The 56,298-nt window shown below is 72.8% G+C and carries 55 protein-coding genes and 3 pseudogenes (1 of these 58 only partly in view); 25 read left to right on the top strand and 33 right to left on the bottom strand.

Going from position 1 to position 56,298, the window contains the following annotated elements:
* From fahA to JWP64_RS07450, 7 genes are all read right to left on the bottom strand, one after another.
* Window positions 1–995, bottom strand: the 5' portion of a protein-coding gene (gene fahA / locus JWP64_RS07480) for a fumarylacetoacetase (RefSeq protein WP_297493840.1). 181 nt of this gene lie to the left of the window's left edge; the window shows 995 of its 1,176 coding nt (coding positions 1–995); it begins with the start codon at window positions 993–995; the stop codon falls past the left edge of the window.
* Window positions 992–1,834 carry a hypothetical protein gene (locus tag JWP64_RS07475; protein ID WP_297493847.1) on the bottom strand — a complete coding sequence of 281 codons (843 nt, stop codon included), beginning with the start codon at window positions 1,832–1,834 and terminating at the stop codon, window positions 992–994. Before JWP64_RS07475 ends, fahA begins: the two co-directional genes overlap by 4 nt.
* A 68-nt stretch (window positions 1,835–1,902) precedes the next feature.
* Complete coding sequence (locus tag JWP64_RS07470) at window positions 1,903–3,099, bottom strand: cupin domain-containing protein (RefSeq protein WP_297493838.1); 1,197 nt, start codon at window positions 3,097–3,099, stop codon at window positions 1,903–1,905.
* Window positions 3,009–4,721 carry an FAD-dependent monooxygenase gene (locus JWP64_RS07465; protein WP_297493836.1) on the bottom strand — a complete coding sequence of 571 codons (1,713 nt, stop codon included), beginning with the start codon at window positions 4,719–4,721 and terminating at the stop codon, window positions 3,009–3,011. The genes JWP64_RS07470 and JWP64_RS07465 overlap by 91 nt, the downstream gene beginning before the upstream one ends.
* A gap of 43 nt (window positions 4,722–4,764) precedes the next feature.
* On the bottom strand, window positions 4,765–5,724 hold the full coding sequence (locus JWP64_RS07460; protein ID WP_297493834.1) for an MBL fold metallo-hydrolase: 960 nt from the start codon (window positions 5,722–5,724) through the stop codon (window positions 4,765–4,767).
* 31 nt (window positions 5,725–5,755) lie between these two features.
* Entirely contained in the window at window positions 5,756–7,129 is a 1,374-nt protein-coding gene (locus JWP64_RS07455; protein ID WP_297493832.1) for an MFS transporter, read from the bottom strand.
* Between the two features lie 179 nt (window positions 7,130–7,308).
* The gene (locus JWP64_RS07450; RefSeq protein ID WP_297493830.1) at window positions 7,309–7,854 is read right to left on the bottom strand and encodes a MarR family transcriptional regulator; all 546 of its coding nucleotides are present in this window, start codon (window positions 7,852–7,854) and stop codon (window positions 7,309–7,311) included.
* A gap of 144 nt (window positions 7,855–7,998) precedes the next feature.
* On the opposite strand from JWP64_RS07450, the pseudogene JWP64_RS07445 reads away from it, so the two are divergent.
* Window positions 7,999–8,736, top strand: a pseudogene (locus JWP64_RS07445) (acyl-CoA desaturase); the annotation flags it as partial.
* A 660-nt stretch (window positions 8,737–9,396) separates the two neighbouring features.
* Here the strand turns inward: JWP64_RS07445 and JWP64_RS07440 are convergent.
* Entirely contained in the window at window positions 9,397–9,582 is a 186-nt protein-coding gene (locus JWP64_RS07440) for a DUF1918 domain-containing protein (protein ID WP_297493829.1), read from the bottom strand.
* A 542-nt stretch (window positions 9,583–10,124) separates the two neighbouring features.
* Between JWP64_RS07440 and JWP64_RS07435 the strand changes: the two genes are divergently transcribed.
* Window positions 10,125–11,270: a hypothetical protein gene (locus tag JWP64_RS07435; protein WP_297493828.1), complete on the top strand. Its 1,146-nt coding sequence runs from the start codon at window positions 10,125–10,127 to the stop codon at window positions 11,268–11,270.
* A 20-nt stretch (window positions 11,271–11,290) separates the two neighbouring features.
* A complete protein-coding gene (locus JWP64_RS07430) occupies window positions 11,291–14,236 on the top strand; it encodes an FtsW/RodA/SpoVE family cell cycle protein (protein WP_297493827.1) in 2,946 nt (981 codons plus the stop codon).
* Window positions 14,237–14,248: 12 nt separating this feature from the next.
* Here JWP64_RS07430 and JWP64_RS07425 read toward each other — a convergent pair whose 3' ends face one another.
* The 3 genes from JWP64_RS07425 to JWP64_RS07415 form a co-directional block, all read right to left on the bottom strand.
* Entirely contained in the window at window positions 14,249–15,244 is a 996-nt protein-coding gene (locus JWP64_RS07425; RefSeq protein ID WP_297493826.1) for a rod shape-determining protein, read from the bottom strand.
* 653 nt (window positions 15,245–15,897) lie between these two features.
* Window positions 15,898–16,206: a hypothetical protein gene (locus JWP64_RS07420; protein ID WP_297493825.1), complete on the bottom strand. Its 309-nt coding sequence runs from the start codon at window positions 16,204–16,206 to the stop codon at window positions 15,898–15,900.
* A 126-nt stretch (window positions 16,207–16,332) separates the two neighbouring features.
* The gene (locus JWP64_RS07415) at window positions 16,333–16,566 is read right to left on the bottom strand and encodes a hypothetical protein (protein WP_297493824.1); all 234 of its coding nucleotides are present in this window, start codon (window positions 16,564–16,566) and stop codon (window positions 16,333–16,335) included.
* Window positions 16,567–16,997: 431 nt separating this feature from the next.
* On the opposite strand from JWP64_RS07415, the gene JWP64_RS07410 reads away from it, so the two are divergent.
* Window positions 16,998–17,708, top strand: coding sequence for a CdaR family transcriptional regulator (locus tag JWP64_RS07410; RefSeq protein ID WP_297493823.1), 711 nt, complete (start codon window positions 16,998–17,000; stop codon window positions 17,706–17,708).
* 7 nt (window positions 17,709–17,715) lie between these two features.
* Here the strand turns inward: JWP64_RS07410 and JWP64_RS07405 are convergent, their stop codons facing one another.
* Window positions 17,716–18,480, bottom strand: coding sequence for a DUF5995 family protein (locus JWP64_RS07405; protein WP_297493822.1), 765 nt, complete (start codon window positions 18,478–18,480; stop codon window positions 17,716–17,718).
* A gap of 92 nt (window positions 18,481–18,572) precedes the next feature.
* Window positions 18,573–19,469, bottom strand: a complete 897-nt coding sequence (locus tag JWP64_RS07400; RefSeq protein WP_297493821.1) for an O-methyltransferase — start codon at window positions 19,467–19,469, stop codon at window positions 18,573–18,575.
* A gap of 115 nt (window positions 19,470–19,584) precedes the next feature.
* Between JWP64_RS07400 and JWP64_RS07395 the strand changes: the two genes are divergently transcribed.
* A complete protein-coding gene (locus tag JWP64_RS07395) occupies window positions 19,585–20,145 on the top strand; it encodes a hypothetical protein (RefSeq protein ID WP_297493820.1) in 561 nt (186 codons plus the stop codon).
* A gap of 64 nt (window positions 20,146–20,209) precedes the next feature.
* On the opposite strand, the gene JWP64_RS07390 is transcribed toward JWP64_RS07395, so the two are convergent.
* Entirely contained in the window at window positions 20,210–21,085 is an 876-nt protein-coding gene (locus JWP64_RS07390; protein ID WP_297493819.1) for an NmrA family NAD(P)-binding protein, read from the bottom strand.
* 201 nt (window positions 21,086–21,286) lie between these two features.
* Here JWP64_RS07390 and JWP64_RS07385 point away from each other — a divergent pair, with 201 nt between their 5' ends.
* The 3 genes from JWP64_RS07385 (at window position 21,287) to JWP64_RS07375 (ending at window position 23,568) form a co-directional block, all read left to right on the top strand.
* The gene (locus JWP64_RS07385) at window positions 21,287–22,684 is read left to right on the top strand and encodes a serine/threonine-protein kinase (RefSeq protein ID WP_297493818.1); all 1,398 of its coding nucleotides are present in this window, start codon (window positions 21,287–21,289) and stop codon (window positions 22,682–22,684) included.
* 171 nt (window positions 22,685–22,855) lie between these two features.
* A complete protein-coding gene (locus tag JWP64_RS07380) occupies window positions 22,856–23,152 on the top strand; it encodes a hypothetical protein (RefSeq protein WP_297493817.1) in 297 nt (98 codons plus the stop codon).
* A gap of 2 nt (window positions 23,153–23,154) precedes the next feature.
* Window positions 23,155–23,568, top strand: coding sequence for a hypothetical protein (locus JWP64_RS07375; protein WP_297493816.1), 414 nt, complete (start codon window positions 23,155–23,157; stop codon window positions 23,566–23,568).
* Between the two features lie 108 nt (window positions 23,569–23,676).
* Here the strand turns inward: JWP64_RS07375 and JWP64_RS07370 are convergent, their stop codons facing one another.
* Both JWP64_RS07370 and JWP64_RS07365 read right to left on the bottom strand, forming a co-directional pair.
* Window positions 23,677–23,907: a hypothetical protein gene (locus JWP64_RS07370; RefSeq protein WP_297493815.1), complete on the bottom strand. Its 231-nt coding sequence runs from the start codon at window positions 23,905–23,907 to the stop codon at window positions 23,677–23,679.
* A 62-nt stretch (window positions 23,908–23,969) separates the two neighbouring features.
* Window positions 23,970–24,419 carry an ATP-binding protein gene (locus JWP64_RS07365; protein ID WP_297493814.1) on the bottom strand — a complete coding sequence of 150 codons (450 nt, stop codon included), beginning with the start codon at window positions 24,417–24,419 and terminating at the stop codon, window positions 23,970–23,972.
* Window positions 24,420–24,628: 209 nt separating this feature from the next.
* On the opposite strand from JWP64_RS07365, the gene JWP64_RS07360 reads away from it, so the two are divergent.
* Both JWP64_RS07360 and JWP64_RS07355 read left to right on the top strand, forming a co-directional pair.
* On the top strand, window positions 24,629–25,099 hold the full coding sequence (locus JWP64_RS07360) for a MarR family transcriptional regulator (RefSeq protein WP_297493813.1): 471 nt from the start codon (window positions 24,629–24,631) through the stop codon (window positions 25,097–25,099).
* A 3-nt stretch (window positions 25,100–25,102) separates the two neighbouring features.
* Window positions 25,103–25,969: an EamA family transporter gene (locus JWP64_RS07355; protein WP_297493812.1), complete on the top strand. Its 867-nt coding sequence runs from the start codon at window positions 25,103–25,105 to the stop codon at window positions 25,967–25,969.
* Between the two features lie 16 nt (window positions 25,970–25,985).
* Here the strand turns inward: JWP64_RS07355 and JWP64_RS07350 are convergent, their stop codons facing one another.
* Window positions 25,986–26,432, bottom strand: a complete 447-nt coding sequence (locus JWP64_RS07350) for a nuclear transport factor 2 family protein (RefSeq protein WP_297493811.1) — start codon at window positions 26,430–26,432, stop codon at window positions 25,986–25,988.
* Between the two features lie 70 nt (window positions 26,433–26,502).
* On the opposite strand from JWP64_RS07350, the gene JWP64_RS07345 reads away from it, so the two are divergent.
* Together JWP64_RS07345 and JWP64_RS07340 are read left to right on the top strand one after the other, a co-directional pair.
* On the top strand, window positions 26,503–27,468 hold the full coding sequence (locus JWP64_RS07345) for an alpha/beta hydrolase (protein WP_297493810.1): 966 nt from the start codon (window positions 26,503–26,505) through the stop codon (window positions 27,466–27,468).
* A gap of 127 nt (window positions 27,469–27,595) precedes the next feature.
* A complete protein-coding gene (locus JWP64_RS07340) occupies window positions 27,596–29,302 on the top strand; it encodes a helix-turn-helix domain-containing protein (RefSeq protein WP_297493808.1) in 1,707 nt (568 codons plus the stop codon).
* Between the two features lie 62 nt (window positions 29,303–29,364).
* Here JWP64_RS07340 and JWP64_RS31415 read toward each other — a convergent pair whose 3' ends face one another.
* On the bottom strand, window positions 29,365–29,859 hold the full coding sequence (locus tag JWP64_RS31415; RefSeq protein ID WP_366889546.1) for a hypothetical protein: 495 nt from the start codon (window positions 29,857–29,859) through the stop codon (window positions 29,365–29,367).
* A 392-nt stretch (window positions 29,860–30,251) separates the two neighbouring features.
* On the opposite strand from JWP64_RS31415, the gene JWP64_RS07335 reads away from it, so the two are divergent.
* Window positions 30,252–31,424: an RtcB family protein gene (locus JWP64_RS07335; RefSeq protein WP_297493807.1), complete on the top strand. Its 1,173-nt coding sequence runs from the start codon at window positions 30,252–30,254 to the stop codon at window positions 31,422–31,424.
* 13 nt (window positions 31,425–31,437) lie between these two features.
* Here JWP64_RS07335 and JWP64_RS07330 read toward each other — a convergent pair whose 3' ends face one another.
* From JWP64_RS07330 to JWP64_RS07315, 4 genes and pseudogenes are all read right to left on the bottom strand, one after another.
* Window positions 31,438–32,637 (bottom strand): acyl-CoA dehydrogenase family protein, encoded by a 1,200-nt coding sequence (locus JWP64_RS07330; protein WP_297493806.1) that lies wholly within the window; start codon window positions 32,635–32,637, stop codon window positions 31,438–31,440.
* Window positions 32,634–32,813 (bottom strand): hypothetical protein, encoded by a 180-nt coding sequence (locus JWP64_RS07325; protein WP_297493804.1) that lies wholly within the window; start codon window positions 32,811–32,813, stop codon window positions 32,634–32,636. The genes JWP64_RS07330 and JWP64_RS07325 overlap by 4 nt, the downstream gene beginning before the upstream one ends.
* A 133-nt stretch (window positions 32,814–32,946) precedes the next feature.
* A pseudogene (locus JWP64_RS07320) lies at window positions 32,947–33,119 on the bottom strand (acetoacetate decarboxylase family protein); the annotation flags it as partial.
* A complete protein-coding gene (locus JWP64_RS07315; protein ID WP_297493803.1) occupies window positions 33,116–34,348 on the bottom strand; it encodes a CoA transferase in 1,233 nt (410 codons plus the stop codon). The gene JWP64_RS07315 and the pseudogene JWP64_RS07320, both read right to left, overlap by 4 nt.
* Window positions 34,349–34,444: 96 nt before the next feature.
* Here JWP64_RS07315 and JWP64_RS07310 point away from each other — a divergent pair, with 96 nt between their 5' ends.
* Both JWP64_RS07310 and JWP64_RS07305 read left to right on the top strand, forming a co-directional pair.
* The gene (locus tag JWP64_RS07310; protein ID WP_297493801.1) at window positions 34,445–35,191 is read left to right on the top strand and encodes a helix-turn-helix domain-containing protein; all 747 of its coding nucleotides are present in this window, start codon (window positions 34,445–34,447) and stop codon (window positions 35,189–35,191) included.
* Between the two features lie 444 nt (window positions 35,192–35,635).
* Window positions 35,636–36,142, top strand: a complete 507-nt coding sequence (locus JWP64_RS07305; RefSeq protein WP_297493800.1) for a hypothetical protein — start codon at window positions 35,636–35,638, stop codon at window positions 36,140–36,142.
* Window positions 36,143–36,208: 66 nt separating this feature from the next.
* Here JWP64_RS07305 and JWP64_RS07300 read toward each other — a convergent pair whose 3' ends face one another.
* Together JWP64_RS07300 and JWP64_RS07295 are read right to left on the bottom strand one after the other, a co-directional pair.
* Window positions 36,209–36,883, bottom strand: coding sequence for a DUF6766 family protein (locus JWP64_RS07300; RefSeq protein ID WP_297493798.1), 675 nt, complete (start codon window positions 36,881–36,883; stop codon window positions 36,209–36,211).
* Between the two features lie 150 nt (window positions 36,884–37,033).
* Window positions 37,034–37,336: a hypothetical protein gene (locus tag JWP64_RS07295; protein WP_297493796.1), complete on the bottom strand. Its 303-nt coding sequence runs from the start codon at window positions 37,334–37,336 to the stop codon at window positions 37,034–37,036.
* A 168-nt stretch (window positions 37,337–37,504) separates the two neighbouring features.
* On the opposite strand from JWP64_RS07295, the gene JWP64_RS07290 reads away from it, so the two are divergent.
* Window positions 37,505–38,863 carry a mycothione reductase gene (locus JWP64_RS07290; protein ID WP_297493794.1) on the top strand — a complete coding sequence of 453 codons (1,359 nt, stop codon included), beginning with the start codon at window positions 37,505–37,507 and terminating at the stop codon, window positions 38,861–38,863.
* Between the two features lie 3 nt (window positions 38,864–38,866).
* On the opposite strand, the gene JWP64_RS07285 is transcribed toward JWP64_RS07290, so the two are convergent.
* Window positions 38,867–39,244 carry a DUF2267 domain-containing protein gene (locus JWP64_RS07285; RefSeq protein WP_297493793.1) on the bottom strand — a complete coding sequence of 126 codons (378 nt, stop codon included), beginning with the start codon at window positions 39,242–39,244 and terminating at the stop codon, window positions 38,867–38,869.
* A 199-nt stretch (window positions 39,245–39,443) separates the two neighbouring features.
* Here JWP64_RS07285 and JWP64_RS07280 point away from each other — a divergent pair, with 199 nt between their 5' ends.
* Window positions 39,444–40,670, top strand: coding sequence for an AI-2E family transporter (locus tag JWP64_RS07280; RefSeq protein WP_297493791.1), 1,227 nt, complete (start codon window positions 39,444–39,446; stop codon window positions 40,668–40,670).
* A gap of 15 nt (window positions 40,671–40,685) precedes the next feature.
* Here JWP64_RS07280 and JWP64_RS07275 read toward each other — a convergent pair whose 3' ends face one another.
* A complete protein-coding gene (locus JWP64_RS07275) occupies window positions 40,686–41,627 on the bottom strand; it encodes an NAD(P)-dependent oxidoreductase (protein WP_297493789.1) in 942 nt (313 codons plus the stop codon).
* 165 nt (window positions 41,628–41,792) lie between these two features.
* Here JWP64_RS07275 and JWP64_RS07270 point away from each other — a divergent pair, with 165 nt between their 5' ends.
* Window positions 41,793–41,966: a hypothetical protein gene (locus tag JWP64_RS07270; protein ID WP_297493787.1), complete on the top strand. Its 174-nt coding sequence runs from the start codon at window positions 41,793–41,795 to the stop codon at window positions 41,964–41,966.
* Here JWP64_RS07270 and JWP64_RS07265 read toward each other — a convergent pair.
* A complete protein-coding gene (locus tag JWP64_RS07265) occupies window positions 41,951–42,463 on the bottom strand; it encodes a hypothetical protein (protein ID WP_297493786.1) in 513 nt (170 codons plus the stop codon). The genes JWP64_RS07270 and JWP64_RS07265 overlap by 16 nt on opposite strands.
* 35 nt (window positions 42,464–42,498) lie before the next feature.
* Between JWP64_RS07265 and JWP64_RS07260 the strand changes: the two are divergent.
* Together JWP64_RS07260 and JWP64_RS07255 are read left to right on the top strand one after the other, a co-directional pair.
* A pseudogene (locus JWP64_RS07260) lies at window positions 42,499–43,110 on the top strand (VWA domain-containing protein); the annotation flags it as partial.
* Window positions 43,103–44,242 carry an XdhC/CoxI family protein gene (locus tag JWP64_RS07255; RefSeq protein ID WP_297493784.1) on the top strand — a complete coding sequence of 380 codons (1,140 nt, stop codon included), beginning with the start codon at window positions 43,103–43,105 and terminating at the stop codon, window positions 44,240–44,242. The pseudogene JWP64_RS07260 and the gene JWP64_RS07255, both read left to right, overlap by 8 nt.
* A 29-nt stretch (window positions 44,243–44,271) precedes the next feature.
* Here the strand turns inward: JWP64_RS07255 and JWP64_RS07250 are convergent, their stop codons facing one another.
* The 6 genes from JWP64_RS07250 to JWP64_RS07225 form a co-directional block, all read right to left on the bottom strand.
* Complete coding sequence (locus JWP64_RS07250) at window positions 44,272–45,054, bottom strand: TIGR03943 family protein (RefSeq protein ID WP_297493783.1); 783 nt, start codon at window positions 45,052–45,054, stop codon at window positions 44,272–44,274.
* Window positions 45,051–46,067, bottom strand: a complete 1,017-nt coding sequence (locus JWP64_RS07245; protein ID WP_297493782.1) for a permease — start codon at window positions 46,065–46,067, stop codon at window positions 45,051–45,053. Before JWP64_RS07245 ends, JWP64_RS07250 begins: the two co-directional genes overlap by 4 nt.
* 68 nt (window positions 46,068–46,135) lie before the next feature.
* Window positions 46,136–47,221 carry an LLM class flavin-dependent oxidoreductase gene (locus JWP64_RS07240; RefSeq protein WP_297493781.1) on the bottom strand — a complete coding sequence of 362 codons (1,086 nt, stop codon included), beginning with the start codon at window positions 47,219–47,221 and terminating at the stop codon, window positions 46,136–46,138.
* An 81-nt stretch (window positions 47,222–47,302) separates the two neighbouring features.
* Entirely contained in the window at window positions 47,303–47,458 is a 156-nt protein-coding gene (locus JWP64_RS07235) for a hypothetical protein (protein ID WP_297493780.1), read from the bottom strand.
* A gap of 106 nt (window positions 47,459–47,564) precedes the next feature.
* Window positions 47,565–48,326 (bottom strand): hypothetical protein, encoded by a 762-nt coding sequence (locus tag JWP64_RS07230; protein WP_297493779.1) that lies wholly within the window; start codon window positions 48,324–48,326, stop codon window positions 47,565–47,567.
* 81 nt (window positions 48,327–48,407) lie between these two features.
* On the bottom strand, window positions 48,408–50,093 hold the full coding sequence (locus JWP64_RS07225) for a Na+/H+ antiporter (RefSeq protein WP_297493778.1): 1,686 nt from the start codon (window positions 50,091–50,093) through the stop codon (window positions 48,408–48,410).
* Window positions 50,094–50,422: 329 nt separating this feature from the next.
* Between JWP64_RS07225 and JWP64_RS07220 the strand changes: the two genes are divergently transcribed.
* The 5 genes from JWP64_RS07220 to JWP64_RS07200 all read left to right on the top strand — a co-directional run.
* On the top strand, window positions 50,423–50,962 hold the full coding sequence (locus JWP64_RS07220; protein ID WP_297493777.1) for a 2Fe-2S iron-sulfur cluster-binding protein: 540 nt from the start codon (window positions 50,423–50,425) through the stop codon (window positions 50,960–50,962).
* Window positions 50,959–51,957 (top strand): xanthine dehydrogenase family protein subunit M, encoded by a 999-nt coding sequence (locus JWP64_RS07215; RefSeq protein ID WP_297493776.1) that lies wholly within the window; start codon window positions 50,959–50,961, stop codon window positions 51,955–51,957. The genes JWP64_RS07220 and JWP64_RS07215 overlap by 4 nt, the downstream gene beginning before the upstream one ends.
* A 1-nt stretch (window position 51,958) precedes the next feature.
* Window positions 51,959–54,061 (top strand): xanthine dehydrogenase family protein molybdopterin-binding subunit, encoded by a 2,103-nt coding sequence (locus JWP64_RS07210; protein ID WP_297493775.1) that lies wholly within the window; start codon window positions 51,959–51,961, stop codon window positions 54,059–54,061.
* A gap of 195 nt (window positions 54,062–54,256) precedes the next feature.
* Window positions 54,257–55,360, top strand: coding sequence for a serine hydrolase domain-containing protein (locus tag JWP64_RS07205; protein ID WP_297493774.1), 1,104 nt, complete (start codon window positions 54,257–54,259; stop codon window positions 55,358–55,360).
* Window positions 55,361–55,695: 335 nt separating this feature from the next.
* Window positions 55,696–56,298, top strand: a 603-nt coding sequence (locus JWP64_RS07200; protein ID WP_297493773.1) for a hypothetical protein, incomplete at its 3' end; no start/stop codon positions are given.

Raw genomic sequence — 56,298 nt, 5'->3', positions numbered from 1 at the left:
CCCTTCTCCGGACCCGAGATCGTGCCGGAGCCGTAGAGGTCGCCGGTGCGCGACGACGCGCCGTTGACGGTCATGTGGGCGAGCATCTGCGCCGGGGACCAGTACATCTCCCGGTAGGGCGGCCGGCTGACCTCCTCGCCGTTCCACTCCACGACCAGATCGACGTCCAGCCCCCACGGGCCGGTCTCCCGCAGGTAGGGCAGCGGCTCGGGATCGGACTGCCCGGGCAACGGGATCCGGGCGGCCTCCAACGCCAGGATCGGCACGACCCACGGCGAGATCGACGTCGCGAAGCTCTTGCCCAGGTTCGGGCCCAGCGGCACGTACTCCCAGGCCTGGATGTCGCGGGCCGACCAGTCGTTGAGCAGGACCGCGCCGAAGACGTGCCGGACGAAGTCGTCGACCGGGATCGGGGCGTTCAGCGGCGTCCCGGTCCCGACGACGAACCCGAGCTCCGCCTCGATGTCCAGCCGCACGCTCGGCCCGAACGACGGTGCCGTGTCCGTCGGGGCCTTGCGCTGCCCGCTCGGCCGTACCACGTCCGTCCCGGAGACGACGACGGTGCCGGCCCGGCCGTGGTAGCCCACGGGCAGGTGCTTCCAGTTGGGCAGCAACGGCTCGGCGTCCGGGCGGAACAGCCGCCCGACGTTCGACGCGTGGTGCTCCGAGGCGTAGAAGTCCACGTAGTCCGCGACGTCGATCGGCAGGTGCAGTGTCACGTCCCGCACCGCGTGCACCGCGCCGTCCGGGACGTCACCGGCCACCAGCGCCGTGACCTGCTCCCGGACCCGCACCCAGCGGTCGTACCCCTGGGCCATGAACGGGTTCAGCGTGGGCGCGGCGAAGACCTCCTCGCCCAGCGCCGCGGCGAGGTCGACCACGGAGTCGCCGACCCGCACGCCCACCCGTGGGGCGTCACGGGCGGCGGAGAAGACGCCGTAGGGCAGGTTGTCCACCCCGAACGGCGAACCGTCGGGGATCTCGATCGCGATCATGGTTCTCCTCCGGGGCGGTCGACCAGGCCGAGGTCGACCAGCTCGGTCAGCGGGTCGATGATGCTGCAGGTCCCGAACGAGAGGAACCGGGCGCGGGCGGCGGCGACGCGCTCCTCCCCCAGTTCGCGCACGCGGGCGGCGACGACGGCGCCGTCCCGCTCCACCAGCAACGCCCGGACCTCGGCGTCGTCGGCCCCGCGGGCGACGGCCTCGGTGGCCAGCAGCAGGTTGAGGAACCCGTGCTGCTCGAAGCCGGTCTCTGGATCGGTGTTGCGCAGCGCGTGGTGCAGCCCGGCGGTGGCCTTGAACGGCACCCCGGCCTCGACGGCGGCGCGAATCGTCGCGGCCAGCTCGGCCTCGTCCGGGTAGAGCTCGGCGCGGACGCCGCCGGTGCGGAACTTGGCGAGGTAGCGGGTGCCGGCGAGGGCGGCGAGCAGCGGGCCGCGCCGCTCGTCGCGGGGTATCTCGACGTACACCTCGACGGACGTCCCGGCCGGCGCCTCGTCCAGCGTCGCGATCAGCTCACCCGGGTTCACGCCGTCGGGCACCGCGATCTCCAGGGCCACGAGCGCCACGGGGAGGTCCGTCATCGCGTCGAGGACGCCGGCGACCTGTGCGGGCCCCTTCGGCAGCGTCACCGCGATCGGAAGCGGGCCCGCGGCATAGCCGGCACCCTCGCCGCTTCCGAGCACCGCGCCGAGCTCCGCCAGGCCCGACGCCGCGACGACCAGCGGCCCGACGAGGCCGCCGTACCAGGACTCCTCGTGCTCGCGGTGCGCCTCGACCGCCTCCGGGAGCGGCGCCAGTCCGGGCGGGAAGACCGCGGCGTCGTCGAGCATCCCCAGGACGACCGACGGCAGACCACGACTCGGTGCACCGAAGACGCCGACTCGCGGGAAGTCCGTGGTCACGAGGCGGGTCCGCGGCCGGACCAGCTCCAGGCGTAGGTGCCGTCGTCGACGGCCCGGCCGCCCTCGCCCAGCTCGAGCGGGCGGAACGTGTCGACCATGACGGCGAGCTCGTCGAAGAACTCCGCGCCGATCGAGCGCTCCATCGCGCCGGGCTGCGGGCCGTGGCTGTGCCCGCCCGGATGCACGCTGATCGAGCCCTGACCGATGCCCGATCCCTTTCGGGCCTCGTAGTTCCCTCCGCAGTAGAACATGATCTCGTCGGAGTCCACGTTGGCGTGGTAGTACGGCACCGGGATCGACAGCGGATGGTAGTCGACCTTGCGCGGCACGAAGTTGCAGATCACGAAGTTGTCGCCCTCGAAGACCTGGTGCACTGGCGGCGGCTGGTGCACCCGGCCGGGGATCGGCTCGAAGTCACCGATGTTGAACGTGTACGGGTAGAGGCAGCCGTCCCAGCCCACGACGTCGAACGGGTGCGTCGGCACCACGTAACGGGTCCCGGCGACCCCTGTGCTGCCGCGGTGCTTGACCAGCACCTCGACATCGGTGCCGTCGACGAGCAGCGGCTCGGTCGGTCCGTGCAGGTCCCGCTCGCAGTAGGGGGCGTGCTCGAGCAGCTGCCCGTAGCGCGACAGGTAGCGCTCGGGCGGGGCGATGTGCGAGTTCGCCTCGATGGCGTAGAGCCGCAACGGGTCGCTGCCGGTGGGGATCCAGCGGTGGGTGGTGGCACGCGGCAGGATCACGTAGTCGCCCTGCCGGGCGTCGAGCGCACCGAAGACCGTCTCGACGACCGCGGTGCCGGACTCGACATAGACGCATTCGTCGCCGACGGCGTTGCGGTAGAGCGGGCTGGTCTCCCCGGCGACGACGTAGAAGATTCGCACGTCGGCGTTGCCGAGCACCAGGCGCCGGCCGGTGACCGCGTCGACGGCCTTCCAGTCCTCGCCGAACAGGTCGTGCAGCTTCAGGTGCCGCGGCACCAGCGGCACGTTCGGCGTGGTGGCGACGTCGCCGAGCTCCCACACGGTCGCGTCCACGATCGCCGAGGGCACGCCGCGGTGGTAAAGCAGCGAGGAGTCCGAGGAGAAGCCCTCCTCCCCCATCAGCTCCTCGTAGTAGAGCCCGCCCTCGGGCGTGCGGTGCTGGGTGTGCCGCTTGGGTGGGATATCACCGGCTCGCCTGTAGTGCGCCATCGTGGCTCTCCTCCTTCGGTGACGGGGTGCGCGGCGGCACGGTGCAGCGCCGCGGTGATCTCTTCGGTGGTCGGGCCGGTGAGGACGGCGGCGATGTGCGCGTCGGGCCGGACGATCCACACCTCGCCCGGGCGTGCGGCCAGGGCCGCGGTGAGCGTGCCGTCGGTGTCGAGGTCGGACAGGGCGAGCACCCGGACGGGGCCGGGGGCGACTCCGGCGGCGTCCCGGACGGCGGCGGGCGGCACGCCGTCCGTGGCGAGCAGCAGGAAGCCGTCCCGGGCCAGGGACCGGATCCGTCCCGGCCGGCCGCCGGGAGTGGTGACGGGTGCGTCGGGCAGCAGCACACCCGGCCCGGCCGCCGGCGACTGCCCGCGTGGCGGTCGACCGGTGAAGGGTCGCTCGGCGCTCGGAGTGGTCAGGGCGGAGTCGAGGTACCAGAACGGTTCGGCGAGGCGGCCGGAGTCCACGCGGGCCCTGCTCTGCGGGTCGGTGGCGGCGGCCGAGAGGATCTCGGCTCGATGCCGGGCCTGCTGCTCGTCCTGGGGGACGAGGAAGTCCATGGTCGCGGTGGTGACGGCGATGTTCTCGGCCGCCGCGGCGTGCCGCTCGGTGTGGTAGCTGTCCAGCAGCGCCTCGGGCGCCCAGCCGTGGCCGACGTAGGCGATCTTCCAGGCGGCGTTCTCGGCGTCCGCGACCCCGGAGTTGAGGCCGCGGGCACCGAACGGCGAGACCAGGTGCGCGGCGTCGCCGGCGATCAGGATCCGGCCGCACCGCATCCGGTCCACGCACCGGGAGTGGAACCGGTAAACCGACTTCCACACGATCTCGTAGTCGGTGCCGCCGACGATCTGCCGGATACGGGTGTCGAGCGCGCCGGAGGCGACCTCGTCGTCGAGGTCGTAGTCCGCCGGGACCTGCCAGTCGATCCGGAACGTCGAGTCCGGGCACGGGTGGATCAGCACCTGGCGGCCGGGGTTCCATTCGGGGTCGAAGTAGAACCGGCGCTCGCTGGCCCAGCCGGGCAGGTCCGCGCGGATGTCGCAGATCAGGAACCGGTCGTCGAAGGTGTGCCCCTCGAACGAGACGCCGAGCAGGCGGCGCAGCTCGTCGCTGCGGGCACCGCCGCAGGCGACCAGGTAAGGCGTCCGGAACTCGACGGGGCCCGCCACGGTCTCGCAGCGGACCGTCACCCCCTCGTCGTCCTGCTCGACGTCGGTGACGCGGTGGTTCCAGCGCAGGTCGACGAGCGGCTCGGTGGCGATCAGCTCGTCGAGGATCTCCTCGCTGCGCGTCTGGGAGATGTTGACGAACGGCGGGAACGCCGCGCGGCCCGGCTCCTCGAACTCGTAGCTGAACAGCTCCGCGTCGCGGTGGAAGGTCCGCGCGGTGGTCCAGGTGACGCCCTCGGCGGCGATCCGGGCGCCGGCGCCGACGGACTCCCAGACGTCGAGCACGTCGCGTTGCTGGCAGATGGCCTTGGACCCGACGGGGTCCCGCTCGGGGCGCTGGTCGAGCACCACCGTCGGGACGCCCCAGCGGGCCAGCAGCAGTGCGGTGGTCTGCCCGACCGGACCGGCGCCGAGGACGGCGACCGGACCACCGGGCCAGGATGTGGAGGACATCTCCGGGGCTCCCGTCGTTGCGAGGTGCTCGGGTCGGAGTGGGTCAGCTCTGCAGCTGCGCCCAGACCTCCTGGTCGCGTTCGGCGGTCCAGATGATCGGCCGCTCGATGCCCGAGAGCTCGTCCCAGACCCGGGACACGTCGAACGGCAGGCAGTGCTCGAAGATCGGCCAGCTGCCGAAGTCGTCGACCAGGGCCGCGTGGGTGGCCTCGAAGGCCTCCTTCAACGTCCCGCCGCGCTGCTGCACCGCGTCCACCTCGCGCAGCATCGTGTCCAGGAAGCCGCGGGTCTTCGCGATCGCGGCGTCGACCTGCTCGCGGCCCTTACTGACGTCCCCGCGCCCGCCGACGAGCTGCTCGGCACCCAGCGCAGCCAGCCGGTCCAGGGTGGAGGTCGTCCACTCGCGGTGGAACGCGTCGCCGGTGTAGAGCGCGGCCTCGGCCTCCACCAGGTCCCCGGCGAAGAGGATCCGCTGCCGGGGCAGCCAGGCGACGATGTCGCCCTCGGTGTGCCCGCGGCCGTGGTACTGCAGCACCAGGTCGCCCCGGTCGCCGCCGAGGTCGATGGTGAGCCGGTCGGAGAACGTCAGGGTCGGCCAGGTCAGGCCGGGCACCGAGTCCGCGGCCTCGGCGAGGCGCGGCATCCGGGCGAACTCGCTCGCCCAGTCCTGCTTGCCGCGCTCCTCGACCAGTGCCCGGGTGTTCTCGTGCGCGACGATCACCTCGGCGTCAAACGCGCTGGCCCCGAGCACGCGGACCGCGTGGTAGTGGCTCAGCACCAGGTAGCGGACGGGCTTGTCGGTGTACTCGCGCAGCTTCCTCAGCCACTTCGCCGCCGCGACCGGGGTCGCGAGGGCCTCGAAGCAGACGAGGAAGTCCTCGCCCTCGATAGCGCCGATGTTCGGGTCACCCTCGGCCGTGAGGGCGTAGACGCCGTCGGCGAGGACCTCGAGGGTCTGCTCCTTGGCCGCGGTGTCGGCGGACGAGGCGAACGGCTTGGCCATGGTTTCCTCCGTGAGAATCGGTTCGGGACGGTCAGTGGTCGGCCGGGGCCGACCCGATGACGAAGGCCTCCCGCTCGGCCGCGGAGCGCTCGCGCAGGGCGAGGACGGCGGCGAGGGTGACCAGACAGGCGAGCAGCATGTAGGCCGACACCGACAGCGAGGTGCCGGTCAGCCCGATCAGCCAGGTGGCCAGCAACGGCGCGAAGCCGCCGCCCAGGATCGCGCCGAAGGCGTAGGCGAACGAGACGCCGCTGTAGCGGACCCCTGCCGGGAACAGCTCGGCGTAGGCGGCGGCCTGCGGCCCGTAGGTGAGGCCCAGCCCGAAGGCCATCACGATCACCGCGACCAGCATCAGCGGGATCGAGCGGGTGTCGAACAGCAGGAAGAACGGGAAGGCCCACACCGCCATCGCCAGCGTGCCGATCAGGTAGATCCGGCGGCGCCCGATCCTGTCGGACCAGCGGCCGGCGACCAGCGTGAACACACCCCACGCGACAGCGCCGACCATCCCGACGAACAGCATCGTCGTGCTCGACAGCTTCAGCGTGCGGGTGCCGTAGGAGTTGATGAAGGCAATGAGGATGTAGCCGATCATGTTGTTCGCGATGAACAGGCCGATCGCGACGACGAGCTCACGGCGGTTGGAGCGCAGGATCTCGGCGAGCGGCGCGGAGCGGCGGGCGCGGCGGCGCCGCAGCTCGGTGAACACCGGGCTCTCCGCCACGCGGGACCGCACGAAGAACCCGACGGCGATCAGGACGACGCTGAGCAAGAACGGGATCCGCCAGCCCCACGCCGCGAACTGCTCGTCCGTCGTCACGGCCGAGACGGTGAAGAACACCAGGTTCGCCAGCAGCAGGCCGATCGGCACGCCGATCTGCGGGAACGACCCGAAGTATCCGCGGCGCCCCGGCGGGGCGTGCTCGACGGACATCAGTGCGGCACCGCCCCACTCACCACCCGCGGACAGCCCCTGCAGCAGGCGCAGGACGACGAGCAGGATCGGCGCCGCCACGCCGATCGAGGCGTAGCCGGGGAGCAGGCCGACGCCGATCGTCGAGATGCCCATCAGCAGCAGGGTCGCGACGAGGATCGACTTGCGGCCGAAACGGTCCCCGAGGTGCCCGGCGACCATTCCGCCGATCGGCCGCGCCACGAAGCTCACGCCCAGGGTGGCGAATGAGGCCAGCAGGGCCGTCGAGCCGTCGAGCGCCGGGAAGAAGAGCCTGCCGAACACCAGGCTCGCGGCCGAGGCGTAGATGAAGAAGTCGTACCACTCGATCGTCGTGCCGACCAGGCTCGCGCCGACGACACGGCGGATCTGGGCGGCATCGGCGGCCGCCGTGGAAGCCGGACCGGTGGTCCCGGCCTCGGCCGACGGACCGGCGTCAGGGGATTGCGCCATCGGAAATCCCTTCCCAACTCTGGGAGGTCGCGGGGCTCGACCGTCGACTGTACGACGATCAAAGGTTTGACTACCTGAGGAACGGTAGCGCCCCGCGTCCGTGAACACCAGAACTAGTCAAAGATTTTATTGGTTGGCTCGAGGAGGCAGACCCCTGAGGCGAGAGGACGAGCGCGCCCTCAGGCGCGCCGGCTGATCCACTCCTGGCCTTGCGCCGCCCGCGCGAGCTTCGTCAACACGCCGTTGAGCGTGGCGAGCTCGTCCTCGCTGATCAGCGAGGCCCACCTCGCCTCGCGCTCGTTGTGCGCCCGGAACGTCGTCTCCAGCGCGTCGGCTCCGCGCGCGGTGAGCGAGAGAATGGCGGCTCGCCGATCGCGTTCGTCCGACCGTCGCGCGAGCAGGCCCGACGCGCTGAGCGTCTTCGTCAGGCTCGAGACCGCGGCGCGACTCATCCCGGAGAGATGGGCGACCTGACGTGACTCGCGTGGTCCCGCGACCCAGAGGGTGAACAGCAGCCGGAACGCCGACCAGCTCCAGCCCGCCGGCCGGTGCACGGTGGATTCGAGGTCGTAGACGATCGAGCTCGCCACACGGTGCAGGAGCAGCACCATCTGCATGGCGGAGCGGTCGATGCCCGGGAGCCGCTCGGCGGTGGTGTCGACCGCGATGTCGGCGAAGGAGAGGAAATCGGTGGCCGCGCTGTCGCCGTCGGCGGAATGTCCCATCCCCCGATCGTAAAACCATTGACCGCCTGCTGCGGTCCCGTCGGCGGCCGGGTCGGCGATGCCACCGCGGCCCGCGTGATCGTCAGGCCGAGTCGGGCGGGGTGGTCTCCGCGCTGCTGGTGCGGACGGTGCGGGCGATGTCGGGAGTGGGACAACACCACCCCCGCCGAGTACTGGAAGTACTCCCACAACTACATGCACCACACCTACACGAACGTCGTCGGCAAGGACCGCGACGTCGGCTACGGCATCCTGCGCATGTCGGAGGAGCAGCGCTGGCACCCCTACTACCTCGGCAACCCGCTGTGGAACGCGCTGCTCGCCGTGTTCTTCCAGTGGGGCGTCGCGCTGCACGACATCGAGATCGAGAAGATCGTCGCCGGCGAGAAGGACCGCAGGACCGTCTGGTCCCAGCTCAAGCGGATCGGCCGCAAGATGCGCTCCCAGTTCACCAAGGACTACCTGGTGTTCCCGGCGCTGGCCGGCCCGTTCTTCGCCCCCGTGCTGCTCGGCAACGCCACCGCCAACCTGGTGCGCAACCTCTGGTCGCACGCCATCATCTTCTGCGGGCACTTCCCCGACGGCGCGGTCCAGTTCACCGAGGAACAGCTCGAGGGCGAGACCCGCGGACAGTGGTACCTGCGCCAGATGCTCGGCGCCGCGAACCTCGACGGCGGCCCGCTGTTCCACCTACTCAGCGGCAACCTGAGCTTCCAGATCGAGCACCACCTCTTCCCCGACCTGCCCAGCAACCGCTACGCCGAGATCGCCACCGAGGTCCGCGCGCTCTGCGACGAGTACGGCCTCGAATACACGACCGGCCCGCTCCGGAAGCAGTACCTCCAGGTCCTGCGCCGGATCAACCGGCTCGCCCTACCCTGAGCCGGGTCGCCCGTCGCCGCTCTCGGCCGAGACCACCGCGATCATGGGTTCGGCGCCGCTCGACAGGACGACGGTTCGGCGCCGCGGAGCACGGTGTGAACTGCCTCGCTGAACTCGTCGTCGATGCCGCTCCGGTCGCGCTCCAGCTCTCCGGCGAGCCTCGGGTACGAGCTGCGGCGGCCTCGAGAAGCCAGGCCGGCGGGACGGGCGCGGTGCGGCCGGATCGGGAGACAAGGCCGAACGTGCGGGCCAGCCCGTCGACAAGCAGAGCGGTGTTCATCCCGCCGGCAGGCACGTCCGTGAGCCAGGGATGGCTCAGACATCGACTCCACAGCTCTCGTGCCCACGTCTCGACCCCGTTGCGCCAGTCGTGCTCGCCGAGCTCCGGAGGTGGACCCACGGCGGTGTCGACCATCAGCGCGACGAGGCTGTCCTTGGAGTCGACGTAGCGCGATCAACCGGGGGGAATGAGCCCGAACCGGCCATGATCTCGGGCCCAATGTGATCGGCGCCGCGAACGAGGTGGTAGTCGTGGGCGATGTCCAGCTCCCCCAGCGGCCGGTGAAGTTGCCCGGTACCGTCGTGCAGGTTGAACTCGTCGTGGTCGCCGCAGCGTAGGAAGATCGCGAGGCCCCCGGCGCGGATCGCCGGTCGGAGGCCTCAACCGGCGGATTCGACGTGGGCGTTCGGGCCGGGGAAGTACACCGACTCGTGCCCGTCCTGCCAGCGCACCTGGTAATGCTCGGTCTCCCCCTCGCCGAGGACGTCGACGACCTCCCCCCGGCGGCGCGCAGCGTCCAAGGTCTGCGTCTCGATGACGATGTGGTCACCGCGCTTGGCTTGCATCAGGCCCCTCCACACTATCGGCGAGCCTTCAGGATGGCGCACCGCGCGCGTCCGGGTCAGCCCCAATTCCAGGAGGCGGAGGCGAGCGTCCACGCGGTCGGGCCGGCCCGAGGACCGGGGCGCGGCTCACCCCCTGCCGCGCGGCTGTACGGGCCAACCGGTCACCGCACGGCGGTGTTCGAGGCGTCGGACCAGTTCTGAGTAGCCTTGTGACGTGGTTCACTTGACCCCGGGGCGAAGACACGGGGGGACGGCCATGGACGGGGCACCGGTCCGGGGCGACAGGAGCCGCACGGCGCGGCACGGACAGCACGCCGGACGAAGAACGGCCTCACCGTCGGTCTGAACGACGACGGCAGGACCGCACTGGATCCACCGCCAAGCACGGGCCGCACATCCCGACGCACGATCGCGGCCCCCGGTGACGTCGCTAGCTAGTCCCCTGAGGATGGCCTGTAATGGTGCTGTTCGGTTCACGCCATGGTGGAGCACCCACGACGACCCGCGACCGGCCGAGACCACCGGAAGAGCGCCCGGAGGTCGTGGTCCAGCCGCACGTGGAGCAGCCGGCCGGCCTCGGCCTCCCCCGGCTGCTCGAGATCGCCGGGATTACTCCCTCGCAGGCCCTCGCGCTGGGCGCCGACGTGCTGGCCGGGCTGGAGTCCAGACACGCGGCCGGAGGGGAAGGGCTGTCCCCGAAGGACGTCCACGTCGGACCGGACGGCCGGGCATGGCTGGTCGATCGGGCGCGGGTGGCCGACCGGGCGCAAGTGGACGGACCTCTCCCGGAGACGGGGGAACCCGACCTCACCGCCGTCGCTACGTTGCTCGACGACCTGGGCGGGGCCGCTCGGCGGACGGCCCGGCACCCGGACGCGCGAACGGTCGAGCGGCTGGCTGCGCTGGACGCGGCCGTCGTCGAAGCGACCCGGCCGGGCGGCACCGTCGCGGCGGTGGCGGCGGGGTTGCGCGACGCCGATGCCTCCGGCGGTACCGCGGCACGGGCCGAGCTCGCCCGGCTGGTCGCCGCTGCATACGGCCGGGGCGCCGGTCCGGCGCCCGGAGGGGCCGGCACCGCACCCCGGCCGTCGGCGCCGCCCGCTCCCGCCGCAGGCCGGGCTCCGCTGGCCCTCGCACGCTCCGTCGCCGCCCGGACGTGGAAGTGGACCGTCTCGCTCCTCGTGCTCGTCACGGTGATCGCGGTCGAATTCGCGTTCCTGCACGACCAGATCGCCCGAGACATCGCGGCGCTCCTCGACGCCGGTCGCACCGGCTCGACGACGTCGGACGCCTCCGCCCGGGAACCGGCCCCGGTCGTCGCCCCGGCCCCGCCCACCGCGGGCGCCGTCACCGCCGTCGACCTGCGGACGCTGGGCCCCTGCGCTCCCGGCCAGGCCTGCGAGGCGCGGGTGCAGGTGCGGCTGCGCCCCGGTCCCGGGCCGCAGACCGTCGACTGGGCCTTCCAGGTCGTCGACCGCTGCACCGGCACGGTCGTGGTCCTTCCGGGCGGGACGGTCACGATCCCGCCGAACGGCGATCGCGCCGACGCGATCGACGCGCTCGCCATGCCACCCGGTGACGCGCTCGCCGTGCTGGCCCTGACCGGCGCGCCCGACACGGCGGCCAGCGCGCCGGTGTCCGTCCCGGCGCAGGCCTCGTGCACGATTCCTGCCGAACCGTCCCGCTGACCGCCCGAGGGGGCGATGGTGTGCTGATCGTGGAGAGTGGTGGTTCGCCCGGAACGCCGCACGACCCCCCGCCGAACGAGAGGCTGCGGCGCAAGGACCCCGGTGGCGTCGCCTTCGACGTGTTGGCCATCCTCGCCGCGCTCGTCCTGGTCGGACTGGGACTGGCCAACCTCGATGCGGTCGAGGGCCCGGCCACGGCGGCCCGGCAGGCGGCGGTCGGCGCAACCGGGATCGCCCTCGTGGCCGTCCTGTGGCGGTTCCGGGTAGGATTGCTGGCCGTCCTCGGCTGGGTCACCTACCTCCTGGCCGTGCTGCTGCTCGGCGCGGTGCTGGTCCTGGGGGTCTCGGCGAACGGCGCCACCCGGTGGATCGGCATCGGCGGGTTCACCTTCCAGCCGTCCGAACTGGCCAAGCTCGGACTGCTGCTCGTGCTCGCCGCGGTCCTCGGTTCGGACCGCGCCCCGTGGCAGCGCTTCGTGTTCGCGATAGGGCTCGCGCTGGTACCGATCGGGCTCACGCTGCTCCAGCCGGACCTCAGCACGACGACCCTGCTGGCCGTGCTCACGGTCGCGATGCTGATCATCGGCCGGGTTCCGGCGCGCTTCCTGCTGCCCATGTTCGCCGCGGCCGCCGTGGCGACGCCACTGGTCATCGGGATGTTGCGGCCCTACCAGGTGCAGCGGCTCGGCAGCTTCCTCGTCGGCGCGCACGTGTCGCCCACGGGCGCGGGCTGGGCGGTGCAGCAGGCGCGCATCGCCCTGGGCTCGGGGTCGATCTTCGGTCACTCGGGCGGGCCGCTGACCGACCTGCTGGCCCAGTACCTGCCCGAGCGGGAGTCCGACCTCGCGCTGGCCAGCGTCGTCGAACAGTTCGGGCTGGTCGCGGGCGGCCTCGTCGTCGTGGCGGCGATCGTGCTGGTGTGGCGGATCGCCCTGGCCAGCCGGGCGCCCCGCACGCCGCACGGGGCCCTCGTCGGCGGCGGTCTCGCGGTCCTGCTCGGGGTGGAGATCGTCGTGTCGCTGGGCGGCAACCTCGGGTTGCTGCCGCTGGCCGGGGTGCCGTTCCCGCTGCTGAGCATCGGGGGGACGGCGCTGTTGGTGCACCTGGTGGCGCTCGGGGTCGTCCTCGGGGTGCGCCGGGACGGGGCGCGCCGGCGGCTGTGGGCGGTGCCGCGCTGGCGCGCCAGGCCGCGGCTGGTGCGGGCGACCGCGCTGGGGCTGACCGGGCTGCTCGTGGCGTTCGGGCTCTACGGCTGGAACGTGCAGGCCGCCGACGGCGCGGCGCTGAGCGCGGCGGGGCAGGAGCAGATGACGCGCTGCATCCGGATCCCCGCCCAGCGCGGCGCTATCACGGACCGGCACGGCGCCCCGCTCGCCACCGGTACGGCCTCCTCGGACACCGGGGTCGACCAGGTCGTCGCGGTGCCCGCCGTGCTGCGGTCCCGGCCGGACGACGTCGCCCGGCTCGCCGCGCTCACCGCACAGCCGGTCGACGCGGTGCGCGCCGCCCTCGACGGTGTGCCCGCGACCACCATCGCGCTCCGGGTGGCCGACGTCCCCCGGGCCACCGGGGACGCGGTCATCGCGGCGGGCATCACCGGGGTGCTGGTCGTGCCGGAGCCGCGGCGGTCCTACCCGACGGGGCCCCTCCTCGGCCCGGTCCTCGGGTTCGCGGGGGTGGCCACGCCGGCCGACCTGGAGCGGTGGCCGGACCTGCCGCCCGGCGAGATCGTCGGGCGGGCCGGCCTCGAGCAGCAGTACGACGCGGTCCTGCGCGGGACGAACGGCCAGCAGTGCGTGTACGTCACGCCGGCGGGTGTGCCGGTGGCGATGGGTGCGCGCACGGATCCGCTGCCGGGCGCCGATCTGAGGCTGTCGCTGGACCTCGGACTGCAGCAGCAGCTGACCAGGAGCCTCGAGACGGCGCTGCGGGGCCAGCGGAGCCCGAGCGCGATCGGCGCCGCCGTCGCGATGGACCCGCGCGACGGCCAGGTCCTGGCGATCGCGAGCCTGCCCTCCTACGACAACAGCGTCTACGGTCCGCCGGTCGACCCGGGCGCGCTGCAGGCCGCCGCCGCAGCACCGGGCCACCCCATGATCGAGCACGTGACCCAGGCCGCCGTGCCGCCGGGATCGACGTTCAAGCTGGTCGTGGGTGCGGCCGCCACCGCGCACCCGGTGTTCCCGCCCGAGCAGGTGATCCCCACCGGGGCGAGCTTCACCCTCGGCGACCACACGTTCGGCAACTGGAAGCCGATGGGCCCGATGGACCTCGTGCAGTCCCTCGCCTGGTCCAACGACGTGTACTTCTACAAGCTGGCCAACGCACTGGGGCCCGATTCGCTCATCGACACCGCCCACGCGCTGGGGGTGGGCGCGCCGACCGGGATCGACCTGCCCGCGGAGTCGGCGGGCTACCTCGGCACGCCCCGGTCGGTGCACGACCGCGGCGGCGTCTGGTACGGCGGCTCGACGGTGATCCTCGGCATCGGGCAGGGCTACCTGCAGGTCACGCCGCTGCAGAACGCCCGGTGGACGGCCGGTGTCGCCACCGGACAGCTCGTCACCCCGCGGCTGGGCCTGGCCACCGGCCCCGGTGGCGGCGCGTTCATCGCCCTTCCCGTCACCCCGCCGACCCCGATCCCCTTCGCCGGCTCCCTCGGCCCGGTCCGGGACGGGATGCGGGCGGCCGTGACCGGTGGGACCGCCACCCGGCTCGCGGGCCTGCCCGTGCCGGTCGGGGCGAAGACCGGGACCGCGGAGGACGGGAGCCTGTCCGCCGACAGCTACGACAACTGGATGGCCGCCGCCGCTCCCATGCCGAATCCCGGCGTGGTCATGACGGCGCTCGTCCAGGGTCCCGGCACGGGCGCCAACAACGCAGGGACGGTGGTCGCCGACGGGCTCCGGTACTACCTCGGCCACCAGGCCGACGTGCTCGCCACCGCGCCGGTGCAGTCGCCGTAGGCGCGGCGGCGCTCAGGTGCGGCCGTAGGCCTCCAACACGCCCGGGCTCCGCAGGCACCGCGCGGCACCCTCGGCGACGCAGGTCAGCGGGTTCTCGGCCCGTTTCACCGGCAGGCCGAACGCCCGCTCGAGGCTCTGGTCGAAACCGCTGGTGAGGGCGGCGCCGCCGAACATCAGGATCCCGTCGGCCAGCACGTCCCCGGCGGCCTGCGGCGGCAGGTCCTCCAGGCAGCCCACGAGCGTCCGGACGATCGTGTCGGTGATCGGCCGCAGGACCTCCGTGATCTCCGCGACCGGGATCGTCTCGAGCCGCGGGCGGCCCGACCCGATGTCCCGCCCGTGCACGACGAGGCTGGGCTCGGCGTCGAAACCGGCCTGGACCTTGACCTCCTCGACCGCCTGCTCCCCCACGGCGAGCTGGTGGTGTTCGCGCAGGTGCTGGTGGACCGCGACCGTCATCTCGTCGCCGGCCACCCGGCAGGACCGGGAGGCGACCACGCCCCCGAAGCAGAACGCCGTCGCCTCCGCGGTGCCCCCTCCGACGTCGACGACCATGTGGACACGTCGCTCGAGAGGGTCGATCCCGCAGCCGACCGCGCCGGCGATCGACTCGTCGAGCACCGTCGTGCCGCTCATGCCGGCCTCGTCCGCAGCCTCCAGCAGCGCGCGCCGTTCCAGCGTCGTGGCACCACTGGGCACGCCGATGACCACCCGGCCCCTGCCCCGCAGCCAGGGGCGCCGCGCGATCCGGCGGAGGACGGCCTGCAGGTAGAGCTGCGCCGTCTCCAGGTCGACGATCACGCCGTCGTGCAGCGGCCGCATCGCGGTGAACCCCGCGGGTGCCCGCCCGATCAGCTCCGACGCCTCCCGGCCGATCGCCATGATCCGCCCGCGACGGGCGCGCGTCCCGCGCAGCAGGAGTACCGACGGCTCGTCGAACAGGATGCCCTCGTCGGCGTGGCACACGACGGTGTTCGCGGTGCCGAGATCGATCCCGAGATCGGCCACAGATCCTCCCCCAGCACCCAGCGGTCGCCCCGAGACAACCGGGAGTGCCAGTCTGGTGGTGCGACGGGAGCCGGTCCAGCAACTCGCCCTCGTCCGTCCGCCGCTGCCTCCACTTGGCCGCGCGAATTGCTACATATGGCGGAGCCGATGTCGCCCGGATGCCGTATATGCCTCGGCCATACCGACAGGACGTGGGTTCGCATCCTGGGCATTCGGTTGCGCGCCATCGATCCCCGGCCTCGACGAATCTTGCGCGATCCGCCGGCGCACGACTCCACCGAGAAGTACGGAAGGCACGCCGCCGGACCGTGTATCCGGATCAACGGCGGGGGCCACCCGAAACGGCTCGAGCTGATCGAGGGGTGGCTCATTCGGATCAGGAGCCGGTGGCAACGCGGTCTTCACCCCCTGCGTGCGCCGTTCCCGGCGACGTGCGGCTCATCGAACGCATCCTCGGCTGGGACTGCTACGTCCGGCTCGCGTTCGACGAACTCCGGCTCGCCGGAGCCGCCTCACCGCAGGTGCCGCGCCGCCTGCGGGCCGCGTTGGAGGACCTCAGACCGTCCGTCGACCTGGCCTCGGCAGCCCGCGGCCACCACGACCGACGCCACGCCGGGCCGCCGCCTGGAACGGCCTCGCGCCCCGCGGGAGCGTCACGCCATCGAGCCGCAGCCGTGCGCCACGTGGAGCCGGGTGAGTGTCTCGACCGTGGCGGCGAGGCCGTCGACGAGCAGGACGGGCGGCGCGTGCCCGGCCGGCGTCCATCCGGGGCCTGCCGCGACCAGGTCGGCCGGGCAGGGGATGGGGTCGAAGACCGAGGGATCGGTCACGTCGGGTGTCAGGGCCAGGACCACCATGACGGCACGGGCAGCTCGGGTCGCGGTGTCGCCCAGGGCCGGGGCCGGCGTCCGGGCACCCAGCAGCGTGCTGACGATCCCGGCTGCATCGAGTGCGGCGGACACCGCGACCAGGGGCAGCTCGTGCCGCTCCTCGGGCGTGCACGCGAGCAGGACCGCAGGCCCCGTCGATCCGGCCGGGTCGACGGGCTGAACGGCGCGGGTGAGCTCGACCCGTGGCGATATGGGAGATCAGGTGCTCCACGGCGATGCCGTGGGCCAGGTCCGCCCACCGGCACCGATCGCGGCCAGGACCGGGCGGAGCACGTTCTCCCACGTCGCCTCGACCGAGGTGCACGCGAGGTGGTCGGCCAGCAGCCGGCGGACCGCGGGCCCGTCGAGGTCCAGCGCGGCGGCCCCGAGTTGATGCGCGACCGGGTCGACCTCGGGAGGCAGGCCGAGCGTCTGCGGTGAGGCCGCGAGCACCGTACGCGCGGCCTCGGCGGTGGGGATGCCTTGGTCGGCCAGTCGCCGAACGGCCTGCAGTGAACTCCTCTGTTCTCCGCAGGCCCGGATGGAGTACCGCAGTCAATCACCGAGGGTGGCCGGTCGCTTCCGCCAAGTGGCATATTTCTCGACGGAACCTCCACAAAGCCGCCATTGTCGGGCTACCGTCCCTCGGAACAGCATCTCGCCCCGAGTGCAGGAATGACCGTGCAGCACTTCCGGGGCACGCACTACCGAAGTTCGGAAAGGACGACCATGTGCACCGGGAACGGACTCCCCCAGCGGCCGGCGTCGTCGCCGCCGCCCCCTCCGTCCACTCCCTCGTCCCCGGCGCGCTGCGCGCCGCCCCCGTAGATCGTCCGGCGGCACCCGACGACGTCGGAGCCGAACCTCCGGGAGGGGGCCCGAGGATGAAGGATTCGGTCGAGGTGGTGATCCAGCAGGCCCACGGATACGTCGTGGTGCAGCTGGTCGGCGTGCTGTCGATGCACACCATCGCGGCGACCCGCACCACACTGGTGGAACTGCTCGACGGCCCGGGCTGCGTGGTCGCCGACCTGTCCGGCCTGCAGTTGCGCCACCCCGGCTGCGCGACCGTCTTCGCCGCCGCCACCACACAGGCCGGCGGCTGGCCACTGGCGAGGCTCGCCCTGATCGGCGCCGATCCGAGGATGCTCAGCCACCTGTCGCCCCGCGGCGTCGGCCCGGCCGTCCCCGTCGCCGAGAGTCTCGGAGCCGCACTCGCCATGACCGACCAGCCACCGCACCCTGCCCGGACCTCCTCCACCGGTCCGGCCGGCGACCAGCACGCCTCGCGCATCACCACGATCGCGCAGACGAACCCGGACGCGGCCCGGTTCGTCCAGGACTGGCTCGGCGTGCTCATCGAGCACGACATGTTCGGCCACCTCGAACTCGTCACCACCCTCTCGACGTTCCTCGAGCACGGCCGCGACTACACCGCCACCTCCCGGGCTCTGGGAATCCACCCCAGCACGGCCCGCTACCGCGTCTACCGGATCAATCAGCTCACCCGACTCGACCTGCACGACACCGAGAACCTCCTGAACCTGCACGCCGCAACCCGGCTCTTCACGCGGACCTCGGACGAACCGTTCTGAGGCGGGGTCAGGGCAGGCCGCGCGCGCTGAGCAGCAGCCAGCCCAGGAACCGGGCGCTGTCGTCGAGGCGCTGACGCTCCTCCTCGACGGCCTCGGCGTACTCCGCCGGATCGCCGCGGTGTTCCCAGACCCGCTCGGCCGCCTCCCACGCGAGGTACCGGGTGACGCGGACGAGCAGGTCGGAGGCCGCGTTGCCGAACCTGTCGAGGATCCCGCCCTCCTCGGTCTCGGCGAGGAACGCGCCGAAGTCCTCCCTCAGGTCGTCCATCTCCTCGGCGAAGATGTCGTTGACCAGGTCGTAGTCGTACCTCCGGTCCGCGGTCGGCGGGTAGATCTTCCACGTCTCGAGCAGGGCGAACGCCAGGTCGAAGTTGACGTGCGCGTTCACCCCGGCGGCCGCGAAGTTGGGGTGCCCGACGTCCTGGTCGTCGCGGCGGTCGAACAGCACCGCCCAGCAGCGGGGCGTGTCCTTCGCCCCGGTCGCGTACTTCTGGATCGCCGCGAGGTAGCGCCGGGCGAACTCCAGGTCGAGCAGGGTGAGGAAGTCGGGATCGCGGAACTCCCGCTTCTCCCGCCTGCCCTCGACGGTCTCCAGGATGTTCGTGGTGATGGTGCAGTAGAGCCGCGAGAAGCAGGAGATCCCGTCGATCTGCGGCTGTACGAGGTCCGCCGCCGAGGTATCCCTGATCGCGGTGAGCCTCTCGACCACGTCCTTGATCGTCTCGACCTCGGTGCAGAACTCCGCCAGGTCCTTCGCGCCTTGTCGGGCCACGGTCCGTGCTCCCCCGGTCGTCCATGTCGTCCTTTGAGGAGAGCACGGAAAGCGCCGATGAGATACCCCTGGCTCCCGTCCCGCGCGCCCGATCAGCCGACGTACTCGGAGACGAGGACGAGGTCGGGCAGGAGCAACTGGTACTCGGCGTGGGTGCGGTGCTCGGTGGTGCGCCAGCGGCCTCCGTCGACGGTCCGCATCGTCTCGCGGTACCCGGGGACGCCGGGGAAGCCGACGTTGTCGGCGACCACGACGGATCCGGGACGGAGCCAGCAGGCGGCCTCGATGGTTTCCAGGTCGGGCAGGTAGGCCTTCTTGTCGTGGTCGAGGAAGAGCAGGTCGAGCGTGCCGGGGCCGAGGCCGTGCTCGTCGCGGAGGGTCCCGAGCGTCGCGCCGCCGTCGCCGAGCGTCCCGACGATCACGCTCACGCGGTCCGCGACGCCCGCGTGGCGCCAGATGCTGCGGGCGACGGCCGCGTTGGCGGAGCTGAACTCGACGGAGCAGACCCTGGCCGAGGGCATCGCGCGGGCGATCCGCAGGGCGCTGTACCCGCAGTAGGTGCCGAGCTCCAGGACCAGCCGGGGCCGGGCGCGGCGGACCGCGGCGTCCAGGATCTCGCCCTTCTCGTCGCCGATATTGATCATGAATTTGCGGGTGTGGCAGAACTCGTCGACGGCATGGATCGCGTCGTCGACGTCGCCTGCTCGGGCGGTGGCCAGGACGTGGTCGGCGAGCGCCTGTTCGCGGCCGTCGCCGACCTGCCACTCCCGCTGCAGGCGCCTCATCCCGAGTGCGAGCCGCAGGAACGACCACCGCAGGAAGGGCACGGGCTTGCCTGCCGCCTCGTTGACGGCGACGGCCGCGCCCCCGGCTGCGGTCGCCCAGAGGATCCTGCGCAGGAACGCGAGCATGTTCACCCGGTTCGCGACGGCTCCGGCGCCGACGGCGAGTGCCGCCGACGCCAGGAGTGAGCGATGGTTCCGCAGCATCGACGGCCTCCTCTCCTCGCGGCGGACGTCCGGCGGCCCGGCGCCGCAACCTCGTGCGCTCTGTGACGTCTATCACTACGTGGCCGGATGTGCCACCGCCGCGAGAGGACTCGCCATGACCACGATCGCCCGACTGCTCGTCGCCCTGCTCCTCGCACTCACCGGCGCGCTCGTCGTGGGTGCGCCCGCCGCTGCCGCGGCGCCCGCCTGCGACCCGACCGTCGGCTCGCAGCCGAAGACGGCGGCGCTGATGAGCACCTCGCCGCTGGTCGCGATTCGTACCGGACACGACCGGTGCTGGGACCGGGTCGTCTTCCAGGTCGCCGGCTCCGTCGGCGCCGGTTGGGACGTGCGGTACGTGGACACCGTCGTCCAGGACGGATCGGGCGCACCCCTGGCCGTGCCCGGGGGTGCGCGGCTGTCGGTGGTGCTGCACCACCCGTCGACCGACGAGCAGGGCGCGCCGACCTATCCGGCCCGCATCGGGCCGGTCGCGAACGTCGTCGGCTCTCCCACGTTGCGCAGCGTGGTGTTCGGCGGGTCGTTCGAGGGGTACACGACCGTCGGTGTCGGGGTCCGCGCCCGCCTGCCCTTCCGTGTCTTCACCCTCGCCGGGCCTGGTGGCGACACGCGCATCGTGCTCGACGTCCTGCACGGGTGGGACGCGGGCCGCTGACGTTCACGGAGTTCGGTGGCGTGGGCCGGGCGTCGGACGGCCCACGCCACCCGGCCTGCCGGCGTCAGAAACGGGCCTCGCGGGTGTCCGGCGACAGCCCGAGGAACGCGCCGCGGCGATCGTCCAGCCAGCGTTCCAGCGGGCGGGGGGACTCGCCGGTCAGCGTCCGCGCATCGTCGGTGACGGCGGCGCAGGCACCGCCGCGCACCCACTCGAACAGCTCGACCATGCCCTCCGCCTGCCAGTCGGAGAAGCCCGCGGCGAGCATCGTGGAGCTCGCCTCGTCCGGGGTGATGTCGACGTACTCGACCTGGCGGGCGAACACCGCCGAAATCCGTGCGGCGACATCGGCGTAGCTCAACGCCTCGGGCCCGCCGACGACGTAGATGTCGTCCGGTCCGTCGAGGGTGAGCGCGCGCGCCGCCACCGCGGCGACGTCGGCGGCCGCCATGAACGCCACCCGGCCGTCCCCCGCCGGCGCCGACACCACGCCCTGCTCGCGGATCGTGTCCGTCGCCGTCAGCAGGTTCTCCATGTACAGGTTCGGTGCGACGTAGGTGGCCGGCAGGTCCATGGCGTCGATGTGCGCGGCGACCTGACGGTGGTTGCGCATGAACCGCACGGTGCAGTCGGGGTCCTGGAACCCGTCGGCCGCGAGCTTGACCAGGTGCGGGCGGTGCCCCGCCGCAAGGACCGCGTCGATGAAGGCGATCTCGAGCTCGACCTGTTCCTCGCTCGACGGGCTCATCAGGAATATCCGGTCGAACGTCCGCAGCACGTCCGGGGAGGGTGGGCCGTCCAGGGTGGCCACGACGTGGCCCGCCGCGGGGGGCAGGTCCAGGGCCTTCGCCTCCACGCGGACCATGCCCGTGACCGGCTCACGGGCGTCCGTCAGCTCCTCCACCAGGCGATAGCCGACCTGGCCGGTGGCCCCGGTCACCAGGATCATGGTGCCTCCGACGTCGAGCGGCCGCAGCGCTGTCCCCGACGACGATCGCGGACCTCGCTCGTCCGCGCGTGGGCCTGCCGGGCGCATCCGAGGATGCCCCATTCGGCCCGGTGGGCGGACGTGCGGGGGACGGAAGGGGCGCCCGGCCTCGCCCGAGGTGTCGACGACACGGCGTGGGGTACCCCGGGCGGGATGAGCACAAGCGCACTCCCCGAGGACACGCCGTCGCTGGCCGAACGGTTCCGGTTCGGTGAGCTCCTCGGGGTGGGAGCGACCGCCGAGGTGTACCGGGCCGTCGAACGCGCCACCGGCCGGCAGGTCGCCGTCAAGCTGCTCAGCCCGGAACTGATGCTCCTGCACGGGTTGCCGCCCCGGCTCGGTGAGGACGACACCGCGGCCCGGCTCGACCATCCCGGCCTGGTCGCGGTCCACGAGACCGGGCACGACCGCGGCCGGTTCTACCTGATCATGCAGCTCGTCGACGGCGAGACGCTGTACCAGCGCCTGCTGGGTGGGCCCGTTCCGGCTCCGCAGGTCACGGCGATCGGGACCTCGCTGGCCGACGCCCTGTCCTACATCCACGGGAAGGGCGTGATCCACCGCGACCTCAAGCCGGCCAACATCCTGCTCGACGGGCAGGGACGCCCGTTCCTCACGGACTTCGGCGCGTCGCGGCTCGTCGACGCGACCCGAATCACGACCACCGGCGCGGCCATCGGCACCCCCGCCTACATGGCGCCCGAGCAGATCCGCGGCGAGCACGTGGGGCCCGCCGCCGACATCTACGCGCTCGGACTCGTGCTGTTGGAGGCCGTGACAGGACGCCGGGAGTACCCCGGGGGCCTCGTCGAGTCGGCCGTCTCCCGCCTGCACCGGCGCCCGGCGGTACCCGACGACCTTCCCGAACCGCTGCGCCCCGTGCTCCGCGCGATGACCGGTGACGACCCCGCCACCCGACCGACCGCGGCCGACGTGCGGGACCGGCTCTCGTCGCGGGCGGTCCGGGAACCGGTGCCACCCCACAGGTCCCGCACAACCCCTCCACGGCGAAGCTCCGTGCTCGTCGGAACGGCGGCCGCCGTCCTGATCGCCGCGGCGGGGCTCGGCACGATGGCGTTGCAGGCCCCGGCGCCCGCCACGACGACGGCCGGCGATCGGTCAGCGGCCGGACCCGCCCCCACCGCGAACGGTGGCCTGTCACCCGCTGCCGCGGCGATCCCGCCGGTCGTGGCACCGGCTCCCGTGGTCGGGCCGGCGGCGGCGGTCGAGGAAGCGGCCGTCGTCGGTCGGGCGGCCGTCGACCAGGTGGCCGGCGTCGGCCAGGCGGGCATGGATCGGAGCGCCGTCGTCGATCCGAGCGACTCGAGACCCGGACGTTCCGCTCCCGAGCCTTCCGCGTCCTCGCCGGGAACGGATCGGGAGGAAGAACGGCGCGCCGGGTCGGCGGAAGGAATGGAGATGGTCGGCTCCGGAGACGGTTATCCGCAAGCGGATCACCGGTCCGAGAAGGACGGACGGAACCAGGACGAGAACGGCGAAGGCGAGAGGGACGAGAAGGGGAACGGCGGCGGCGGAAAGATGAAGGACTGACGCGGCCGCCCGTGCCCGATGCCTCGTCCGCGCAGGCAGGCGCGCTGATCACGGCGTTCCAAGCCTTACCTGAACGATTCCTGAAGAGGGCGCCGCATCTCCGCGCGGCCCGCTGACGTGGCGACGGCTCGATGTACCGTCCCCCGAGACGACCCCATCGGGAGTGACGGTATGCCTGATTTCGACGATTCACCTCCCGGTCCTCACGGCGGGCACGGGTTCGGCGTTCATCACGGGCCGTACGGCGGTGGCCCCGATGCGGATCTGTGGCTGTTGTTGCCGGCCCTGTTGATCGGGTTGGCCGTTCTGGGCTTCCTGATGCATCACCACGGATACGACCGGCTGTTGATCGAGCAGTTGCGCGGACTGCCGGGCCGCGAGCGAGAGGAGCGCGACCGGTGGCAGGCGGCCGTGGAACGTCACGGACGGACGGCACAGGCCTTCGCACGTTCGAGTGCGATCCCGTAGCCGTGCTCGCACGACCGGCCCTGGCCGACGTGACCCTTCCGGCGACCGCCCGCTTCGTGGACGCCTTCGCGGCGGCGATCGCATTGCGTACCGAGAACTATCCGGGCCGCCTTGGCCGCGGCGGAGTTCGCCCGCGCTGCCGACGCCGCGGAGCGCGCCTGGGCGGCCGCGGTGGACGCGGTGGACCGGATCCGGGCCGCGCGCTTCGCCCCGGGGAACGCGCGCTGCTCGACCAGACACTCAAGCTGCCCGCCACGGCGGAGTCGACGCCGCACGAGGCCGAGCGCCACGCCGCCTACCGACGAGCGCCGGCGCGGCTGTCCGAGCTGCGACGGCGAACGGGCTGGACGCTGCCCCGGCCGGCGACACACGCCCTGGAGTACCGGGCCCGGGGTGTCCTCACCGCGGCCCACTGACCGTCACGACGCGGCGCCCGCGACGCTGCCCGAACTCGGCGCGCTCTCCTGGTCGGGATGTCGGACCTATCCCGGACCAGGAGGCTCGCTCGTCGTGCGGTTGCGCGGTCAGCCGGAGAGGCGGCGGGTCAGCATCTCCTTCGCCTGTTCGCCGCCCTTCCGGCTCTCCGCCTGCGCGCGCCGGAAGAATTCGGCGAGGTCGTTGTCGCCGTCGCGCTCGGCGTCCTGGATGTAGGTCTCGAGCCTGAGGGCGTTGCTCAAGCAGGCCTCGGTGAACCAGATCAGGTTGTAGTCCTTGTCCTTGGTGCCAGTGACCTGGCCCGTCTCGGTGGTAGACACAGCGTCGGGTCCTCTCCTCGCTTCTGCAACGGACAGGGACCGCATACCCGCTATGACCCACGTCACACACCAGAAGGGCCCTGGTTGCCCGCCTCCGCCGGAGACGTGACCGCACCGATCGACGGAACCGGCCTACTGACCATGGTCACGACCGTGCCGTGCCCGTCATGGCGGACGTTCACCCGCTCCATGCACCCGCGCACGACGACGAGACCGAAGCCGTTGCCACCCGTCTCCGAGCGCCATTCCCCCCAGTCCCGCACCGTGACCGCGACCCGGCGCCGGGACAGCCCGAGGACCAGACGGCCCACGACCTCGACATCCCCGGGAAAGCCGACCGGGTAGGCGTGCTGGACCGAGTTGGTGCACGCCTCGCTGACCGCCAGGATCACCTCGTCGCGCTCCCCCTCGGGCCACTGCAGCCCCTCCAACCACCTGCCGAGCCCGTACCTGAAGAACGTCAGCTGCACGGGATCGGCGCTGAACCGGATGCTGTAGAAGTCCGCCGCCACCCGACAAGGGTGACCCACTCGACGCGAGGAGCGCGACCGCTGGCCCGACGGCCCGCGGTCGGACCGGGCCCGATCGCCGCGCAGGAGGCGCCCGGATCCTCGCCTCGGAACCTCCGCCCGCGCTTCCCTGCGCCCTCGCCGGGTGTTATGCATGAGTCATGCATGACGGGGCCCGCACCGCGAACCTCCTCGGGGCCGCCGCGCTCGCCGTGGCCGACCTCGTCACTGACGACACGACGCGAGCAGCCGGGGTGAGCGCCAGCGGAGCCGCTGCGCTCGTCGTTCTGTCCGCCTCGCCCGGGCTCAGCGTGACCGAACTGGGCCGGCGAGTCGGTCTGAGCCAGCCGGCCGCCGCACGCATGGTCGACTCCCTGCAGGCGGCGGACCTCGTGAACCGACGCCCGGGTCCCGGGCGGGAGGTGAGCGTGCAGCCGACGTCCGCAGGTCGCCACGCCGCCTCCCTCCTCCTCACAGCCCGTGGAGAGCCGCTGGGCGAGCTCGTCTCCGTCCTCGATGAGGGCGAGCAGGACACCCTGGCAGACCTGCTCGCCAAACTCCTGACCCGCCTCTACACCCGCGTCGGCAGCTCGGAGCTGCTGTGCCGTCTGTGCGACCGTGCCAGCTGCACGGCGAGTGCACCGTGCCCGGTCGGGAAGGCCGAGCGCGAACAGGGGCGTTGACCGATGGGCGCTCTGTTCGCACTCGCCTCGTCGATCAGCTACGGCCTGTCGGATTTCCTCGGCGGAGTGGTGTCGCGCCGAACCTCGTTCCTCCGCGTCGCCTTCCTCGGACAGCTCGGCGGGTTCCTGTCGACAGCCGTGGTCGCACCGCTGGTCTCCACGACGGCGCCGGCGACCGCCGACCTGGCCTGGGGCGGCCTGTCCGGCGTCGGTACCGGGCTGGCGATGACGTTCCTGTTCCGCGGCATCAGCCGCGGCGCCATGAGCGTGGTCGTACCGGTCAGTGCCGTCGGCGGTGTCGCCCTGCCCGTACTCGTCGGTGTCGTTGTGCTCGGTGAGCGGCCCACCCCGCTCGCCTGGGCAGGGGTCGCCGTCGCCGTCCCGGCGTTGTGGGCGGTGTCCCGCGGCCGGGACACCACCGGCGACCACGGGAACGCCGCGCTCCCCGACGGACTCGCCGCCGGTACGGGTATCGCCCTGCAGTACCTCGCCCTCGCCCAGGCCGGCCCGGGCTCAGGGCTGTGGCCCGTCCTCGCAGGGCGCCTCACCGCGATCGTCGCCATCGCCGTGCTGTCCAGGCTCCTGGTGCGTGCGGTCGAGGAGCCCGCGAGGAACTCTCGGCGGGCCGGAGCCCGAGCCGGGCACGGCCTCGCCGCGGCTCTCGCCGGGGCACTGGCCGCGCTCGCCCTCACGTGTTACCTGCTCGCCACGAGAAGCGAACTGGTCGCGGTCGCCGTCGTACTGTCCTCCCTCTATCCCGTCATCCCCGTCCTGCTGGGTATCGCCGTGCTGGGCGAACGGCTCACGTGGAAGCAGTCCCTCGGGCTGGGCGCGGCACTCACGGCGAGCGTGCTGATCGCGACGACCTGACGGATCACGGACCCTGTCATCCGGCGAGGCCTCCGTCCACGGCCGGGGTCACGCGGTTCCAGAGGTCGGTGAACTCGAGGGTGTCGAAGAAGGCGATGGCCTCCACGATCGCGCCGTCCGCCAGCCGCAGGTACCAGGTGTAGGTGTTGCGGTACGGCACGCCGTCGTGGGCGGAACCGGAGGCGTCGAACAGGGCGATGACCCAGTCGCCGTCCGCGTACACGGCACGGACGGTCGGGACGAGCGGCTCCGACAGCCGCGCGTTGAACGGCCCGATCACCGTGTCGAGGAACTCCTGCCGGCTTTCGTAGGTCCTCGAGACCGGGCTGTTCCCGACGATGGTCCAGCGGGCCTCATCGGCCAGCAGGTCGAAGGGGCCCCCGCGGCCGGCCGCCCAGTCGTCGAAGGCCGCCTGGACGGCCTGTTTGTGGGTGTCCTCCTGGGCGAGGTTCCGCTCGGTCATGGCCCGTCCCTTCGTGGCACCGACGATGGCCGGACACTACCGTTCACCCACTCGACGAGGAGCCGACTCGATGAGCAGACTCCACCCACCCTTCGATCCCGAACTGGCCGAGGCGCTCACGCTCGTCCACGAGGTGAACCCGCCGACGATCACGCCGGACCGCATCGGCGCGCTCAGGGCGATCAGCGACGAGTACCGCATCCCTGAGGAGGCGCTGGCCGACGTCGAGATCGACGAGTTCCCGGTGCCCGGTCCGGCCGGCGCGCCGGACGTGCTCCTCCTGGTCCTGCGGCCGAAGGGCGCCGACCGGGCCGTTCCGCTCCCGGCGATGCTGCACGTCCACGGGGGCGGCATGGTCGCGGGCCACCGCAGGGTCGGCCTGGACTGGGCGCTCGAGTGGATGCGCGCGGTGCCGATGGTGATCGCCTCGGTCGAGTACCGGCTGGCCCCGGAGCACCCCCACCCGGCCCCGGTGGAGGACTGCTACGCCGCGCTGTCCTGGGTCGCCGGGCACGCCGGGGAGCTGGGCGTCGACGCCGACCGGCTCACGGTCGGCGGCGGCAGCGCCGGTGGTGGTCTCGCCGCCGCGCTCGCCCTGCTCGCCCGCGACCGCGGTGGCCCCGGGCTGGTCGCCCAGCTGCTGATCTGCCCGATGCTCGACGACCGCGCCCGCACCCACTCCAGCACCGAGCTCGACGGGGAGGGTCTGTGGGATCTCACGTCGAACGCCACCGGGTGGTCCGCCCTGCTCGGGGAGGCCGCCGGCGGGCCGGACGTGTCCCTCTACGCGGCACCGGCCCGGGCCACCGACCTCTCCGGGCTCCCACCGGCGTTCGTCGACGCCGGCGCCGTCGAGACCTTCCGCGACGAGGCCGTCGACTACGCCACGCGGCTCTGGCAGGCGGGCGGGCAGGCCGAGCTGCACATCTGGCCCGGGGCCTTCCACGGCTTCGACTCGGTCGTTCCCGGCGCCGCCCTGTCCCGGGAAGCGCGGGCGGCGCGGGTGAACTGGCTGCGGCGGTTGTTCGCCGAGTGAGCCGGTCCGCCACGGACCACCGAGCGGTGCCGGACGGGCCGAGCCCGGGCGTACTCTCGCGCACCCGGCACGGGCCACATCGTTGTTCCCACCGTTTCGCCCGGACGCCGCGGATCGAGGATGCGAGATGAAGGACGTCGAACCGATGGCCGCCTTGCGCGAGCATCTCTCGAGCCTGACGAGCCTGTTCGTGCTCGGGATGGTGATGTCCGATCGGCACGACGAGCAGGAGATCCTCCGCCTCGCGGTCTCCTCCGTCGCGTCGCTGACCTCGTGCCGGCCCCTCGTCACCGCGCTGGCCGGGGACGACATGCGGTTGCACGCGCCCAACGGCCGCACGGTCGTCCGGCCCGACCTCACCGCGCGGCTGATCGAGCTCGACGGGCGGGAGGGATCGGTCGACGGGACGGACGCCGCCTGGATGTGGGCCTACCCCCTGCGGGCTCTCGGCGGGCAGGCCGGGTACCTCGTCGTCGGCGCGGACGCCGAACCGTCGGAGAACCGGCGGTTCCTGCTGCGGATGCTGGCCCAGCAGGCGGGCAGCGCGCTGAGCGGGGCGGCGCTCTACTCCCGGGAGCGGGAGACCGCTCAGCGGCTCCGCACGGCCAACTCCGAGCTCGAGGGCGTCAACCGGGAGCTCCTGACGAGCGTCGCCGCCATGGAGGGACGTCGGAAGGCCCACGAGGCGCTCGCGTCCGTGGCCGCCTCCGGCGCGGGCGAGCCGGGCATCGCCGACGCCCTGTTCCGGCTCACCGGCCTCGGCGTCGCCGTGGAGGACCGCTTCGGCAACCTCCAGGCCTGGGCCGGTCCCGGCCGCCCGGAGCGGTATCCCCCCATCCCCGCACCCCGGCGCACCCAGCTGCTGGCCGAGGCCCGCCGGAGTCCGCTGCCGATCCGGGACAGGGACCGGCTCATCGCGGTGGCCCAGCCCCGGGAGGAGGTGCTCGGCGTCATCGTGCTCGTCGACCCGGACCGGCGGGCCGGTGAGCACGAGACCTTCGCGCTCGCCCACGGCGCCGTCGTGCTCGCCATGGAGCTGGTCCACCGGCGCAGCCTCGCCGAGACGGAGCTGAGGCTTCGCCGGCAGCTGGTGGACGACCTGCTGACCGGCACCGACGACGAGAGCGCCGTCCTGCGCGCGGACCCGCTCGGCCACGACCTGCGCGGTCCGCACCACGTGCTCGTGGTGCAGTGGACCGGTGACCACCCCGACGAGGCGCTCATCAGGGCGGTCGACCGGGCGGCGGACACGGTGCTGGACGCCAGGGTCCTGCAGGCCCGTCGCGGAGGACGCGTCGTGGTCGTCGTGCGCAGGCCCGAGGCGTGGGCCGAGGGCCACCGGTGGAACGAGATGTTCCGCGCGCTGGGGCGGAGGATGCGGTCCGGCACGGGTTCGATGGGCGTCGGCGGAGTGTGCCGCACCCCCTCCGGGCTCCCGCGCTCCTTCGCGGAGGCGGAGCGGGCGCTGCGCATCCGGCTGGAGACGGCGGATCCGACGGGCGTCGTCGTGTACGACGATCTCGGCATCTACCGGTTGCTCGCCCTCGGTGACGACGACCAGGAGGTCCGCCGGTTCGTCCGCGAGTGGTTGGGGCCGCTGCTCGACTACGACTCGGCCAACCACTCCAACCTGGTCCTGACGCTGTGGCAGTACCTCGAGTGCGGCGGCAACTACGACGCCGCCGCCCGGGCGCTGTTGATCCACCGCAGCACCCTGCGCTACCGGCTGCGCCGGATCCGGGAACTCGGCGACCACGACCTGAGCGAGGTCGACACCCGGTTGAACATGCACGTCGCCACCCGGGCGTGGAACGTCCTGCGCGGCTCGATCTGACGGCGTCTACGCCGGCTGCACGGCCAGCCGTACGGTCACGGCGTCGTCGCTGCGTTCCACGGCTATCCCGGACGAGCTCGTGGTCCCGGGGGATGCCCGGCGCCCCCTGCCCGGGGCGGGTCGGCGCCGCCGGGCGGCCGCGGGCGGGCCCCGAGGTCGGTCGTGCCGCGCGCGACGTGGCAGGTCAGCTCGTGGGGTGCCCCGGGCCAACGCGTAGGCCAGGAGGGCGACCTGGGCCAGGCCCCGCTGTCGATGCACGCGGAACTACATCCGGCACCACGGGCCCAGAAGGGCCGCCCACCCCGCGGCGGAGGGCGAGGGCTCTCACCGGCGGAGACGCCGTCACGGACCAGGTCCTCGACCTCGTCGGCGAGCAGGTACTCGCTGTCCAGGTAATACCGGTTGGTCACCACGAGGCCGTCCACCCACACCTTGGGGTGCACCTTCACGATCGGGACGATCACCTCGCCACCGAACTGGTCCAGGTCGTACAGGCACGCCGTGACCTGCGGGTGGCGGTGGGCCCAGAGGTTGAACCTGGACTCGTAGCGGGTCAGGTCCGCGACGAAGTCCGGGGCGACGAGCGATCGCCCAGCTCATGTCCGCCCCGATCCGGGCGAAGTTCCGGCCCCTGCGCACGTAGGTGGTCGTCCCCACTCCTCCCAGAACCGCAGCATGCGATCCGCGGTGAAGCCGCCGGTCGCCATGTGGCTGCCGCGCAGTAGCACTTGTGGCGGGCCTGCACGCCCTCGGCGAGGAAGTCGACCATCAGCTCGTCGCGCTGCGCCTCGCCCCGGTACGGGCCGTGTCGGCTCGGCGGGCCGGTGCGGCCATCCGGCGACCCAGGCCGGCGGAGACGACCCATGAAGTGCCGTGTCGTGGGTACCACCGGCGCGAGGCCGGCCGGCTCACGCGACGTGGCATCGGACGACCAGGAAGAGGAAGGCGAATGCAGAAGATCAACGAGAAGCTGTACAGCTGGGCCTCGATCCTCGACCCGGCCACTCTGGAACAGGCCGAGCGCACGGCGAGCATGCCGTTCGTCCAGCCCCACCTGGCGCTGATGCCGGACGCCCACCTCGGCGTGGGAGCGACGGTCGGCTCCGTCATCCCCACGCCCGCGGCGATCATGCCGGCGGCGGTGGGGGTCGACATCGGCTGCGGCATGATCGCGCTGCGCACCGGGTTCACCTCGCAGGACATGGCAGGCAAGGACCTCGCGCGGCTCCGGCACTGGATCGAGCGCAGCATCCCGCTCAGCGCGGGCAACTACAACCGGCGGATCAGCGACACCGCCGCCCCGCGCGTCAAGACCCTCGAGCAGGAGGCCGCCGACCGCCTGGACTTCTACGACAGGCTGACCCGCACCAGGTGGGACCGTCAGCTCGGCACCCTCGGCTCGGGAAACCACTTCATCGAGGTGACGCTCGACGAGCTCGACCGCGTCTGGCTGTTCCTGCACTCCGGGTCGCGGGGCATCGGCAACGCCATCGCCACGCACCACATCAGGGTCGCCCAGGACCGGTGCCGCAAGAACTCGGTCCGGCTCCCGGACCGGGATCTCGCCTACCTGGAGGAGGGCACGCCCGAGTTCGACCTGTACATCCGGGACCTGAACTGGGCGCAGCACTTCGCCCTGCTCAACCGCGAGGAGATGATGGACCGCCTCGTGAACGACGTGAACCGCCTGATGGGTGCGCCGGTCGAGGAACAGGAGCGGATCAACTGCCACCACAACTTCACGCAGCGCGAGCACCACCTGGGCCGCGACGTCTGGCTGTCCCGCAAGGGCGCCATCCAGGCCGACGAGGGCCGCCCGGGCCTCATCCCCGGGTCCATGGGCACCGCGAGCTACGTCGTGGAGGGCAAGGGCAACGCCCTCTCGTTCACGAGCAGCCCGCACGGTGCCGGGCGCGTGTACGCCCGCAGGGCCGCCAAGAGGCGCTTCACCCTCGAGGACATGGACAAGGCCATGGTCGGCATCGAGTACAACCGTTCCCCGGCGTTCCTGGACGAGATCCCGGCCGCGTACAAGGACATCGACGTCGTCATGGCCGACGCCGCCGATCTGGTGGAGATCAGGCACACGCTCCACCAGATCGTCAACGTCAAGGGCGACTGACCGGGCGGGCGACTCAGACGAAGGCGCCGAGTCCGGTGACCGCCCGGCCGACGATCAGCGAGTTGATCTCGCGGGTGCCCTCGTAGGAGTAGAGCGCCTCGGCGTCGTTGAACACCTTGGCGATCTCGTAGTCGAGGACGATGCCGTTACCGCCGAAGATCTCCCGTGCCCGGGCGACGCTCTCCCGCAGCCGGGTCGTGCAGAACAGCTTGGCCAGCGCGGCCTGCTCGTCCCGGAAGACGCCCTGGTCCTGCAGCTGCGCGACGCGGACGGCCATGCCCAGCGACGACGTCACGTTCCCGACGATCGTGGCCAGATGCTCCTGGACCAGCTGGAACTTCGCGATCGGCCGCCCGAACTGCTCGCGGGTCACGGCGTAGTCGCGGGCCAGCTCGAAGGTGCCCATCATCGCGCCGACGGCGCTCCAGGCCACGCCCCCGCGCGTCGCGCGCAGGACGCGTCCGGTGTCCCGGAACGAGTTCGCCTTGGCCAGCTTGTTCTCGCCCGGGACCCGGCAGTCGACCAGCTCGATGTCGGCGTTCTGCACCGTGCGCAGCGCCGTCTTGCGCTCGATCTTGCGCGCGGTGAACCCGGGCGTGCCCTTCTCGACGACGAAGCCCTTGACGTGGCCGTCGGCCTCGTCGCGCGCCCAGATGATGTTGAGGTCGGCGAAGGTGGCGTTGCCGATCCAGCGCTTGGCGCCGTTGAGGACCCAGGCGTCGCCGTCGCGGCGCACGGTGGTGTGCAGGCCGCCGGCGACGTCGGAGCCGCCGTTCGGCTCGGTCAGCCCGAACGAGCCGATGGCCTCCATCGTGCGCATCCTCGGCAGCCAGCGGTCGCGTTGCTCCTCGGAGCCGCACTGGTCGATGGTGCCCATCGCCAGCCCGGTGTGGACGCCGAAGAACGTCGCGATCGAGGCGTCGACGCGCGCGAACTCGGCGGCGACGAACGAGCCGAACAGCTTGCCGGCCGCCTTGCGGTCCGGGAAGTCGACGGCGAGCCCGGCGATGTCCAGTTCGGCGATCTCGGGGACGAGGTGGTGCGGGAACTCCGCCTTCTCCCACTGGTCCAGCGCGATAGGGCGGACCCGCTCCTCCAGGAACCGGCGGACGCGCGCGAGCACGGACCGCTCGTCGGGGGACAGGAGGTGTGCGTAGCCGTAGAAGTCGCCGGGCAGGTCGCCCAGCTCGTCCGCGGCGGGCTGCTCGGTCATGGTCGTGCTCCTTCTGAGGCGAGTGCGGACAGGACGGCGATCTCCCGGCGGTCCCGGTCCTCGGCGCGTTCGGGATACCCGCGGTCGTCGTAGGCGTGCTCGGTCGCGTCGCTGATCGCCTCGACGGTCTCGGGATCCAGGTCCGGCCGGCCGAGGTCGGCCCAGCACCGGGCCATGCCAGGGCTCCGCGGGCGCGGCGGCCCCGATCCGACCGAACAGCTCACGCTTGAGGTCGAGGTCCTCCGGGCCGTTCTCCTGCACCAGGTCCGCACCGGCCACGGCCTACTCGAGGCCTGGCTCGACGGAGATGCGCACCAGCGGCTCGTCGACCTCGAGGGGTTCGGGGACGACGGCGCGGGCGGCATCCGGGTGGGTGCGGTAGACGAGTCGAGGTACTCACGGTCGGTGAACCGGCGACCCGCGGGCCGGGCCTGCGCGGTGAGCGGTGGGGTGGGGGCGGAGACGACGTCGGCGGCTCTCACGACGTCGACGGCACGGTCCGGGTGATCTCGGCGATCTGCTCCGGCGTGCGCCCGAGCTCGGCGAGAACCTCGGCCGTGTGCTGGCCGAGCGTCGGGCAGTCGTTGCGCACGGTCGGCGGGGTGGCCGAGAGGCGCAACGGCGAGTTGACCCGGCGGTAGGTGCCCTCGGTGGGGTGTTCGACGGTCTCCAGCAGCCCGCTCTCGGTGAAGTAGGGGTCGTGCTCGGCGTCCTCGAGCTCCAGCACCGGGGCGAAGGGGATGGAGTTCGCGGAACAGATCTCCGCCCACTCCCGCGTCGTCCGCTCGACGGCGAGATTCTCGATCTCCGCGTACAGCTCGCCGTAGTGCCGGGCCCGGCTGGTGGCGTCCGCGAAACGCGGATCGTCCGCGAGGTCGGGCCGCCCGGCCGCGGTGAAGAAGGCCCGGATGTCGCGCTCGGTGTAGGGCAGGATGCAGGCCCAGCCGTCCTTGGTGGAGACGGCGCGGTGCCCCGGGGTCATCGACCGGTTGAAGCCGATCGGCCCCTCGGGCGGCTCGAAGGTGTGTCCTGCCAGGTGCTCGACCAGGTTGAAGGCGAGCATCGTGTCCGTCATCGGCACCTCGACCTGCTGTCCGACGCCGGTGGCGCGCTGGTGCACGAGCGCGGCGAGGACCGCGTAGGCGATCGTCAGCGCGCAGACCTTGTCGGCCAGGATCGTGGGCGCGTAGGTCGGGGTCCCGGTCGCGCGGCGCATCAGGTCGGCCATTCCGGACGACGCCTGCACGATCTCGTCGTAGGCCGCCAGGTCGGCGCGGTCCGAGTCGCTGCGGAAGCCCTGCGCGTTGCAGTACACGAGCTTCGGGTTCAGCTCGGCGAGGGACTCGTAGTCCAGCCCGAGTCGGTGCAGGGCGCCGGGGCGCATGTTCGTGACCAGCACGTCGGCGTCGCGAACGAGGTCGAGCGCGGCCGCCCGGCCGGCGTCGGACTTGAGGTCGAGGGCGACGCTGCGCTTGTTGCGGTTCACGTTGAGGGCGAGCGCCCCCATCCCGGGGTGGCGCTGGGGCCGGGTCAGCCGGGTGCTGTCCCCGGTGGGGGGTTCGATCTTGATTACGTCGGCGCCCAGGTCGCCGAGGATCTGGGTGGCGTAGGGCCCCATGACGACGGACGCGAGATCGATCACGCGCACGCCGTCGAGCGCTCCCGTCGTCGTGGCGGCCGGCTTCTCTGCCGCGTTCGAGACGTCGTTCACGGGTTCCTCCTCGTGCTTCTCGGAGACACTCGCAACGTTAGCGATGCTTACTGTTCTACGCTATGTGAGAGTGTGCTACCTAAATAGGGAGTTCTGGTGCCCGATCAGCCCAGCGCGCGGCGGCCGCGCCACCGCACGGTCGACCGCGTCGCCGAGATCCTGGAAGCCGTCGCGAGCAGCCGTGACGGCCTCACGCTGACCCAGCTCGCCGTCCGCCTCGGTGCGCCGGTTTCCTCGATACAGAAGCTGGTAAACGGTCTGGCCGCGGTCGGTTACCTCGACGAGGAGGAGCGCCGCTTCGTCCTCGGGCCCGCGCCGCACGTGCTCTCGATGCGCGCCGGCCGGCTGCCGGTCCGGACGGTCGGGCACGACGACCTCGCCGAGCTCGCCGCCACGACCGGCACCCCGGTACTGCTCGCGGTGCGCGTCGGCGACCACGCCGTGTACGTCGACCGGGCGGGCACCGACGAGGCGTTCGAGTTCGCCCTGTCCCGGACGCTGCGCTCCCCGCTGCCGCGCACCGCCGCAGGCCTGGTGCTCCTCGCGGAGCTCTCCGAACGCGACCGGCGCACCGTCGTCGACGCGACGATGGCCGACGAACCGTCCGAGGCCGCCGTGGAGGTGCTGACCTCGACGAAGGAGATCAGGGACCGCGGCTACGCCGTCATGGACTCGTGGCACGTGCTGCGCGGTACCGGCGGGGTGGCCGTGCCCGTCCGCGAGGACGGGCGGGTGGTGGCGTCGCTCGCCGCCGCGGGTCCGGCCGCGGAGATCGTCGCGGAAGGTCCGCGCCTCGCCGAGACCCTGGCCGGGCACGCCGCCACCTGGGCCCTGCGCAGGTGACCGCCGGGGTTCTCGAGGCTGCTCGACGGCGGCCGTGAGCGCCGTGGCGGAGAAGCCGGGGCACTCTCCGCGGTCGACCCGCCCGGAGGCGGAGCCGGCGGTACGGTCGCATGCCGCGTCGCTGGACAGTGCTCGGCCGCCACGTCCGGGTGGTGGGCCCGTGCCCGATCAGATCCAGACCACGCGTGTCGACATGGCGCTACCCAGCCGTGCCGAGTTGCCGACGCGGGTCCGTGAGCTGCTCCCGGCGTGGCGGGAACCGGGCACACTCTGCCCGATCTGGAGCTTCGACGGGTACTTCATCGCGGCGAACACCTCCTACATCCAGGCGTTCGGGTGGACCGAGGCCGAGCTGACGGGCGCCCGGTACTGGGACTTCGTCCACCCCGCCGACCAGGACGACGCGGTCGAGACCGGGGACCGGCTCATCACTGCCGGCGGCGGGTGCACGGGCCGCTCACTGCCGGCGGCGGGTGCACGGGCCGCGAGGCGCGGCGGCTGTGCCGCGACGGCCGCTACCGCTGTGTCCGCTACGACCTCGCCGGAGACCGCGACGCCGAGCTGCTCTACGCCGTCGGGGTGGACGTCGGCGACCGGAGACCGCCCCTCGGGGAGGCCCGCGTTCCGGTCGGCACCTGGGTCGCGACGTCCGGGCCTGCATGCTCACCTGGTCCGACGAGCTCTACGCCATGTACGGCCTGCCGTGGGCACCCCCCTCACGCGCTGGTCCCGTCCCCCGTCCACGAGCAGGACCGGCCGCTCGTCGACGGCGCGTGGCGCGCCTCACTGGTCGACAGCGACGCCCACACGGCGCAGTTCCGCGCCGTGCGGCCCGACGGGAGACCGTGCGCCACCTGGAGAGAGAGCACCGGGCGCGTCATCGCCCGCAGCAGCAACCAGGCGATCACCATTCGCGGCATCACCCTCGACGTCACCGACCGCCTCGGATGACGACCGGGGCGGTCGGCGTCCGGCCGGGCGAGCGAGGTGCGGCGGTGGCAGAGCCCGGCCGCCGGCTCAGCCGGTGTCAGCGGTGTCGGTGTGCTCGGCGCCCACCCGTTTGGACTCCGGCGAGCCACGCTGACGCAGGAACACCGCGATGACGGCGAAGGACCCGACCGCGAGCAGCTCGGACTGCCAGTTCTGCAGCGTGCGGTTCCAGAAGTCGGCCTCCCCCAGGTACCCCGGCCACCCGACCGGGTCCTGACGCCGGCCGAGCTGGTCGGCGTTGTACGCCGCCCATCCGGCGATCGACTGGGCCGCCCAGGCCGCGAGGAAGATCGTGCCCATCACCAGGCCCAGGGAGCGCGAGAACACGGCCGTCCGCCAGCCGCCGGCCTTCGCCCAGGGCGGCGATCCGTCCCTGGTGTGCGCGCCGAGGAGTTGGTCGGCGTCGGACTCCGGCCCGATGTCCTCGGGCTCCTTCGACTCCGGGGACCCGCGCTGGACGAGCCACACCGTCCCGAACGCGTACAGGAAGAACTGCAGGTACTCCGACTGCCAGTTCTCGGCCACGTCCACGGCGAAGCTCGAGGACATGAGGTACTCCCCGAGGGACACCGGTTCGGCGCCGTGGCTCACCTGCTGGTCGTCGTAGTCGGCGTGCCCGGCCAGGCCCTGGCCCACCAGCGCGAGCAGGAACGCCAGCCCGAAGCCGAGACCCAGGCCGTTGTCGCGCAGGAACCGCCTCACCGGTGCAGCACTCCCACCATGATCACGTACGCGAGGCCGAGCCCGATCAACGCCAGGTAGGGCATGCACAGCACGCGGGTTCCGTTCACGGTCCCTCCAACCGGCACTGATACGGCGCCTCGCCCTGCGGACGGCACCCGGCGGCGGCGATCAGCCAGCCCCGGCTCGTCCGGGTGAGGAACAGGGTGTCGCCCCCGTGCGTACCTGGGCCTCACCGCCCCACACGGCCGTGTCGACGACCCCGCCGCCGAGGAGCGAGGTCTGCCCGAGAGCGACGGCGCAGGGTCGGGAGATCTGGTACTCCAGCGCGTCCCGCGTGGCCGGCGCCAGCAGCCGGCACGCCGACCCGGGGTCGCCGCCGGCGAGCGCGGCCTCGAAGTCCGACACCACCAGTGCGACCGCCGGGCGCTCGCCGTCCGCGCAGCCGGCCAGCACCAGGGCCGCCACCGCCACCGCAGGTACACACCACCGCATCCACCTGGCCAAAGGCCCTCCTCGGCGCTTCCGCGGATCACCCTGCTGCGGTGATCACGATGCGGCATCCACTGGCGATCACACGTCCCGCAGGTGGCCCGGACCGTCCGAATGGTCGAGACGGCCACCCGCACCTAGCCTTCGTGGATGCGGCACCACGATCTCGTCGTCATCGGCACCGGCTCCGGGAACGCCGTCGTCGACGACTCGTTCGCCGATCTCGACGTGGCCGTCGTCGAGGAGGAACACCGCTTCGGGGGCACTTGCCTCAACGTCGGCTGCATCCCCAGCAAGATGCTCGCCCACACCGCCGGCACGGTCGACGAGATCCGCCGGGCCGCCACCTACGGCGTCGACGCCGAGCTGCGCGGCGTCCGCTGGCGGGACGTCCAGGACCGGATCTACGGCCGCCTCGACCCGATCGGCCGGGACGGCCGCGAGGCCCGCCTCGACACCCCGTGGATCACCGTCCACACCGGGCACGCACGCTTCACCGGCCCCCGCACGCTGGACGTCGGCGGAACGGCCGTCACCGCCGACCAGATCGTCGTCGCCGCCGGGTCCCGCCCCGTGGTCCCGCCGCCGGTCACCGAGTCCGGGCTGCCCTTCGAGACCTCGGACACGGTGATGCGCATCGACGCGCCACCACACCGGCTCGCCGTCCTCGGTGGCGGGTACATCGCGGCCGAGCTGGCCCACGTGTTCGCCGCCATGGGCACCGAGATCGTCCTCGTCGAGAGCGCGGACGTCCTGCTCGGCCCGCAGGACCACGCCGTCGGCGAGCAGTACACGAAGCTCGCGGCGAAACGCCACGAGCTGCACCTGGGACACGAGCTCACCCGGCTCGAAGGCGAGCCCGGGCGGCTGCGCCTGGTGCTGGACGACGACACCACGATCGAGGCCGACACCCTGCTGGTCGCCGTCGGCCGCACACCCAACAGCGACCGCCTCGATCTCGACGCCGCCGGCGTCGAGACCCACGACGACGGCCGCATCCGCGTCGACGAGCACCAGCGCACCAGCGCCGACGGCGTCTGGGCCCTCGGCGACGTCAGCACCCCGATCCAGCTCAAGCACGTCGCCAACCGCGAGGCCGACGTCGTCCGGCACAACCTGCGCCACCCCGACGACCTCGCCTCGACCGGCCACGACGTCGTCCCCGCCGCGGTCTTCACCGACCCTCCGATCGCCTCCGTCGGGGCCACGGAGCAGAGCCTGCGGGAGAACGGCACGCCCTACGTCGCCGGTGTCGCCCGCTACTCGGAGACCGCCTACGGATGGGCGCTCGAGGACCACACCGGCTTCTGCAAGATCCTCGCCGAGCCCGCCGGCGGGCGGCTCCTGGGCGCCCACATCCTCGGCCCCGAGGCACCCACCCTCATCCAGCCCCTCGTCCTGGCCATGACCCTCGACATCCCCGCCGCCACGCTGGCCGGCAGGCCGTACTGGATCCACCCCGCACTCACCGAGGTCGTGAGGCAGGCGCTGGCCGCCCTGGAGCGGTGACGATCAGGTCGCCGCGTCGACCAGCTCCTTGAACTCCCGGCCCAGCTGGGCCAGCACGTCGTCGAACTCGCCGGGGGTGACGGCGTCGTGGATCGTGGCGAGCACCGCCATCACCCCGGCTCCGGCGTCGGCCTCGTCGGTCCCGCTGCGCTCGGCGACTCGGCGGGCGAACTCGTCGACGTCGAAGCGTTCCGCCGGCTCCTGCTCCTTGGTGAGGTCGGGCTGCAGCTCCTTCGGCATCTGCGAGCGGAGGTCCTTGGCCTCCCCGCCGGTCAGCCGCTGGGCGAGCACCTGGAGGGTGGCGCGGGTCAGTTTCTCGGCCTCGTCACGCGGCACGCCCGCGCGCTCGGCGACGGTGGCGATGAACTGGTCGTACTTCACGGGTCCTCCTCGAGGTCCGGTCGCGAACCCCTCCACGGTCACCGCGCCCGGGCGCCCGGGAACCGGCCCGGGGCTGCCAACCCGACCGGGCCGGTTCGGCACCCTGGGCCGACCCGATGGCCCGCCGGGGACGTTTGGCCCGCTCGCCACCGGCCACCCCGTTGCCCGCGGCGGTGTGCCGCGGGGGGGACGGTGGACGATGACGGCCACGACGGGCGGTCGGGACGACACGGGGGAACGCGCCGCCGAGCGCGATCACGGGCCGGACCGGAGCACGGCACCCGGGCACCACCCGCGGGTCGCGCTACCGCACACCGAGGCGGAGGGCCCGATCGCCGAGGCGGAGCGGGCGGCTGCGCACGCCGCCGACGACGATCACCCCCTCGGGGAGCCCGGGCGGCCGCTGGACCGGCGCTCTCCGTTCATGATCGGGCTGATCGGGTCGGCGGGGGTGGCGGTCACGGCCGGGCTCGTGCTGATCCTGGTCAACTCGTGGTCGGCGCTCCTGCTGATCGGCGTCGCTCTGTTCCTCGCGATCGGCCTGGAGCCGGCGGTGTCGGGGCTCGTCCGCCGCGGGGTGCGGCGCCCGCTCGCGGTGACCGGGGTGTCGATCCTGCTCGTCGTCGTGGTGGCAGCGTTCCTCGCCGCCGCGATCGTCCCGCTCGCGGCGCAGGCGGCGGCGTTGTTCGACCGTGCCCCGGCAATCCTGCAGGACCTGCAGAACCGCAACTCGGTGCTGGGTGGCCTCGGCGCCCGGCTGCAGATCCAGCAGCGGATCGAGCAGCTGGTCAGCGGCAACGGCTCGACGCTGGTCAACGGCGTCCTCGGGGCCGGCGTCGCCGTGTTCGGCGTCCTGGCCGACTCCGTCGTCGTCCTGGTGCTGACCGTCTACTTCCTGGCGTCGCTGCCCGCGACCCGCGTCCTGGTGTACCGCCTCGTGCCGCACTCCCGACGGCCGCGCGTGATCCTCATCGGCGACGAGGTCCTCGCCAAGGTGGGCGCGTACGTGCTGGGCAACGTGCTGATCTCGGCCATCATCGGCGTCGTGACCTTCATCTGGCTCGAGATCTTCCAGGTGCCGTACCCGCTGGCGCTGTCGGTGCTCGTGGCCCTGCTCGACCTCGTGCCCGTCGTCGGGTCGACGATCGCCGGGATCATCGTCGCGCTCGTCGCGTTGAGCGTGTCGTGGCCGGTCGCGCTCGCCACGGTCGCGTTCTACATCGTCTACCGCTTCCTCGAGGACTACCTGCTCGTCCCGAAGATCATGGGCCGTGCGGTGGACGTGCCGGACACCGTGACCGTGGTCTCGGTCCTCATCGGCGGGGTGTTGCTCGGGGTCGTCGGGGCGCTGGTCGCCATCCCCGTCGCGGCCGCGGTGACGATGGTCCTGCGCGAGGCCGTGTTCCCGCGGCTCGACCGGGCCTGACCGGCTTCGGGGCGGCTACGAGATGGCCGCCCAGCCCTGCTGTACCCCCGTGTTCCCGGCGTCGACCCGGTACTGCACCTCCGGGCGCAGGTAGCCGTCGTCGTCGAGCCAGTCCCGCCAGCTGCGCTTCGGCTTCCAGCCCAGCAGCCGAACCGCCTTCGCGGTCGAGATGCCCGACGCGTCCTCGCGCGAAACCGGGCGCAGCTCGACCTCGTCGCCGAAGTGCCGGCGGACCAGGTCGTGCAGGGGCAGCCCGTTGGCGTTGTCCGCGGCCGCGGCGTAGAGCACCTCGTGCCCCGGGATGTCCGTCGTGGCGGCGAGGACCAGCAGGTCGGCGACGTCGTAGACCGTGACGTAGGACCAGAACGAGGCGCTCCTGTCCGCGCCCGCGGCCCGCACGATCGGCCCCACGTTGCGCTCGATGTTGCCCTCCCACTGCACCCACGTGGGTCGCACCGACACCCCGTTCATGTCCGAGCGCGCCACCGCGGCGTCCATCAACGCCTCCCCCACGCTCTTCGACAGCGCGTAGCTGTCCTGGGGGGCGACCCGGTGGCCCTCGTCGATCGGCGCGTAGTCGGCGTGGAAGTAGCGGGTCGGGTAGGAGAACCCGGGGACGGTCTCGCTGGACAGGTGCACGAACCGGGAGACGCCGGAGCGCTCGGCCGCCTCGAGGGTGTTGTAGGTGGCCATCACGTTGTTCTGGAAGATGACGTGCGGCGGGTTCTTCACCGGGCTGGGGATGGCCGCGGCGTGGATCACCGCATCGTGCCCGGGGACCACGGCCGCCGCGTGCCCGGCGTCGGACAGGTCGGCCTGGATGTAGCGCACCTCGCGGGCCCGTTCGTAGACGGGGGCGGCGGCGTCGACGGCCGTGACCTCGTGTCCCGAGCGGAGAAGATGATGCACCGCCGCGGCGCCGACCTTGCCTCGGGCGCCGGTCACGAGGATTCGCATCGTGAAGGGCTACCCCCCGTCGACGGACGTAACCCTCCGCACACGAGGTGGTCGTGTCCGTGAGGCGGTGCCTACCCTTCGGGGGCCCTGCGTACCGGTTGTCCGGGTGCTCCCCTGCTCCCGCCGGACCCGGTTCGCGCGGACGTCGAGGAGAGCATCGTGAATGTGAAGTACCCCCTGGTCCCCCTGCCTTGCCGGCACTGCCGGGCGAGCCGCCGGCTCGGGACCGTCCACCACCAGCCCGGCTGCCCCATGGACACGGCGAACCTGGCCTTCTTCGGCCACCCGGACCTGATGGAGCTCGACCTGCACCTGGCCGCGTACTACCCCGAGCCGTAGCGGTCGTCCTCAGCCACCGACGTAGGACATCTCGATCCCGGGCATGCCCAGCCACACCGGCACCGCGGCGCCGGTCCCCCGCAGCTCGGATCCTCGCGGGCGGTCCGGCGAGCGGCGACCGCGTCCCGCAGCTCGGTGCCCGTCGCACCGCCGCACAGCATCGCCCGCAGGTCGAGGCCGCTGCTCGAGAACAGGCAGGTGTGCAGCTGTCCGTCGGCCGAGAGCCGCGCCCGGCTGCAGTCGCCGCAGAACGGCAGGCTCACCGAGGTGATCACACCGATCTCCCCGGCCCCGTCCCGGTAGCGGTAGTGGGTGGCGACCTCGCCCGAGGTCGCGGCGGGCAGCGGTTCCAGGGCGTGGTGGGCGCCGATCGCCGCGAAGATCTCGTCGGCGGGCGCCACCTCGGCGGAGTGCCACCCGTTCGTCGAGCCGACGTCCATGTACTCGATGAACCGGACGATCACGTCCGTGCCGCGGAACCGCTCGGCGAGGGGCACGACGCAGTCCTCGTTCCGCCGCGCACGGCGGCGCCGATCCCCGCCGGACCCTGCGCGCGGCGATGCGGACCGGCGGCGAGGTGCGCACCCTGCTCTACTGCGACCGCGACCGGCGGCCCCGCAAGGTGGTGCTGCTGATCGACGTGTCGGGCTCCATGCAGTCCTACGCCGACGCGCTGTTGCGGTTCGCGCACGTGGTCGCGCGCCGTGCCCCGGGCTCCACCGAGGTGTTCACCCTCGGTACCCGGCTGACGCGGGTAAGCCGGGAGCTGCGGATGCGCGACCCGGAGCACGCGCTGCGCGCGGCCGGCCTGGCGATCCCCGACCGGGCCGGCGGCACCCGGCTCGGCGAGGTGCTGCAGACCTTCGTCGACGACTGGGGCCGGCGCGGCACCGCCCGGCGCGCCGCCGTCGTCATGTTCTCCGACGGCTGGGAGCGCGGCGACGCGTCGCTGCTCGGCACGCAGGTCGCGCGGCTCTCCCGACTCGCGCACCGGGTCGTCTGGGTCAACCCGCACGCCGGCAGGGCCGGCTACTCGCCCGTGCAGGGCGGGATCGTCGCCGCCCTGCCCCACCTGGACGCGCTGCTCGCCGGGCACAGCCTGGCGACGCTGGAGGAACTGATGGAGCTGATCCGCGATGCGTGACGTCCTGGACCCGCTGACCGAGCTGTGGTCCGCCGGCGGGCCGGTGGCGCTGGCGACCGTCGTCGGGACCTACAGCTCCGCGCCCCGGCAGGCCGGCGCGAGCATGCTGGTGGCCGCCGACGGCCGCGTGGTCGGCAGCGTGTCCGGCGGCTGCGTCGAGGGGGCGGTCTACGAGCTCGGCCGTCAGGTGCTGGTGGGCGGCGAGCCCGTGCTGCAGCGCTACGGCGTCTCCGACGACGACGCCTTCACCGTCGGCCTGACCTGCGGCGGCATCATCGACATCTTCGTCGAGCGGATCGACACCGGCTCGTTCCCCCGGCTCGCCGACCTGGCCCGGGCGATCTCCGCCGGCGAGCCGCTGGCCGTCGCCACCGTCGTCGCCGGGCCCCCCGACCGGGTGGGCAGGCGGATCGTGCTCCGCGCGGGGCGCACGGAGGGCAGCACCGGATCGGCCCGGCTGGACGACGTGATCGCGAACGACGCCGGCGGGCTGCTCGACGCCGGCCGGAAGGGGCTGCTGCACTACGGCCGCGACGGCCGCCGCGGCGAGGGCCTCGACGTGTTCGTCGAGTCGTTCGCCCCGCCACCGCGCCTGATCGTCTTCGGCGCGATCGACTTCGCGGCGGCGATGGCCCGGGTAGGGGCGTTCCTCGGCTACCGGGTGACGGTGTGCGACGCCCGCCCCGTCTTCGCGACCGCGAGCCGTTTTCCCGATGCGGACGAGGTCGTCGTGGAATGGCCGCACCGCTACCTCGCCGCCGAGGCCGTCGCGGGCAGGATCGACGCCCGGACCGCGCTGTGCGTGCTCACCCACGACCCGAAGTTCGACGTCCCGCTCCTCGAGGTGGCCCTGCGCCTGCCCGAGGTCGGCTACGTCGGGGCGATGGGCTCGCGGCGCACCCACCACGACCGGATCGACCGGCTGCGCGAGATCGGGGTCAGCGAGCACGAGATCTCCAGGATGTGCTCGCCGATCGGGCTCGACCTCGGCGCCCGCACCCCGGAGCAGGCGGCCGTGTCGATCGCCGCGGAGATCGTGCTGCGGCACTTCGGCGGCACCGGCCTGCCCCTCGGCGCGCGGGAGGGCGCGATCCACGAACCGGACGGGGACGGCCTGCGCACGAGCGCCTGAACCGAGCGTCCCCGTCGGGGATTACGGGGTCACTGCTCGTAGGTCTCCCCGGGGGCGTCGATGGTCCGGACCCGCGACGCCGTCAGGCGCGCGACCCGGGCGCCCGGCTCCGACGCCAGGTAGGTCCCCGTCACGTCGACCCAGGTGTTCGCCGGGTAGTCCTTCGGCGCGCCCACGACCTCGACGAGGTAGGCGCGGGCGTCCGCGGCGCAGCAGCTGATCCGCAGCCGGCTGAGGTACCAGCCGCCGTCAGGCCGCGGGGTCACGAAGCCGGTCAGTTCCACGCTGCGCCCGGCCAGGGTGCGACCGTCGTCCCAGGCGGCGCGCTCCGCGTAGTCGTACACGGACGGGCGCGCCGGGTCGGGGCCGCCGAGCGGCTCGAAGCGCGCCGACGACGGCGGCTTCGGCACGTCCGCGCCCGCCCGGCCCGCCGCGAAGGCACCGAGCGCCGGCGGCGGGACGAGGAACACCAGCAGGATCGGGAGCAGCAACAACCAGGCGATCCCGGGGACGCGGGAGTGGTCGTGGCCCTCGGCGCGGCGATGGGCTTCGAGGACCTCCGGCGCGAGGGCGAGCGGGCCGCGGGTGTGCAGGCGGCTCCGTGCCGGTTCGGCCGCCTCGGTGCGCGGTTGCCGCATCTCGCGCACGGTGCCGGCGATCCCGAGCACGACCAGGCCGGCGCCGACCGCGAGCAGCCACCAGCGGTGGCCCGGCTTGACGAAGTTGAGGAACTCCCCGGTCAGGGTCAGCCGTACCACCACCGCCCCCAGCACGAACAGCAGGACCGGCCCCACTGCCGCCCGGCCGGTCACAGCAGGACCGTCCCGACGACCAGGCTGAGGACGACGGCCACCACGAACGTCAGCGGCGCGAACCGCCTGCTGAACGCCTGGCCGAACGTCCCCGTCTGCATCGCGACGAGCTTCAGGTCCACCACCGGCCCGACGACCATGAACGCCAGCTCGGCGGTCGGCGAGAAGCCGGTCAGGCTGGCTGCCACGAACGCGTCCGCCTCGGAACAGACGGCGAGCAACACCGCGAGCACGGCCAGGACCAGGACCGACACGATCGGGACGCCGGCGACGGTCAGCGACCAGGCCGGGTCGACGGCGACGTTCAGCGTCGCCGCGAACAGCGCCCCCACGACCAGGAAGCCGCCGGACTGCAGCAGGTCGTGCTGCACCGTCAGGCGGAAGGTCTCCCAGGGCCCGCCGTCCTCCGCATGGATCGCCCGGGGCGGGCGCAGCGGCACGTCACGGCCGAACCGCGCCCACACCCAGCCCACGATCAACGCGGTGCCCAGGCCGCCCAGGCACCGGGCCACGACCATCATCGGCTCCTGGGGGAACGCGACGGCGGTGGCGACCAGCACCACCGGGTTGATCGCCGGGGAGGAGAGCATGAACGCCAGCGCCGCCGACGGGGCGACGCCGCGGGTCATCATCCGTCCCGCGAACGGCACGGACGCGCACTCGCACCCCGGCAGCGCGGCCCCGGCGACACCCGCGACGGGCACGGCCAGGCCCGCGCGCCGGGGCAGGACCCGTTGCAGGACGCGGTCCGGGACGAAGGCCGCGATCAGGCCCGAGAGCAGGACACCGAGCCCGAGGAACGGCAACGCCTGCAGCACGATCGCGACGAACACCGTCGACCAGGCCTGCAGGGCGGGCCGGTCGCCCGCCAGCACGACGAAGATCTCCTGCCCGACCATCGCGGCCACGCAGACGCCGACGAGGACGAGGACGCCGACCGGCGGTGTGGGTGGGTTGCGCAGCCGCTCGCGCCGCTCACGACGTTGCTCGGCGAGCCGATCCTGGGTGGTCACCGGACTCCTTCTCTCGGCGGTGGTCCGGTACGAGGGACCCTCGGTCCATCGACGCGGAAGCCCGCACGTTACGGCGGCCCCGACGAGCCGGACGAAGGCGCCGTGTCACCTCGAGCCCGGTGGTCTCGGCCGCCGCTGCCCGGGGGCACACGCAGGGCCGGCAGCACCTCGGCACCGAGGCGCCGGATGTTCTCGAGCGTCCGGCCGGGGTCCCCGTGCCCCTCCACCATCAGGATCGCGTGCTCCACACCCGCCGCCGCGGCGGTGCGGACGAGCCGCCGCCGGCACGTCTCGGGTGAACCGACCGGGTGCAGCCGGCACAGCAGTGCCGCGTACTCGTCGGGATCCCGCGTCGGGTGGGCCGCCCCGTCGGCGCGGCGGTACCCGGCCAGTCCGGGTCCCAGCCACAGCGGGAGCCGGGCGCGCATGGCCGCCTCCGCCTCCCCGTCGGTGTCGGCCACGTACGCGAGGTGGGTGCTGACGTGTCCGCCGACGGCCGTCCCCGCGAGCCGCCGGTGGTCGGCCACCATGCGGGCCTTCTCCCCGTCGTCGGCGTGCATGCCCAGCAGCACCGGCAACCGCCGGCGCGCCGCCGTCTCGACGGACTCCGCGGACGTGGCGGCGACGAGCACGGCAGGCGGCTTCCCGCCCCGGGGACCGGGCACGACCTGCACCTCGGGGAACCGGTAACCGGGGCCGCTCCCCCGGACCGGGCGGCCGGCGAACGCGGCCAGCACGTGGTCGAGTGCCTCGGGGAAGCCGGCGCGCGGGTCGGCCGCACCGTCGTCGGCGCCGCCGAACACCCGCAGGTCGATCCACGGGCCGCCGCGGCCGACGCCCAGGACCAGCCGGCCGCCCGAGAGCTGGTCGAGCAGCAGCGCCTGCTCGGCGACGGCGACGGGATGCTGGGTCGGCAGGACACAGATCGCCGTGCCGACCGAGACGCGCGTCGTCGCCGCCAGCAGGTACCCGGCGAGGGTGAGCGCGGACGGGCACACCCCGTAGGACATGAAGTGGTGTTCCGCGACCCAGACGTCGTCGAACCCCGCGGCCTCGGCGGCGACGGCGGAGGCGACCGTCCGCTCGAGCACCTGCGTGTGGCTCTGCCCGGGGAACTGCGCCGACAACAGGAGAACCCCGACCCGCACCCGCATCGCCCCCTCGCCGTGTCCGCACAGCACCGCGCCCCGGCACCGAGTTGTCGGGTGCCGGGGCGCGAGGCCACGTGAAGGGTGTCAGAACCAGACTTTTCGGCCTCCCACCGGGCGGCCGACGCTGCCGAGGATCAGCAGCACGATGCCGACGATCAGGAGAAGTCCGCCGAGGTAGTACAGCAGGCTCAGGCCGGTGAGGTACCCCACCACCAGCAGGATCAGACCGAGGATGATCACGAAAGCCTCCGAAATGGTGTCCGGGCTCGTTGCCCGTCCGATGTCGACACGGAGTGCCCGATCGGGCGAGTTTCTACTGCTCCGGCGACAGGGAGTTACCGAGACGTTATGAAGCCGCCGCCGAGACCGCGACGAGCATCCCCCGAGCCCGGTGTTCCACGGCGCCGACGGCGGGTCCGGGAAGGACCCAGCCGGTGCGTCGCTCCAGCTCTGACAGCCGCGCCAGCGCGCGCCGGTACGCCGCGTGCCGTTCACCGTCGTGCGGGGTCGACTCCGCCGCGGTGAGCAGCTTGATCGTCTGGTCGAGCAGCTTCCGTTCACCGGGCGCGAAACAGGCGGCGCCGACGCGGTCCGCCGCGTCGACCGCGGCCGACCAGGCACGCTCCGCCCGCTCGGCCGCCCGGGTGAACTCCGCGGCCGCAGCGGCGCCGGGGTAGCCGTCCGTCCGGAGCGCGCACGCCGACGCGAACTCGTCGACGAATCGTGCCGTCGGCGGGCGGGTCACGTCGGCCAGGGCCGGTCGGGCCAGCACCGCGCGAGGGTCGCACTCGAACGCCGCGAACTCCCCCGCGGTGCGGCCGTAGCGCTGGACGGCCGCCTGCCAGGCGTCGCGCTCCGCCTGCTCCGGGCGGGACCAGGCGCGCCACTTCTCGATCAGCATCCGGTCGTACCCCTGGTGGTGGGCGAGGACGGCGAGCAGCAGCAGTACCACGACCAGCCCGGGGAGCAGCGGCCACCAGTCCGTGTCGGCCCCGCCGTGGTAGTGCCCGTGGTGTCCGTGATACCCGTGGTCCTCGTAATACCCCTGGTCCTCGTGATACCCGTGGTGCCCGTCGTGTCCGTGGTGGTCATCGTCGAAATCAGGCATCGCGTCCCCCACCGGTCCTCCCGCGGAGACGGAACGCTACCCCTGATCGGCCCGACTCCCCAGACCTCGCGCGACGCCGGTTCAGCGGCGCCGGCGGAGCTGGGTCTCGTCGAGATCGAGTTCCTGACTGATGGCGACCATGGTGGGCCGCGAGATCTCCCCCTTCTCGTGCAGCGCGCGCAGCGTGTCCCGTTCGACGTCCACGAGCCGGAGCCGCAGGTCGCTCGCGTCGAGGCGGTCGGGCCGGGGATCGTCGCCGTCGGGGTCGTCGTCCGGCGTCGTGCGCCGGCGGTCCGAGCCCGGGTCGAGCTGGTCGCGCAGGCGGTCGCGGCGCAGTTCGAGAACCTGCCGCAGGGCCTCGGCACCCGGTGGGTCCGGCTCGTCCCGGGCGGCCACGTCGTCGAGCTCGCGCAGCGCCGCGTCCACCGTGGCGCGCCGCGCCCGGGCCCCTTCCGTCTGCTCGCGCTCGTCGGGCCGCAACTTCAGTCGCCGGAGCAGGAAGGGCAGTGGCACCGTCTGCCCGACCAGGGTGACCAGGACGACGACCACCGTCAGGAACAGCAGCAGGTCCCGCCGCGGGAACTGCTGCCCCGTCGCGGTGACCAGCGGGATCGAGAGGGCGACCGCGAGGGACACGGCGCCGCGGGGGCCGCACCAGCCCAACACCAGGCGTTCCCGGAACGTCATGCGCGACGTCAGCTCCTCCCGCACCGGGAGCAGGCCCGCCAGCAACGGGACGAGCAGCACCCAGGCCATCCGGACCCCGATCGCGACCACGACCACGGCCCCGGACGCCACGGCCAGGAGCCCGGGCGGGTAGTCGCCGACCACGGCGACGATCGCGGGGACCTGGATTCCCAGGAGCACGAACAGCAAGGCGACCAGCAGCGTGTTGAGCACCCGCCAGAACGTCTCGGTCTGCAGCCGCGACGTCGGCTCGACCAGGCCACGACCGCGCGTGCCGAGCCACACCGCCGCCGCGACCGTCGCCAGCACGCCGGAGGACTGCACGAGCTGGGCCGGCACGAAGGCCAGGTAGGGGGTGATCAGCGACAGCAGCACCTGGCTGGTGCTGTCCCGGATCCGCCGGCGCAACGCGGCCGTGAGCACCCCGACGAGCAGGCCGAACCCGATCCCGCCGCCGACCTCGACCGCGAGGTGGGTCAGGACGTCACCGGCCGAGGCCGGTGCCCCGACGCTCGCGACGGCCACGGCGAACAGCGTCAGCGCCACGCCGTCGTTGACCAGTCCCTCCGACTCCAGGACCGTGACCAGGCGCCTCGGCGCGCCGAGGCGCTGCAGCACGGAGCCGGCCGCGACGGGATCCGGCGGCGCCACCGCCGCCCCGAACGCGATCGCCGCCGCCCAGCCGACGTCCGGGAACACCGCCAGCAGCGTCGCCGCGACCGCGACCGCGGTGACGAGCACGAGGCCCACCGCCTGCCCGAGCACGGCGACGAGGTTGTGGATCGTCTCCCGGGGATCGCTGAAGAACGCCGCGTAGTAGATCAACGGCGGGAGGAAGAGCAGCAGCACCAGATCCGGCGACAGCCGCACCCCCGCCATGCCCGGGAACAGCCCGGCGACCACCCCGAGCAGCACGTAGGCGGCGGCGTCCGGGATCCCGGTCCGCCCCGTCACGAAGCGTCCGAGCAGCACCGCGCCCGCCAGCACCATCGCCACGACGAACACCTGTATCGGCACGAGCGGGCAGTACCCGGTCCACCCGCGCCACACGCAGCCGGCACGCGGGCGCTCGACCGGCACGCGCCCACTCCGGGGCCGCGTGGTCATGGACCGCACGCCGCACGGGAGCGACCCGGGCCGGCCAGCCGACGGATCACGAGGCCGGTGCGGGGGCTTCCGCACCGGCCCCGGAGAACTGGGCCCCACCGGGGCGTCGGCACAGGCTTACCCCGCCCGGCGGGCCTCTAACGCGTCACCGGTCCCGGGTTCGGGCGGTGAGATCGACCGACCAGCAGCTAGCCCACCCCGACGCCGACGGACGCGCCGAGTACCACCCGGAGGGCCCGTGGGCCCCGCCCAGGCGTCACGTCGGCGGGTTGGAACGACGCGGACGGGGGAATCACTCGCCAATGGACTCCGAACTGACCCTGCAGGTCGACGGCGCCACCCACCACCTCATGATCGACACCCGCACCTCCCTGCTCGATGCGCTGCGCCAGCGGATGGGGATCACCAGCCCCAAGAAGGGCTGCGACCACGGTCAGTGCGGCGCCTGCACCGTGCTCGTCGACGGCCGCCGCGTGCTCGGCTGCCTCGCGCTGGCCGTCGCGTACGACGGCGCCGAGATCACCACCGCGGACGGGCTCGCCCCCGGCGACGCCGGCGGGCACCCCGTCCACCAGGCGTTCCTGGACAACGACGCGTTCCAGTGCGGCTACTGCACCCCCGGGCAGGTGTGCTCGGCCGTCGGCGTCCTCGACGAGATCGGGCGCGGCTGGCCGAGCGCGGTCACCGAGGACGTCGCGGCCGGCCCGCGGCTCGACGACGCGGCCGCGATGGACGCCGAGATCGCGGAGCGGATGAGCGGCAACCTGTGCCGGTGCGGCGCCTACAAGGGCATCCGGGCCGCCGTGAGCCAGGCGGCGCGGGCCGGCGGAGCAGTCCGATGAAGCCTTTTGCCTACCAGGTCCCCGGCGACGCCGTGGCCGCCGTCCGGTCCGTCGCGGACCGGCCGGACGCCTCCTTCCTGGCCGGCGGGACGAACCTCGTCGACCACCTGCGGCTGGGCCTGATCGAGCCCGGCCTGCTGGTCGACGTCACGTCCCTCACCTCGGACGAGATCACCGACCACGAGGGCGGGCTGCGGATCGGCGCCGCCGTGCGCAACTCCGACCTCGCGGCGGACCGACGCGTCCGCGAGCGCTTCCCGGTGCTCGCCGAGTCCCTGCTCGCCGGCGCGTCCGGCCAGCTCCGGAACATGGCGACGACCGGCGGCAACCCGCTGCAGCGCACCCGCTGCGTGTACTTCCAGGACGTCAGCACGCCCTGTAACAAGCGCGAGCCCGGCTCCGGCTGCTCGGCGATCGGCGGATCCACCCGCAACCACGCGATCCTGGGGGCCTCCGAGCACTGCATCGCCACCCAGCCGTCGGACATGGGGGTCGCGCTGGCGGCACTCGACGCCGCGGTGCAGGTCCTCGGACCGGGCGGCGAGCGGACGATCCCGTTCACCGAGCTGCACCGCCTGCCCGGCGAAACCCCGGAGCGGGACACCGTTCTCGAGCACGGCGAGCTGATCACCGCCATCGACGTGCCGGACCTGCCGATCGCCCGCCGCTCGCGCTACCGCAAGGTGCGGGATCGGGCGTCGTACGCGTTCGCGCTGGTCTCGGTGGCCGCGGCACTCGACGTCGCGGACGGCGTGGTGCGGGACGCACGGATCGCGCTGGGCGGCGTCGCCCACGTCCCTTGGCGGGCACGGCGGGCCGAGGAGGCGCTGCGCGGTGCGCCCGTGTCCGAGCAGTCCTACCGCGAAGCGGCCGAGGCGGAGCTCGCCGACGCCCGTCCCCAGGACGGCATCGACGGCGGCAACGGGTTCAAGATCCCGTTGGTGACCGGCACGCTCGTCGCCACGCTGCGCGAGCTCGCCGGTGAGGAGGCCTGAGATGACGCAGACCCTGGAACCCCGGGCCATGGGACAGGACCTCGTCCGCCGGGACGGCCCGGCGAAGGTGCACGGCACCGCGATCTACGCGGACGAGACGCCCGTCGAGAACCCGCTGTACTGCCGGGTCGTGCAGTCGACGATCGCGCGCGGCCGGGTGCGGTCCGTGGACACGACCGAGGCGTCGGCGCTGGACGGGGTGATCACCGTCCTCACCCCGGGCACCGCCGAGCGGCTGGCCTCCACCGACGACGCCGAGCTCGCCGTCCTGCAGTCCGACGACGTCGGGTTCCGCGGCCAGATCGTCGCGGCCGTCGTCGCGGAGACCTTCGAGATCGCGCGCGAGGCCGCGAACCTCGTCCGGGTCGAGTACGACGCGGTGGACCACGACACCCGGCTGTCCGCGGACCGCCACGACCTCTACGCCCCGGAGAAGGTCAACGCCGGCTACCCGACGGACACCGACGTCGGGAACATGGAGGACGCGATGGCGTTGGCGCCGGTCACGCTCGAGCAGACGTACACGACCCCGATGCAGCACAACAACCCCATGGAGCCGCACGCGACGACGGCGCTGTGGGATCCGGCTCGGGGGGACGGGTCCGGCCCGGGCCTGATCCTGTGGGATTCCACCCAGGGCGTGCATCCGATGCGGGCGACCGTACGAGGGGTGCTGGGGCTCGAGGCGGACCAGGTGCGGGTGGTGTGCCCCTTCGTGGGCGGCGGCTTCGGGTCGAAGGGCACGCCGCACGCGAACGTGGTGATGGCCGCGATGGCGGCACGCGCCGTGCCCGGCCGCCCCGTGCGGCTGGTGCTGACCCGCCAGCAGATGTTCTCCCTCGCCGGCTACCGGACCCCGACGATCCAGCGGATGCAGCTGGCCGCGGAGCGCGACGGCACGTTGCGGGGGATCGCGATCGACGTCGTCGAACAGACCTCACGGATCAAGGAGTTCGCCGAGCAGACGGGCGTGCCCACCCGGAAGATGTACGCGGCGGCGAACCGGCGGAGCACCCATCGGCTGGCCGCGCTGGACGTCCCGGTGCCCTCCTGGATGCGGGCGCCGGGCGAGTGCCCGGGCATGTTCGGGCCCGAGGTCGCGATGGACGAGCTCGCGCACGAGCTGGATCTCGATCCCGTGGAGCTCAGGATCCGGAACGAACCGGAGCTCGACCCGGAGACCGGGAAGCCGTTCTCCTCCCGCAACCTGGTCGCCTGCCTGCGCGAGGGGGCCGAGCGGTTCGGGTGGGCCGGGCGTGACCTCACTCCGCGCGCGCGCCTCGAGGACGGCTGGTGGGTCGGCACCGGGGTGGCGGCCTCGGTGTACCCCACGATGCGCCAGGCCCAGTCCACCGCGGCCGTGCGGTTCGACGGCGGCCGCTACATTGCGCGGATCGGGGCGGCGGACCTCGGCACGGGAGCCTGGACCGTCCTGCCCCAGATCGCGGCGGACGCGCTCGGGGTGCCGGTCGAGGACGTCGACGTGCTGATCGGGGACACCGACTTCCCGGTCGCCTCGGTGGCCGGCGGTTCCTCGGGCACGGCGACGTGGGGGTCCGCGCTGGTCGAGGCGGCGCGCGAGTTCCGGGACAAGTTCGGCCGCGGCGCTCAGGACGGCGACGAGGTCGAGGCCGGCGTACGGCCGAACCCCGACGCGGGCAGCTACACGATGTCCGCCTACGGCGCGCAGTTCGCCGAGGTGTGCGTGCACGCCTACACCGGCGAGGTGCGTGTCCCGCGGCTGTACGGCGTGTTCGCCGCGGGTCGGATCCTCAACCCGCGGCTGGCCCGCTCGCAGCTCCTCGGCGGGATGACCATGGGGTTGGGCATGGCGCTGCACGAACAGAGCGTGCTCGACCCGCGCTTCGGCCATGTCGTCAACCACGACCTCGCCGAGTACCACGTGCCGGCGAACGCGGACGTCGCCGACCTGCAGGCCCACTGGATCGACGAGCACGACCCGCACGTCAACGCGATGGGTTCGAAGGGGGTCGGGGAGATCGGCATCGTCGGGACGGCCGCCGCGATCGTGAACGCCGCCTGGCACGCCACCGGGGTGCGGGTACGGGACCTGCCCGTCACGCTGGACCGGTTCCTGACGTAGGGCGCGGAGGCGTCGCTCCCCCCACGGCCTGCGCCGTGATCGCAGCCGTCCGCGCCGTCGCCGGTCAACCAAAGATCGACGATCTGGTGTGTCAATGATTCGTTGACGAATAGTGGTGGCACGAGGGGCTCGATGAGTTCCAGGGGCGACGACGGTCGGAAGGGGGACGGAGCCGGCGCGACGAGGAGCGGTGCGATGGGTGACATCCAGGAGATCGTGGCGGAGATCGCCGACGGGTTGGTCGCCTCGGGCACCGAGCGTGGGCTGCAGGTGACGGCGTACGTCGACCAGCAGCCCGTGGTCGACGTGGTCGCGGGCGTCGCGGATCCCGGCACCGGACGGCCGGTCGAGCCCGGCACCCTCTTCTACAACTGGTCCATCGGCAAGGGTGCCACCGCGACGCTGGTCCACCGGCTGGTCGACGCCGGGTCGCTCGGCTACGACACTCGGATCGCGGACCTGTGGCCGGAGTTCGCGCGGCACGGCAAGCAGTCGATCACCGTGCGGCAGGTGCTGAACCACAGCGCGGGCGTACCGGGACTGCCGGCGGACACCACGCCGGAAGCGGTCTGCTCCTGGGAGCGGATGATCGCCGCGCTCGAGGACGCCGAGCCGTGGTGGGAGCCGGGCACGAAGGTCGGCTACCACGCCTACACCTTCGGCTACCTCGCCGGCGAGATCGCCCGCCGCGCGAGCGGCCACGAGCTGGGCGACCTGCTCGACGACCTGACGACGACGATCGGGCGGCCCGGTGAGATCCGCTTCGGGATGCCGGCCGCGGAGGCGTCGGGGCTCGCCGTGCTTGAGGACGCGCCGTCGGAGACGGACTGGTCGGAGATCCCGGCGGACCTGCCGATGTTCCGCGCCGCCCCGCTGTCCGTCTTCCCGAGCGCGGCGTTCGGCAACGACCTTCGCGTGATCGCCGCCGACATCCCGGCCGGCGCCAAGGTCACCGCCCGCGCCCTCGCCCGGATGTACGCGGGCTGGCTGGGCGAGGTCGACGGCGCCCCGCTGGTGAGCGCGCAGCGCCTGGCGGAGGCGTCCGCGGAGTCGTCGTCCGGGCCCGACCAGGTCTACGGCAACGAGAGCCGCTGGGGCCTCGGGTTCGGGCTCGGCCTCCCGTGGGACGAGGCGGGCTCGGCCCGGGTGTTCGGGATGGCGGGTGCGGGCGGGAGCTGGGCCGGCGCGGACCCGGAACGCGGGGTCGCCGTGGCCGTGACGAAGAACGTGCTGAGCATGGACTTCGAGACGGTGACGACGGTCGTCGGCGCGATCCTCGCGGAGGTCGACCGGAGCTGAGCCGAGGGGCCGGCCCTCCGGATCGTCAGGTGCGACCGGCGGATGCAGGCCGCGAACAGACGAACGGGACGTCGTCGATGGCCCAGGAAGAGCGGCGACGACCTGCGCCGTTTCGGCTACGATCCTCGGCGGCCCGGCTCGCCGCCTCTGCCCGACGTCGGGACGGCGGCGACATCGGCCGGATCGTGTTCGACACCAGCACCGCACCCGGGCTCAGCACCGTCATCACCTGCGGGTCGACGGCACGGATCAGCAGGGGGTCGCCCACCTCGAAGTGCCCGTCCCTCGAACGCCGTGCCGCATCGCACTCCGTACCGGACGAAAGGCGATCTCCGATGACCAGGACACGGGCACAGACACGCCAACGGGCGGGGGCCCTGGGGCAGTTCGGCTTCGTGCTGGGCTTCCTGCCCTGGATCGTGTTCTCCGTCGTCGCCCAGCGGCTCGCCGCGAACGCCGTGGCGTGGAGCGCGGTGATCGCGCTGGCGATGACCGTCGCGGCGCTGCTTCTCGGGTGGCGACGGCACGCACCGAAGATCCTCAACCTCTGCTCGCTGGTCCTGTTCGCGATCATGGCCGTGGCCGGGTTCGTCGGCGGGCCGGGCGTCGACCGGTGGCTCTTCGAGTGGGGCCGCCCGCTCGTCGGCGTCGTCCTGGGCCTGTTCGTCCTGGCGACCGTGCCGGTGCTGCCGTTCACGGCCGAGTACGCCAGGCAGAGCACGCCACGCGAGTACTGGGACTCCCCCACCTTCACGAAGATCAACCGCGTGCTGAGCGCCGCCTGGGGTGCTGCGCTCATCGTCATGGGGCTGGCGTCGCTGGCCGTCACCGCGCTCGACGCGCAGGCCACCGACCCGGGCAGTGACCACCTGCCCGACCTGTTGCTCAACTGGGTCGTGCCGATCGTCGTCGTCTGGGCGGCCGTCCGGTTCACCGCC

Source organism: Pseudonocardia sp. (assembly GCF_025465255.1).
In the GTDB taxonomy this organism is placed as follows: domain Bacteria; phylum Actinomycetota; class Actinomycetes; order Mycobacteriales; family Pseudonocardiaceae; genus Pseudonocardia.
This window is presented reverse-complemented; position numbering and strand designations above follow the sequence as displayed.

Bases quoted from the DNA above. Each gene is read 5' to 3' on its own strand.
- JWP64_RS07475 (WP_297493847.1), bottom strand. From the start codon at position 1,834: ATGCTCGACGACGCCGCGGTCTTCCCGCCCGGACTGGCGCCGCTCCCG.
- JWP64_RS07470 (WP_297493838.1), bottom strand. From the start codon at position 3,099: ATGGCGCACTACAGGCGAGCCGGTGATATCCCACCCAAGCGGCACACC.
- JWP64_RS07465 (WP_297493836.1), bottom strand. From the start codon at position 4,721: ATGTCCTCCACATCCTGGCCCGGTGGTCCGGTCGCCGTCCTCGGCGCC.
- JWP64_RS07460 (WP_297493834.1), bottom strand. From the start codon at position 5,724: ATGGCCAAGCCGTTCGCCTCGTCCGCCGACACCGCGGCCAAGGAGCAG.
- JWP64_RS07455 (WP_297493832.1), bottom strand. From the start codon at position 7,129: ATGGCGCAATCCCCTGACGCCGGTCCGTCGGCCGAGGCCGGGACCACC.
- JWP64_RS07450 (WP_297493830.1), bottom strand. From the start codon at position 7,854: ATGGGACATTCCGCCGACGGCGACAGCGCGGCCACCGATTTCCTCTCC.
- JWP64_RS07440 (WP_297493829.1), bottom strand. From the start codon at position 9,582: ATGCAAGCCAAGCGCGGTGACCACATCGTCATCGAGACGCAGACCTTG.
- JWP64_RS07410 (WP_297493823.1), top strand. From the start codon at position 16,998: ATGAAGGATTCGGTCGAGGTGGTGATCCAGCAGGCCCACGGATACGTC.
- JWP64_RS07400 (WP_297493821.1), bottom strand. From the start codon at position 19,469: ATGCTGCGGAACCATCGCTCACTCCTGGCGTCGGCGGCACTCGCCGTC.
- JWP64_RS07395 (WP_297493820.1), top strand. From the start codon at position 19,585: ATGACCACGATCGCCCGACTGCTCGTCGCCCTGCTCCTCGCACTCACC.
- JWP64_RS07385 (WP_297493818.1), top strand. From the start codon at position 21,287: ATGAGCACAAGCGCACTCCCCGAGGACACGCCGTCGCTGGCCGAACGG.
- JWP64_RS07380 (WP_297493817.1), top strand. From the start codon at position 22,856: ATGCCTGATTTCGACGATTCACCTCCCGGTCCTCACGGCGGGCACGGG.
- JWP64_RS07355 (WP_297493812.1), top strand. From the start codon at position 25,103: ATGGGCGCTCTGTTCGCACTCGCCTCGTCGATCAGCTACGGCCTGTCG.
- JWP64_RS07350 (WP_297493811.1), bottom strand. From the start codon at position 26,432: ATGACCGAGCGGAACCTCGCCCAGGAGGACACCCACAAACAGGCCGTC.
- JWP64_RS07345 (WP_297493810.1), top strand. From the start codon at position 26,503: ATGAGCAGACTCCACCCACCCTTCGATCCCGAACTGGCCGAGGCGCTC.
- JWP64_RS07340 (WP_297493808.1), top strand. From the start codon at position 27,596: ATGAAGGACGTCGAACCGATGGCCGCCTTGCGCGAGCATCTCTCGAGC.
- JWP64_RS07335 (WP_297493807.1), top strand. From the start codon at position 30,252: ATGCAGAAGATCAACGAGAAGCTGTACAGCTGGGCCTCGATCCTCGAC.
- JWP64_RS07330 (WP_297493806.1), bottom strand. From the start codon at position 32,637: ATGACCGAGCAGCCCGCCGCGGACGAGCTGGGCGACCTGCCCGGCGAC.
- JWP64_RS07325 (WP_297493804.1), bottom strand. From the start codon at position 32,813: ATGGCCCGGTGCTGGGCCGACCTCGGCCGGCCGGACCTGGATCCCGAG.
- JWP64_RS07290 (WP_297493794.1), top strand. From the start codon at position 37,505: ATGCGGCACCACGATCTCGTCGTCATCGGCACCGGCTCCGGGAACGCC.
- JWP64_RS07280 (WP_297493791.1), top strand. From the start codon at position 39,444: ATGACGGCCACGACGGGCGGTCGGGACGACACGGGGGAACGCGCCGCC.
- JWP64_RS07275 (WP_297493789.1), bottom strand. From the start codon at position 41,627: ATGCGAATCCTCGTGACCGGCGCCCGAGGCAAGGTCGGCGCCGCGGCG.
- JWP64_RS07255 (WP_297493784.1), top strand. From the start codon at position 43,103: ATGCGTGACGTCCTGGACCCGCTGACCGAGCTGTGGTCCGCCGGCGGG.
- JWP64_RS07240 (WP_297493781.1), bottom strand. From the start codon at position 47,221: ATGCGGGTGCGGGTCGGGGTTCTCCTGTTGTCGGCGCAGTTCCCCGGG.
- JWP64_RS07230 (WP_297493779.1), bottom strand. From the start codon at position 48,326: ATGCCTGATTTCGACGATGACCACCACGGACACGACGGGCACCACGGG.
- JWP64_RS07220 (WP_297493777.1), top strand. From the start codon at position 50,423: ATGGACTCCGAACTGACCCTGCAGGTCGACGGCGCCACCCACCACCTC.
- JWP64_RS07215 (WP_297493776.1), top strand. From the start codon at position 50,959: ATGAAGCCTTTTGCCTACCAGGTCCCCGGCGACGCCGTGGCCGCCGTC.
- JWP64_RS07210 (WP_297493775.1), top strand. From the start codon at position 51,959: ATGACGCAGACCCTGGAACCCCGGGCCATGGGACAGGACCTCGTCCGC.
- JWP64_RS07205 (WP_297493774.1), top strand. From the start codon at position 54,257: ATGGGTGACATCCAGGAGATCGTGGCGGAGATCGCCGACGGGTTGGTC.